At 61.1% G+C, this 57,377-nt stretch carries 50 protein-coding genes (2 of these 50 running past the window's edge); 20 read left to right on the top strand and 30 right to left on the bottom strand.

The window, feature by feature from the left end:
• On the top strand, positions 1-1,300 hold the 3' portion of the coding sequence (locus tag ACEN8Q_RS16000; RefSeq protein WP_008018231.1) for a DEAD/DEAH box helicase. It extends 41 nt beyond the left edge of the window; the window shows 1,300 of its 1,341 coding nt (coding positions 42-1,341); its start codon lies beyond the left edge, outside the window; it ends in the stop codon at positions 1,298-1,300.
• Between the two features lie 59 nt (positions 1,301-1,359).
• Here the strand turns inward: ACEN8Q_RS16000 and ACEN8Q_RS15995 are convergent, their stop codons facing one another.
• The 3 genes from ACEN8Q_RS15995 to ACEN8Q_RS15985 form a co-directional block, all read right to left on the bottom strand.
• Entirely contained in the window at positions 1,360-2,094 is a 735-nt protein-coding gene (locus ACEN8Q_RS15995) for a DUF899 domain-containing protein (RefSeq protein ID WP_413703392.1), read from the bottom strand.
• A gap of 150 nt (positions 2,095-2,244) precedes the next feature.
• Positions 2,245-3,114 (bottom strand): DUF6279 family lipoprotein, encoded by an 870-nt coding sequence (locus ACEN8Q_RS15990; RefSeq protein WP_413703391.1) that lies wholly within the window; start codon positions 3,112-3,114, stop codon positions 2,245-2,247.
• 198 nt (positions 3,115-3,312) lie between these two features.
• A complete protein-coding gene (locus tag ACEN8Q_RS15985) occupies positions 3,313-3,501 on the bottom strand; it encodes a hypothetical protein (protein ID WP_015096330.1) in 189 nt (62 codons plus the stop codon).
• A 351-nt stretch (positions 3,502-3,852) separates the two neighbouring features.
• Between ACEN8Q_RS15985 and ACEN8Q_RS15980 the strand changes: the two genes are divergently transcribed.
• Complete coding sequence (locus ACEN8Q_RS15980) at positions 3,853-4,689, top strand: S1 RNA-binding domain-containing protein (protein WP_413703390.1); 837 nt, start codon at positions 3,853-3,855, stop codon at positions 4,687-4,689.
• A 195-nt stretch (positions 4,690-4,884) separates the two neighbouring features.
• Positions 4,885-5,817: a DMT family transporter gene (locus ACEN8Q_RS15975; RefSeq protein ID WP_413427296.1), complete on the top strand. Its 933-nt coding sequence runs from the start codon at positions 4,885-4,887 to the stop codon at positions 5,815-5,817.
• Here ACEN8Q_RS15975 and ACEN8Q_RS15970 read toward each other — a convergent pair.
• Complete coding sequence (locus ACEN8Q_RS15970; protein ID WP_413427295.1) at positions 5,762-6,943, bottom strand: MFS transporter; 1,182 nt, start codon at positions 6,941-6,943, stop codon at positions 5,762-5,764. The genes ACEN8Q_RS15975 and ACEN8Q_RS15970 overlap by 56 nt on opposite strands.
• A gap of 104 nt (positions 6,944-7,047) precedes the next feature.
• Between ACEN8Q_RS15970 and ptrR the strand changes: the two genes are divergently transcribed.
• Positions 7,048-7,941, top strand: coding sequence for a putrescine utilization regulator PtrR (gene ptrR / locus ACEN8Q_RS15965; protein WP_413427294.1), 894 nt, complete (start codon positions 7,048-7,050; stop codon positions 7,939-7,941).
• A gap of 135 nt (positions 7,942-8,076) precedes the next feature.
• Positions 8,077-8,205 carry a PA1414 family protein gene (locus ACEN8Q_RS15960; protein WP_007914492.1) on the top strand — a complete coding sequence of 43 codons (129 nt, stop codon included), beginning with the start codon at positions 8,077-8,079 and terminating at the stop codon, positions 8,203-8,205.
• Positions 8,206-8,321: 116 nt separating this feature from the next.
• Here ACEN8Q_RS15960 and ACEN8Q_RS15955 read toward each other — a convergent pair whose 3' ends face one another.
• From ACEN8Q_RS15955 to speB, 6 genes are all read right to left on the bottom strand, one after another.
• On the bottom strand, positions 8,322-8,573 hold the full coding sequence (locus ACEN8Q_RS15955; protein WP_413427293.1) for an acyl carrier protein: 252 nt from the start codon (positions 8,571-8,573) through the stop codon (positions 8,322-8,324).
• Positions 8,574-8,640: 67 nt separating this feature from the next.
• Positions 8,641-9,366, bottom strand: coding sequence for an MBL fold metallo-hydrolase (locus ACEN8Q_RS15950; RefSeq protein WP_413427292.1), 726 nt, complete (start codon positions 9,364-9,366; stop codon positions 8,641-8,643).
• An 85-nt stretch (positions 9,367-9,451) separates the two neighbouring features.
• A complete protein-coding gene (locus tag ACEN8Q_RS15945) occupies positions 9,452-10,831 on the bottom strand; it encodes a sodium:solute symporter (protein WP_413427291.1) in 1,380 nt (459 codons plus the stop codon).
• Positions 10,832-10,987: 156 nt separating this feature from the next.
• Entirely contained in the window at positions 10,988-12,499 is a 1,512-nt protein-coding gene (locus tag ACEN8Q_RS15940; RefSeq protein ID WP_413703389.1) for a purine-cytosine permease family protein, read from the bottom strand.
• A 55-nt stretch (positions 12,500-12,554) separates the two neighbouring features.
• Positions 12,555-12,977 carry a YybH family protein gene (locus ACEN8Q_RS15935; protein ID WP_103394650.1) on the bottom strand — a complete coding sequence of 141 codons (423 nt, stop codon included), beginning with the start codon at positions 12,975-12,977 and terminating at the stop codon, positions 12,555-12,557.
• Positions 12,978-12,986: 9 nt separating this feature from the next.
• Entirely contained in the window at positions 12,987-13,937 is a 951-nt protein-coding gene (speB, locus tag ACEN8Q_RS15930) for an agmatinase (RefSeq protein WP_413427289.1), read from the bottom strand.
• A gap of 369 nt (positions 13,938-14,306) precedes the next feature.
• Here speB and ACEN8Q_RS15925 point away from each other — a divergent pair, with 369 nt between their 5' ends.
• A complete protein-coding gene (locus tag ACEN8Q_RS15925; protein WP_007972518.1) occupies positions 14,307-15,200 on the top strand; it encodes a LysR family transcriptional regulator in 894 nt (297 codons plus the stop codon).
• A gap of 4 nt (positions 15,201-15,204) precedes the next feature.
• Positions 15,205-15,801 (top strand): tRNA-uridine aminocarboxypropyltransferase, encoded by a 597-nt coding sequence (locus tag ACEN8Q_RS15920; RefSeq protein WP_413427288.1) that lies wholly within the window; start codon positions 15,205-15,207, stop codon positions 15,799-15,801.
• A gap of 147 nt (positions 15,802-15,948) precedes the next feature.
• On the opposite strand, the gene ACEN8Q_RS15915 is transcribed toward ACEN8Q_RS15920, so the two are convergent.
• Genes ACEN8Q_RS15915 through ACEN8Q_RS15900 form a run of 4 tightly spaced genes read right to left on the bottom strand, consistent with a single transcriptional unit; the run spans position 15,949 to position 21,317 of the window.
• Entirely contained in the window at positions 15,949-17,304 is a 1,356-nt protein-coding gene (locus ACEN8Q_RS15915; RefSeq protein WP_413703388.1) for an HlyD family type I secretion periplasmic adaptor subunit, read from the bottom strand.
• Between the two features lie 9 nt (positions 17,305-17,313).
• Positions 17,314-19,473, bottom strand: a complete 2,160-nt coding sequence (locus tag ACEN8Q_RS15910) for a type I secretion system permease/ATPase (RefSeq protein ID WP_413703387.1) — start codon at positions 19,471-19,473, stop codon at positions 17,314-17,316.
• 16 nt (positions 19,474-19,489) lie between these two features.
• A complete protein-coding gene (locus ACEN8Q_RS15905; protein ID WP_413427285.1) occupies positions 19,490-20,848 on the bottom strand; it encodes a TolC family outer membrane protein in 1,359 nt (452 codons plus the stop codon).
• Between the two features lie 55 nt (positions 20,849-20,903).
• The gene (locus ACEN8Q_RS15900; RefSeq protein WP_413427284.1) at positions 20,904-21,317 is read right to left on the bottom strand and encodes a hypothetical protein; all 414 of its coding nucleotides are present in this window, start codon (positions 21,315-21,317) and stop codon (positions 20,904-20,906) included.
• 118 nt (positions 21,318-21,435) lie between these two features.
• Between ACEN8Q_RS15900 and ACEN8Q_RS15895 the strand changes: the two genes are divergently transcribed.
• Positions 21,436-31,620 (top strand): retention module-containing protein, encoded by a 10,185-nt coding sequence (locus ACEN8Q_RS15895; protein ID WP_413703386.1) that lies wholly within the window; start codon positions 21,436-21,438, stop codon positions 31,618-31,620.
• A gap of 101 nt (positions 31,621-31,721) precedes the next feature.
• Here the strand turns inward: ACEN8Q_RS15895 and ACEN8Q_RS15890 are convergent, their stop codons facing one another.
• From ACEN8Q_RS15890 to ACEN8Q_RS15870, 5 genes are all read right to left on the bottom strand, one after another.
• Positions 31,722-32,936, bottom strand: coding sequence for a carboxypeptidase regulatory-like domain-containing protein (locus ACEN8Q_RS15890; protein ID WP_413427300.1), 1,215 nt, complete (start codon positions 32,934-32,936; stop codon positions 31,722-31,724).
• A gap of 105 nt (positions 32,937-33,041) precedes the next feature.
• Positions 33,042-35,012, bottom strand: a complete 1,971-nt coding sequence (gene lapD, locus ACEN8Q_RS15885; RefSeq protein ID WP_413427301.1) for a cyclic di-GMP receptor LapD — start codon at positions 35,010-35,012, stop codon at positions 33,042-33,044.
• A gap of 22 nt (positions 35,013-35,034) precedes the next feature.
• On the bottom strand, positions 35,035-35,742 hold the full coding sequence (gene lapG, locus ACEN8Q_RS15880) for a cysteine protease LapG (RefSeq protein WP_413427302.1): 708 nt from the start codon (positions 35,740-35,742) through the stop codon (positions 35,035-35,037).
• 100 nt (positions 35,743-35,842) lie between these two features.
• On the bottom strand, positions 35,843-36,238 hold the full coding sequence (locus tag ACEN8Q_RS15875) for a YbaN family protein (RefSeq protein WP_413427303.1): 396 nt from the start codon (positions 36,236-36,238) through the stop codon (positions 35,843-35,845).
• A gap of 10 nt (positions 36,239-36,248) precedes the next feature.
• On the bottom strand, positions 36,249-36,836 hold the full coding sequence (locus ACEN8Q_RS15870; RefSeq protein WP_008023664.1) for a YecA family protein: 588 nt from the start codon (positions 36,834-36,836) through the stop codon (positions 36,249-36,251).
• 276 nt (positions 36,837-37,112) lie between these two features.
• Here ACEN8Q_RS15870 and recQ point away from each other — a divergent pair, with 276 nt between their 5' ends.
• The 4 genes from recQ (at position 37,113) to ACEN8Q_RS15850 (ending at position 41,447) form a co-directional block, all read left to right on the top strand.
• Positions 37,113-39,239, top strand: coding sequence for a DNA helicase RecQ (gene recQ, locus ACEN8Q_RS15865; RefSeq protein ID WP_413705453.1), 2,127 nt, complete (start codon positions 37,113-37,115; stop codon positions 39,237-39,239).
• A 119-nt stretch (positions 39,240-39,358) separates the two neighbouring features.
• Positions 39,359-39,793, top strand: coding sequence for a MarR family transcriptional regulator (locus ACEN8Q_RS15860; RefSeq protein ID WP_413705452.1), 435 nt, complete (start codon positions 39,359-39,361; stop codon positions 39,791-39,793).
• 127 nt (positions 39,794-39,920) lie between these two features.
• The gene (locus ACEN8Q_RS15855; RefSeq protein WP_413427306.1) at positions 39,921-41,126 is read left to right on the top strand and encodes a FimV family protein; all 1,206 of its coding nucleotides are present in this window, start codon (positions 39,921-39,923) and stop codon (positions 41,124-41,126) included.
• A 33-nt stretch (positions 41,127-41,159) separates the two neighbouring features.
• Complete coding sequence (locus ACEN8Q_RS15850) at positions 41,160-41,447, top strand: SelT/SelW/SelH family protein (RefSeq protein WP_085719083.1); 288 nt, start codon at positions 41,160-41,162, stop codon at positions 41,445-41,447.
• Here the strand turns inward: ACEN8Q_RS15850 and ACEN8Q_RS15845 are convergent.
• Together ACEN8Q_RS15845 and ACEN8Q_RS15840 are read right to left on the bottom strand one after the other, a co-directional pair.
• On the bottom strand, positions 41,441-42,334 hold the full coding sequence (locus tag ACEN8Q_RS15845; protein WP_413427307.1) for a DMT family transporter: 894 nt from the start codon (positions 42,332-42,334) through the stop codon (positions 41,441-41,443). The two genes, ACEN8Q_RS15850 and ACEN8Q_RS15845, sit on opposite strands and share 7 nt — an antisense overlap.
• Positions 42,335-42,405: 71 nt before the next feature.
• Positions 42,406-43,170 carry a helix-turn-helix transcriptional regulator gene (locus ACEN8Q_RS15840; RefSeq protein ID WP_057398306.1) on the bottom strand — a complete coding sequence of 255 codons (765 nt, stop codon included), beginning with the start codon at positions 43,168-43,170 and terminating at the stop codon, positions 42,406-42,408.
• A gap of 134 nt (positions 43,171-43,304) precedes the next feature.
• Between ACEN8Q_RS15840 and ACEN8Q_RS15835 the strand changes: the two genes are divergently transcribed.
• A complete protein-coding gene (locus ACEN8Q_RS15835) occupies positions 43,305-44,120 on the top strand; it encodes a UDP-2,3-diacylglucosamine diphosphatase (RefSeq protein ID WP_413427308.1) in 816 nt (271 codons plus the stop codon).
• A gap of 146 nt (positions 44,121-44,266) precedes the next feature.
• On the opposite strand, the gene ACEN8Q_RS15830 is transcribed toward ACEN8Q_RS15835, so the two are convergent.
• Positions 44,267-44,857 carry an HD domain-containing protein gene (locus ACEN8Q_RS15830; protein WP_413427309.1) on the bottom strand — a complete coding sequence of 197 codons (591 nt, stop codon included), beginning with the start codon at positions 44,855-44,857 and terminating at the stop codon, positions 44,267-44,269.
• 27 nt (positions 44,858-44,884) lie between these two features.
• A complete protein-coding gene (locus ACEN8Q_RS15825; RefSeq protein WP_413427310.1) occupies positions 44,885-45,196 on the bottom strand; it encodes an Mpo1-like protein in 312 nt (103 codons plus the stop codon).
• Positions 45,197-45,356: 160 nt separating this feature from the next.
• On the opposite strand from ACEN8Q_RS15825, the gene ACEN8Q_RS15820 reads away from it, so the two are divergent.
• Positions 45,357-46,418, top strand: coding sequence for an AraC family transcriptional regulator (locus ACEN8Q_RS15820; protein WP_413427311.1), 1,062 nt, complete (start codon positions 45,357-45,359; stop codon positions 46,416-46,418).
• Here the strand turns inward: ACEN8Q_RS15820 and ACEN8Q_RS15815 are convergent.
• A complete protein-coding gene (locus tag ACEN8Q_RS15815; protein WP_413427312.1) occupies positions 46,375-47,829 on the bottom strand; it encodes a TrkH family potassium uptake protein in 1,455 nt (484 codons plus the stop codon). The genes ACEN8Q_RS15820 and ACEN8Q_RS15815 overlap by 44 nt on opposite strands.
• Before the next feature lie 121 nt (positions 47,830-47,950).
• Here ACEN8Q_RS15815 and ACEN8Q_RS15810 point away from each other — a divergent pair, with 121 nt between their 5' ends.
• A complete protein-coding gene (locus tag ACEN8Q_RS15810) occupies positions 47,951-48,517 on the top strand; it encodes an NAD(P)H nitroreductase (protein WP_413427313.1) in 567 nt (188 codons plus the stop codon).
• A gap of 110 nt (positions 48,518-48,627) precedes the next feature.
• On the opposite strand, the gene ACEN8Q_RS15805 is transcribed toward ACEN8Q_RS15810, so the two are convergent.
• From ACEN8Q_RS15805 to ACEN8Q_RS15780, 6 genes are all read right to left on the bottom strand, one after another.
• On the bottom strand, positions 48,628-49,971 hold the full coding sequence (locus tag ACEN8Q_RS15805; protein ID WP_413705451.1) for a sensor histidine kinase: 1,344 nt from the start codon (positions 49,969-49,971) through the stop codon (positions 48,628-48,630).
• A gap of 175 nt (positions 49,972-50,146) precedes the next feature.
• On the bottom strand, positions 50,147-50,596 hold the full coding sequence (locus ACEN8Q_RS15800) for a Spy/CpxP family protein refolding chaperone (RefSeq protein WP_085719073.1): 450 nt from the start codon (positions 50,594-50,596) through the stop codon (positions 50,147-50,149).
• 235 nt (positions 50,597-50,831) lie between these two features.
• On the bottom strand, positions 50,832-51,509 hold the full coding sequence (locus tag ACEN8Q_RS15795; RefSeq protein ID WP_413705450.1) for a response regulator transcription factor: 678 nt from the start codon (positions 51,507-51,509) through the stop codon (positions 50,832-50,834).
• 7 nt (positions 51,510-51,516) lie between these two features.
• Positions 51,517-51,930: a translation initiation factor 2 gene (locus ACEN8Q_RS15790; RefSeq protein ID WP_085719071.1), complete on the bottom strand. Its 414-nt coding sequence runs from the start codon at positions 51,928-51,930 to the stop codon at positions 51,517-51,519.
• Positions 51,931-52,052: 122 nt separating this feature from the next.
• Positions 52,053-52,352 (bottom strand): YciI family protein, encoded by a 300-nt coding sequence (locus ACEN8Q_RS15785; RefSeq protein ID WP_008021382.1) that lies wholly within the window; start codon positions 52,350-52,352, stop codon positions 52,053-52,055.
• A gap of 1 nt (position 52,353) precedes the next feature.
• Entirely contained in the window at positions 52,354-52,950 is a 597-nt protein-coding gene (locus ACEN8Q_RS15780; RefSeq protein WP_413427317.1) for a septation protein A, read from the bottom strand.
• An 87-nt stretch (positions 52,951-53,037) separates the two neighbouring features.
• Here ACEN8Q_RS15780 and ACEN8Q_RS15775 point away from each other — a divergent pair, with 87 nt between their 5' ends.
• The 5 genes from ACEN8Q_RS15775 to rluB all read left to right on the top strand — a co-directional run.
• The gene (locus ACEN8Q_RS15775) at positions 53,038-53,901 is read left to right on the top strand and encodes a PHP domain-containing protein (protein WP_413705449.1); all 864 of its coding nucleotides are present in this window, start codon (positions 53,038-53,040) and stop codon (positions 53,899-53,901) included.
• 13 nt (positions 53,902-53,914) lie between these two features.
• On the top strand, positions 53,915-54,544 hold the full coding sequence (locus tag ACEN8Q_RS15770) for an L-threonylcarbamoyladenylate synthase (RefSeq protein ID WP_033047950.1): 630 nt from the start codon (positions 53,915-53,917) through the stop codon (positions 54,542-54,544).
• Positions 54,545-54,604: 60 nt separating this feature from the next.
• Positions 54,605-55,363 carry a segregation and condensation protein A gene (locus ACEN8Q_RS15765; RefSeq protein ID WP_172435389.1) on the top strand — a complete coding sequence of 253 codons (759 nt, stop codon included), beginning with the start codon at positions 54,605-54,607 and terminating at the stop codon, positions 55,361-55,363.
• A gap of 11 nt (positions 55,364-55,374) precedes the next feature.
• The gene (scpB, locus tag ACEN8Q_RS15760; RefSeq protein WP_413705448.1) at positions 55,375-56,370 is read left to right on the top strand and encodes an SMC-Scp complex subunit ScpB; all 996 of its coding nucleotides are present in this window, start codon (positions 55,375-55,377) and stop codon (positions 56,368-56,370) included.
• 295 nt (positions 56,371-56,665) lie between these two features.
• Positions 56,666-57,377: the 5' portion of a 23S rRNA pseudouridine(2605) synthase RluB gene (gene rluB, locus ACEN8Q_RS15755; protein ID WP_413427320.1), read on the top strand. 500 nt of this gene lie beyond the right edge of the window; 712 of the gene's 1,212 nt are visible here — the first part of the coding sequence; the start codon lies at positions 56,666-56,668; its stop codon lies beyond the right edge, outside the window.

Genomic DNA, 57,377 nt, shown 5'->3' with positions numbered 1-57,377 from the left:
CGTGGCCGAGCTGAAATTTGTCGAGCCAACGCCTGTGCAAGCCGCGGCCATTCCGCTGGCGCTCCAGGGGCGTGACCTGCGGGTGACGGCGCAAACCGGTAGCGGCAAAACCGCTGCATTCGTTTTGCCCATCCTCAACCGTCTGATCGGCCCGGCGAAAATCCGCGTCAGCATCAAGACCCTGATCCTGCTGCCGACCCGCGAACTGGCCCAGCAGACTCTGAAGGAAGTTGAGCGCTTCTCGCAGTTCACCTTCATCAAGTCCGGCCTGATCACCGGCGGCGAAGACTTCAAGGTCCAGGCCGCGATGCTGCGCAAGGTGCCGGACATCCTGATCGGTACACCGGGCCGGATGATCGAGCAGTTGAACGCCGGCAACCTCGACCTCAAGGAAGTCGAAGTCCTGGTGCTCGACGAAGCCGACCGCATGCTCGACATGGGCTTTGCCGAAGACGTGCAACGCCTGGTGGACGAATGCCCGAATCGTCAGCAGACCATGCTGTTCTCCGCCACCACTGGCGGTTCCGGCCTGCGCGAGATGATTGCCAAGGTCCTGAACAACCCTGAGCACCTGCAACTCAACGCGGTCAGCCAGCTGAACGACACCACTCGCCAGCAAATCATCACCGCTGACCACAACCAGCACAAAGAACAGATCGTCAATTGGCTGCTGGCCAATGAGACCTACCAGAAGGCCATCGTCTTCACCAACACCCGCGCCATGGCCGACCGCATCTACGGCCGCCTGGTGGCGCAGGAATACAAAGCGTTCGTGCTGCACGGCGAGAAAGACCAGAAGGATCGCAAACTGGCGATCGACCGCCTGAAGCAGGGTGGCGTGAAAATTCTCGTGGCCACCGACGTCGCCGCTCGTGGCCTGGACGTGGACGGTCTGGACCTGGTGATCAACTTCGACATGCCTCGCAGCGGCGACGAATACGTGCACCGCATCGGTCGTACCGGCCGCGCCGGCAACGATGGCCTGGCCATCTCGCTGATCTGCCACGGCGACTGGAACCTGATGTCGAGCATCGAGCGCTACCTCAAGCAGAGCTTCGAGCGTCGTACCATCAAGGAAGTCAAAGGCACCTACGGCGGACCGAAAAAGGTCAAGGCCTCGGGCAAGGCCGTCGGCGTGAAGAAGAAAAAGACCGACGCCAAGGGCGACAAGAAGAAAACTGCCGCCAAGACTCCGACCAAGCGCAAGAGCGCCAACCGGCCGAAGAGCGATTCCCTGGTCAGCAAGGACGGCATGGCCCCGCTCAAGCGCCGCAAGCCGGAAGCGCCGGCGGCCGAGTAAGTCGTTGCAGGTGACTTAAGAAAAACCCGGACAGTGTCCGGGTTTTTTATGTCTGATGATTATCCGCCGTGGCAGCAGCTCGACTTCTCCTGTTCCTCATATTTGTCATGATGCCGCACCCACTCCATGATTTCGTCCTCATTGCGGCCCTTGGGCGTCAGGTCGAGGTAGTTGTAGGCGCCGACCAGCAAGTCCAGGCCCCGGGCATAGGTGGGGTAGGTATGGAAAATTTCCCCGGCGTCATTGCGATAAAACACGCTGAGGCCGGGGAGTTCTTCCTCGGAGCCGTCGGTTTTTTCGTAGTTGTACGTGGCCTTTCCGGCGGCGACGTCTTCGGCTCGGGCACAGACGCCAAAGTCGTAGTTGAAATCGCATCCTGCTGACGACACCCAATCGAACCTCCAGCCCATGCGCCGCTTGAACGCCTGGAATTCAGCGAGCGGTGCGTGGGAAACCGCCACCACTGCAATATCGTGGTGGGCCAGGTGCTGGTTGGCGCCGTCGATGTGGTCGCTAAGGAACGAGCAACCGGGGCAGCCCTCGTCCCAGCCCTCGGCGAACATGAAGTGATAGATGACCAACTGACTGCGGCCGCCGAACAGGTCCGCCAGTTTCAGTTCGCCGTTGGGGCCCTGGAAGCGGTAGTCCTTGCCGATTTTCACCCAGGGCAGGGCGCGGCGTTCGGCGCTGAGTTTGTCCCGGTCCCTGGTGAAGGCTTTCTCGCGGACCAGGTGCTGTTTACGGGCGACGAGCCATTCTTCCCGCGACACGACGGGGTGATTCTGGATGTTCATGCTGTGTTCTCCTGCGTGGGGCTGGGAGGTGACCTACACAGCCTAGTCGTTTGGCTTGTGTGGAATTCGACATACCGCCGGTCGGTCGTGAGTAAGAGCCAGCTACAGGTATTGAGACAGGCTCGCTCCCACATGGGATTTGTGTAGCACTTAGCCTTGTTTCGCTGCTTTCAAGCACTTCAGATCGCTGAAGTCCTTCCTCACGCCCTCTATTTTCTTCAACAGACGTTCGCGCTGGCTTGGCGTGCTTTCAGCCATGAGGTCCACGAACAGCGAGCGCGCCTGGGCCTCGGTGTTGGCAAAGGCCTGACGATAGGCGGGGGTCCACAATCGCTCACGATTGACCAGTAGCGTTTCGATTCGTTGTGGGAATTGCGGGCTCTGGCGTTGCGCGACCGCCGCACTGAACTGTTTCTGCCAATGCACACGGTTGGCAATCCACTGGGAGTTCTGGTCGCCCAGGGCGTTCGACCAGCTGGTGACTCGTTGTTGCTGGTTGCTGTTCAGTGGCCCGAGCCAGTCGTTCAGGCGCTTTTCCATGCGTTCGCCACGCTCCTTGATCTGCTGGTCGAGGGAGGGCTTGAGGTATTCCTCCTGGTGCTTGCGCTGGTCCTTGGCGAAGGCTTCATTCATCTCGGCGACTTGCTTGTCATCCAGCCCCTGCAGCAACTCGATGGCCGATGGGGTGATTTCCCGCGCGGTCTCGGCGATCGCCTGTTCGGCTTCACGGGCGCGGGCCCGCAAGGCAGCATCGGTGATCTGGTTGGTCGCGATCATGGTTTGCAGGCGGTCCAGCCAGTCGAGGTAGCCGGGCAATTGGGTGGTGCAGTGCCAGCTCAGGTGTTCCTTCAGGCGTACGTTCAGCCAGCTTTTTTGCTCGCCGTTCATGTCCAGGTAGTCGCTGAGCGTCCACGGGATGATCACGTCGAGGTTGCGGTAGGCCAGGCCTATGCGGCTGCACGCGCCGAGGGTGAGGGCGATGGTCAGCACAACGGCAATGTGTTTGAACCAGCGGGACATGGGCGAATCCTTGCGATAGCCAGTCTTCGGGGGTCTGATTCTTATGTGAACCCAGGATGAGCCTGGCAGTTCAGCCGGGCAACTGCTGTCGCTCGTCGATATTCACAGGATTTGATGGAGTGTCGCGGGGAGAAACGAGGGTTCCAGTCCAAGCGCTTCGAAGTTCAAAGCGCTTTGGGACCAGGTGAAGCGGGGGGATTACTTTTTGCCCAGGGTGATCTGCTTGGACGGGCCGAATGTCTGGCCGCTGACGCCTTTGGCAATTTGCTGGATTTCACCGCCGGACTTGAGGAACGCAGCGATCTGGCTGTTGATCGATTCGCTGGTTTCGACGGCTGGAGCTGGCTTTGCTTTGCTGGTGGATGCTTTTACGCGCATGGCGGCCATTAACCTGTAGAAAATTAACTTGGCCAAGCATCGTACAGGAATCACCGGGTAATTGCTTGGCAAATATCCCCTCGCAATAATCCTGAGGTCGGGGTAATTAATCATTGGCCGATATTCGAAGCAGGTGTCTAAGCCGCTGTTTTAACTAAGAACATTGCCTGAAAAAATACCGCGTTACGCTTGCCATGGCATGGCGTAAATGCCCGGATCGGTCTGACGAGCGGCCAGGTTTGCGATGAAAACCCGGAAAAATCAGGGCCTCCAGAGGATTTTCGCGCGCCACCGGGCCGCGTACCGAACGCAGCGCTCAAAACCGAGTAGAATGCCGCCCACGCAATGAGGGTATTGGACATGGCTTTAGTCGGGCGTTACAACAGTTTGCAAGTGGTTAAACACACTAACTTCGGTTTATATCTGGACGGTGGCGCGGATGGCGAAATCCTTCTGCCTAATCGTTATATCCCAAAAGATATTCCTAGCGAAGATGAAGACTGGCTCAACGTTTTTATTTATCTGGACAGCGATGACAAACTCATCGCAACTACTGAAAAGCCGAAAGTTCAAGTCGGCGAGTTCGCCAGTTTGAAAGTTGTTGAAGTCAACAGCATCGGCGTATTCCTGGATTGGGGGTTGCCGAAAGACCTGTTGCTGCCGTTCTCCGAAGAGAAGCGCCAGATGACCGCGGGCGAGTATGTGGTGGTGCACGTCTATCTCGACAAGCACACCCGTCGCATCACCGCGACCGCGCGCCTGGACCGCTACCTGGACAAGACCCCGGCCAACTACACCGCAGGCCAGGAAGTGGATTTGCTGGTAGCCGAAGCCACGGACATGGGTTTCAAGGCCATCATCAACAACAAGCATTGGGGCCTGATCCACAAGAACGAAATCTTCAAGTTCATGCGCGCCGGTAAAGAAGAAAAGGGCTTCATCAAGGACGTTCGCGCCGACGGCAAGATCAGCCTGAGCCTGCAGCCGGTCGGTCAGGAAGCGGCCACCAGCCTGAACTCGAAGATCCTCGCCAAGTTGCGCGAAAACAACGGTTCCCTGGCGGTCAGCGACAAGAGCGATCCGGCGTTGATCAGCAGCCTGTTCGGTGTCAGCAAGGGCAACTTCAAGAAGGCCATTGGTGCCTTGTACAAGAATGGCCAGATCGTCATTCATGCCGATCGCATCGAACTCAGTTGATGTTCTGACACTACACAGAGCCAGGGTGGCGCAGGCAGAGAAGTAGAGGTCTCTGACAGGCGGCATTTTCTGGCCATCTGGTTAATAATCGACAACCTGATTTTTCGCCCCGGTGTTTTCTTTTCCAGTGAGAAGGCCGGGGTTTTGCTTTTACTGCCGAGTCTTTGCCATGGATTGTGTCTTCGAGGTGTTCCAGTGAGCGTCACCCGGCGTAGCGCCGACGGGTTTGCCCTGCAAGTGATGGTCGGGTTGTGCCTGGTCTGGGGCGTTCAACAGGTAATGATCAAGTGGGCGGCGGCCGACATCGCGCCGGTGATGCAGGCAGCCGGGCGTTCCGGTATGTCGGCGTTGCTGGTCGGGTTGCTGATCTGCTGGAAGGGCGGCTGGAACCAGGTGGGTACGACCTGGCGCGGTGGTTTGTTGGCCGGTGCCTTGTTCGGCCTGGAGTTCTTCTTCATTTCCGAAGGCCTGCAACTGACCACGGCGGCGCACATGTCAGTGTTTCTCTACACCGCGCCGATCTTCACTGCTTTGGGTGTGCACTGGTTGCTGCCGAGTGAGCGTTTGCGACCCTTGCAATGGCTGGGGATTGTCCTGGCCTTTATCGGGATTGCCATCGCGTTTGCCGGCGGAGTGTCCTGGGACAACCTTGATTACCGCATGTTGATGGGCGATGCCCTCGGTGTGCTGGCGGGCGCGGCTTGGGGCGCGACCACCGTGGTGGTGCGCGCCTCGCGGCTGTCGGAAGCGCCGGTGACCCTGACGCTGTTCTATCAGTTGATAGTCGGGTTCTTCGGTTTGTTGTTGATCGCGTTGCTCAGCGGCCAGATCACCCATGTCAGCCTGACTTCCGTGGCAGTCGCCAGTGTGCTGTTTCAGGGCGTGGTCGTGTCGTTCTTCAGTTACCTGGTCTGGTTCTGGCTGCTGCGCCGTTACCTGGCAGCGAACCTCGCGGTGTTTTCGTTCATGACGCCGTTGTTCGGCGTCACGTTCGGTGTGGTGCTGCTGGGCGAGGCGCTGAGCCTGAACTTTATCATCGGTGCGGTGCTGGTATTGGCGGGCATCACTTTTGTCAGCGCTGAGCAGTGGTTGCGCCGTCGTTTGCGCCAAGCCCTCGGGCAGCACTGACCGGCGCGAGCGACAGACCGCCAGCGATCAGCAAGCCGCACCCGGCGACCACCAGTGCCGGCTGCAATCCGCCACTGAAATGACTGCTTAGCGCCGCCAGCAATGGCCCGCTGAGCTGGCCCACGGCAAAGCAGGCCGTCAGCAGGCCGGCATTGCGTTGGGTCGCGTGGGGTGCCAGTTCCCGGGACCGTTGCATCACCAGTTGCATGCAGGCCAGGAACGGCGTGCCGCACAGGATCACACCCAGCGCCAGGCCTGGCCCGTTGCCCAGCAGGCAGGCGAACACGCCAGCGGCTTGCAGCCATAACGTCGCCATCAACCAGTGACGCGTGGCGTCGGGCTTCTGCCGACGCAAACTCACCAGCACCACACCGGTTGCCGCCGCCAGGCCAAAGCACGGCCAGAACAGGTCGGCCTGCCATTGGCCATGGAATTGCGCGTTGGCCATTTGCGACAGAAAGGTCGCCGGGATGATGTAGCCCAATCCGTACAAGGCATAGATCAAGCCCAGGCGACCGATGCCTTGAGTGGGCGACGGGCTGGCGCTGGGTGCAGCAGTCGCGGTGGCGACCGGTTGTGGCAGGAACGGCAGGATCCCCAGCAGCATCGCCAGACCTACAGCGGCGTACACCAGCCACAAGGTGGCGGATGTCTGGCCCAGCAGGTTCGAACCCAGGGCCAACAAACCGGTCAGAAAAATCCCCAGGCCCGGTCCGGCGAAGACCAGGGCACCGAGCCGAGGACGACCGGCCGCTGCCGCGAGCGGCTGGCTCAAGGCGGTGATCATCACCAGCACCCAGGCGCTGGCCACACCGGTGCCGAAGCGCAGCAGCAGGTGTGACCAGAAACCATTGGCCCAGAACGAAGCCAGGGTCAGTAGCACGCACAGCCACAATCCGCCGAGCAAGCGCCGGCGCACTTGCGCGGGACGCCGGGAAAACATGGCGTCCACCGCGCCGATGAAGTAGCCGAAGTAGTTGGCGGCGGCAATCAGCCCGGCGGCGGTCAGGTCGACCTGACCTTCGCTGAGCAGGTGCGGCAGTTGCGGTGTCAGGGCAAAACGGCCGATGCCCATGGCCATCATCAGGGCAATGAAACAGGCGGATAAGCGAATCAGGGGGGACATGGTCTGGATTCCGTTCAGAGGATCAATGACCGTCAGGCTAGGACTGATTGACTTTCTTTAAAAATGAATAATAGTGAGTAACTTGTTCTGTTTTGGAGAGTGTTGTGGAGTTCAGCCAATTGCGCATCTTCCAGGCGGTGGCCGAAGAAGGGTCGATAACCCGAGCCGCCGAACGGCTGCACCGGGTGCCGTCGAACCTGTCGACCCGGCTCAAACAGCTGGAAGAGCAACTCGGCGTCGAACTGTTCCTGCGCGAACGTCAGCGTTTGCAGCTGTCGCCTGCGGGAAAAGTCTTGCTGGACTACACCGCCAAGCTGTTTGCCTTGCGCGATGAAGCCAGCGCGGCGGTGCAGGGTGGGCAACCGGCGGGCGACTTCGTGCTCGGCACCATGTACAGCACCGCCGCGATTCACCTTCCGGGGCTTTTGGCGCGCTATCACCGCTTGTATCCGGCCGTGAACCTGCAAGTGCAATCCGGCCCCAGCGGGGAATTGCTCGAAGGCCTGCTCACCGGTCGACTCGATGCGGCGCTGGTGGATGGCCCCATGGAACTGGCCGGGCTCGACGGCGTTCCCTTGTGCGACGAGCGCCTGGTGCTGATCAGCGAGGCCGATCATCCGCCGGTGCGCAGTGCGCTGGATGTGGAAGGGCGCGCGGTGTTTACCTTTCGTCAGGGTTGCTCCTACCGCATGCGTCTGGAAGCCTGGTTCGCCCATGACCACGCGGCCATGGGCCGGGCGATGGAGATCGAGTCCTATCCAGGCATGCTGGCGTGTGTGATTGCCGGTTCCGGTGTGGCGCTGATGTCGGAGTCGATGCTCGCCAGTTTGCCGGGCCGTGAGAGTGTGGCGGTGCATCCGTTGGCCGAGCCGTTCGCCAGCGCAACCACCTGGCTGATGTGGCGCAAGGGCATGGTCGGAGCCAACCTGAATGCATGGATCGAGCAGCAACAGGTGGTTTTTCCGCCGACACCGCTGCAGGCGCAGGAAATTGCCTGAACACAGGCTGATTGTGATGGATTCAGTAACAGATCATTGCGACTTTGCACGAGCATTGCGCAGGACTTCGGACTATTATCAGTGCGAACGAGCTTCAGAATTTTGGCCGCTCGGCACTACCCTGAAGGGGGCACCATGAAAGAGAAAATCCAAAACTGGCTGCATGACCTGGGCGTTGCTCTCGGTTTGATCGAGCCGCCTCTGCAACCCGTGCCTATTCGTACTGATGACGAACAGCGCCGACGCCAGCAGCGTCGCCGGTAAAGCAGATTCCGGATCGCTAGTGAGGGTGGGCTTGTTCCGACAAGCCCCCTCGCCACAGAACAGCATGCTGCCATTCAATCCTGATTGTCAGAGACTGCGCATTTGGCAACCCAGCCTCAATGCCGCCCAATCTCCAGCAAAAACCGGCTCAAATCATTCGCCGTCCTGGCGGATTTCAGTATCCGGTCTTCCTCGGCGGTAAACGCCGTTACACCCAGCTCATCTTCCAGATGGAAGATCAGTTCTTCGATATCTTCCTTATCCAATCCCAACTGCGCCAGGCTGGCGTTGTCGTCGAAGTCATCCCGGCTTTCCAGCAGGCGGCTGATGTAGCGATGCACGACAGCGCGAACGGCAGCTTTTTTCATGAATGTTCTTCCAGGAGGGGGGGGCTCTTTGTGCCGGTACAGTTCCTGCCGTTGAGTACAGCAGGCTTCAGCCGTGTGAGCGCTGCCATTCGTCAATCATGCTACGCAAGTGCGCACCGGAAAAACTGCCGAAATGTCCGCCATGCACTGTACGGATCGGCAGCGTACGCAAGCGTTGCAGGCTGCGCGCGTAGTCATCGAGGTTGGAGTGGTAGGCGTCTTCGATCAGCGGGCCGTCGTAGATGATGTCGCCGCTGAACAAGGTCTCGGTGGCGGCTTCGTACAGGCAGATGCCCCCCGGCGAGTGTCCCGGCGTGTGCACGACTTGCAACACACGGTTGCCCAGGTCCAGCACATCTCCATCTTCGATAATCCCCGTGGCTGGTGCGGCTCTGACCCGGTATTCGGCGTAGCACAGCGGGCAATCCGGGTGGGCTTCGAACATGTCGTCGCCGACAAAGGCCTTGCTCAAGTCGTTGTCGCCATCCGGTGCGGCCAGAATGTCCGCTTCGGCCGGATGCACCAGCCGTTCAGCGAACTCATGATGACCGGCGATGTGATCGAAATGGCAGTGGCTGGCCACGGCCACCAGCGGCCGCTCGGTGATCCACGGCAGTTGCTCGCGCAGGCTGACCAGGCCCGAGCCACTGTCCAGCAGCAGGTCCTTGTCACGGCCCTGGATGTGCCAGAGGTTGCAGCGGTAGAAGGGGCGGATGTACGGCTCGTGGATCAAGCGGATGCCGTCGCTGAGCGATTTCACTTCGAACCACTGGTCACGAGAAACAATTTTCATAAAACGTTTTCTCCAGACGAAAAAAAACGGGTGTGGCAACCGACGCCACACCCGTCGAAGAAAGCATCAAGTCGTTATGTTCAGCTTAGGCCGCGCTGGCCACTGCTACCGGGCGGCGGGACATCAGGCTCACTACCACGAAACTCACCAGGCCTACACCGAGGCTGTAGTAGATCGGGGTGTTGGCGTCCAGGCCGTCCTTGAACATGAACAGCAGCGCAGTGGCGAACCCCATGCCCATGCTGGCGATGGCGCCGGCGGTGGTGGCGCGTTTCCAGAAGATCGCGCCCATCAGCGGGATCAGCATGCCGCCCACCAACAGGTTGTAGGCCAGGGTCAGGGCGCTGATCACGTCGTTCACGACCAGGGCAATGGCCAGCACCACACAGCCGGTCAACAGGGTGAACAGGCGGTTGATCGCCAGGCTCGACTGTTTACCGCCACGCAGTTTCGGCAGCAGGTCTTCGGTCAGGGTGGTGGCAGCGGCCAGCAGGCCGGCGCTGGCGGTGGACATCATGGCGGCCAGTGCGGCAGCGATCACCAGGCCACGGATACCGTCCGGCAGGGACAGTTTGACGATGGCGGCGAAGGCGTTGTTGACGTTGTCCAGATCCGGGATCAGTACGTGTGCAGCCATGCCGATCAGGGCACAGGCCAGACCGTAGAGGATGCAGTAGATACCGGCAGCGGTACCGGCAACCTGAGCCACCTTGGCGGTCTTGACGGTGAACACCCGTTGCCAGATGTCCTGACCGATCAGGATGCCGAAGAAGTAGATCATGAAGTAGGTGATGATGGTGTCCCAGCCGATGGTGGTGAAGCTGAAGCTCGCAGCCGGCAGTTTCATCACCAATTCATCCCAGCCACCGACGCGGTACAGGCAGATTGGCAACAGGATGAACATCAGGCCTACGGTCTTGATGATGAACTGGACGATGTCGGTCAGGGTCAGGGACCACATGCCGCCAATGGCCGAGTAGATCACCACGACGCCGCCGCCGAGCAATACCGAGATCCAGAACGGCAGGCCGAACAGCACTTGCAGAACGGTGCCGATTGCCAGGATCGAGGTCACGCCGATCATCAGCGCGTAGGCCAGCATGATCACCGCGCTCGCGGAGCGGGCCATCGGGTTGTAGCGCTTTTCCAGCACCTGGGTAACGGTGTAGATCTTCAGTTTCAGCAAAGGTTTGGCGAGGAACAGGTTCAGCGCGACGATCCCGCAACCCAGTGCGGCACACAGCCAGAAACCGGAGATGCCATGTACGTAGCCCAGACGCACGGTGCCCACGGTGGACGCGCCGCCCAGAACGGTGGCAGCCATGGTGCCCATGTACAGGCTTGGGCCGAGGTTACGACCGGCGACCAAAAAGTCTTCGTTGGTCTTGGCCTTGCGCATGCCGTAGTAACCGAGAAGCAGCATCGCGGCGGCGTAGATGAGTACAACGAATAAATCCAAAGCCATTATGGCGTGTCTCCGATTGTCTTTTTTATGTGAGGCTGAAAATCAGTCCCCTTGTAGGAGCGAGCTTGCTCGCGATAGCGGTCTGTCAGTCACATCAAGGGTGGATGTGCTGCTGCCATCGCGAGCAAGCCCGCTCCCACAGGGGTAGTGCGTATATCAGGCGACTTGTTGCATCGCCGGTTTGGCGAGCGAATCCGTGCTCTTGTTGCGAAGGTCGTTCGGGCCGTACACGGCGCTGGCTTCCGGGAACATTTTGAGCAGGACCAGGTAAACCACCGAGGCCAGGCTCAGGGTCACTGGCAGGCTGATGTCGATACCATCGGCCAGGTTGCCCAGGGGGCCGACAAATTGCCCCGGCAGGTTCACAAAGCACAGGCCGACCGCGGCACTCGGGATCCAGGCCCCCATGCCACGCCAGTTCCAGCCGTGGGTGAACCAGTAGCGGCCGCCTTTCTCGCCACGGGTGAACACTTGCAGGTCATCCGGGCAGTAGAAGCCGCGACGGGCCAGCAGGCCGATGATCATGATCACCATCCAGGGGGTGGTGCAGGTGATGATCAGCACGGCGAAGGTCGACACGCTCTGCACCAGGTTCGCCGCGAAGCGCCCGATGAAGATGAAGGCAATCGACATCACACCGATCAGCAGCGTGGCCTTGACCCGCGACAGCACCCGTGGGAACACGCTGGACATGTCCAGGCCTGTGCCGTAGAGCGAGGTGGTGCCGGTGGACATGCCGCCGATCACTGCGATCAGGCACACCGGCAGGAAGAACCAGGTCGGGGATACCGCCAGCAGGCCGCCGACATAGTTGTTGGCGGCGATGTAGTCCGGTGCCTTGATCGCCACGATGGTCGCGGTGGTCAGGCCGAACAGGAACGGAATGAACGTTGCGATCTGCGAAATCACCACCGCCGCCATGATGCGACGCTTGGACGTATCACGCGGAATATAACGCGACCAGTCGCCGAGGAACGCACCGAAGGAAATCGGGTTGCTCATGGCCACCAGTGCAGCACCGATGAAGGCGGCCCAGAAACCGGGTTGGCCCATGCTGACGGTGCCAGCGTAGTTCGCATCGAAAGGACCGGCAAAGGCGAAGACGCCCAGCAGGAACAGCAGGCTGGCACTCCACACCGCGATCTTGTTGACCCACAGCAGGAAGCGGAAACCATAGATGCACACGGTCAGCACCAGAATCGCGAACAGACCGTAGGCCAGGCCCAGGGTCAGGTCGGTTTCCGGCAGGCCGATCAGGCGTTTGGCGCCACCGATCAGCGCATCACCCGAACTCCACACCGAGAGCGAGAAGAAGGCGATGGCGGTCAACAGCGACAGGAACGAACCGACGATCCGCCCGTGCACGCCAAAGTGCGCACCGGAAGACACGGCGTTGTTCGTGCCGTTGATCGGGCCGAACAGGCCCATTGGCGCGAGGATCAGCGAACCCAGCAGTACGCCCAGCACAATCGCCCAGACGCCCGCCTGGAAAGACAGGCCGAACAGCACCGGGAAACTGCCGAGGACGGCGGTTGCAAAGGTGTTGGAACCACCGAAGATCATCCGGAACAAGTCCGTCGGGCCTGCGGTGCGTTCGTTGTCCGGGATCTGTTCGACCCCGTGGGTTTCAATTTGCGTAAGGCTTTGGTCTTTGTTGTTGTTATTCATGATCAGCTCCGATCATAAAGGCGCGCTCATCGTGCGTGAGCGTCACCTGTGTTGGCTAAGGGGTTGGCAGCCCTTCCGGCATCGCGGACAAATGTTCGTGACAGGCCAGCCATAGGCCTTGTTGTTCTTGGCCAGACGCTTGTTTCTTGAAAACAATCGTCTCGCGCTCCTGGCTAAAGTGCTGCTCCCCTTGCATGCGCAGCTCGGTGGCTACGTCATGGATGAAAATCGCCACGTCACCCTGCAGGCTGACGAAAGCGTTGCTCGAGGTGCAAGAGAGCACCTCGAAGCCATCCTCGGCGCGCCAGCTGTCCCACATCGCCTGATAGGCGTCGCGCGACAGCAGGGGCTGCTCGAGGGTGTAGAAGACGAAGCTGGCATCGGCGCTGAACGCGCCGAAATAGGCTTCGCGATCGTTACGGGCAAAAGCGGACACCAGATCGGCGGCGGCTTTGAGAACCTGATCACGTTCGTTCATGGTCCATCCTCAGCGGTGGACTACGCCAGGCAGTACGCAGAGCATTTCGTACAGCAGGTTGGCGGCCAGCAGCGAGGTGTTACCAGTGGTGTCGTAAGCGGGCGAGACTTCTACCAGATCGCAACCGACCAGGTCGAGGCCTTGGCAGCCACGAACGATCTCGATCGCCTGAATGGTCGTCAGACCGCCGATTTCCGGGGTGCCGGTGCCAGGAGCCCAGGCCGGGTCGATGCCGTCGATATCAAAGCTCAGGTAGACAGGACCGCCACCGACTTTCTCGCGGACTTCAGCCATCAATGGCTCCAGCGACTTGTGCCAGCACTCTTCGGCCTGAACCACACGGAAGCCCTGGTTGCGGCTCCAGTTGAAGTCGTCAGCGGTGTAGCCCTGGGCGCGCAGGCCAATCTGCACGACCCGGTCCGGATCCAGAAGGCCTTCTTCAACGGCGCGACGGAAGGTGGTGCCGTGGGCGATTTTCTCGCCGAACATGTGATCGTTCACATCGGCGTGAGCGTCGATGTGCACCAGGCCGACCTTGCCGTGCTTTTTATGGATGGCACGCAGGATCGGCAGGGTGATGGTGTGGTCGCCGCCCAGGGTCAGGGGGATCACGTTGTGTTCGAGGATGTCGTCGTAGGCTTCTTCGATGATGCGAACGGCGTCCAGCAGGTTGAAGGTGTTGATCGCCACGTCGCCGATGTCGGCAACCGACAGCGAGTCGAACGGTGCAGCGCCGGTGGCCATGTTGTACGGGCGGATCATCACCGATTCGGTGCGGATGTCGCGAGGCCCGAAACGGGTGCCAGGGCGCAGCGAGGTACCGATGTCCAGCGGCACGCCTACGAAGGCAGCGTCCAGGCCGGCAGCAGTTTTCAGGTGGGGGAGTCGCATCATGGTGGCGATGCCGCCGAAGCGCGGCATTTCGTTGCCGCCCAGTGGTTGGTGAAGAATCTTGTCCACGGGTAGGGCCTCATCGTCGTTGTTTTATTTATGTCGGTTGCGCCGTTCACGGGAGTACGGGCGAACCTTGTGGCGCCGATTCTGCGAAATGTAGTGGCCGGGAAGAATCGCTACGGGCAAATACTTAGTTCAGATTTTTCTAAACTAATGGATGTGACAGCGATAGACTTCACTCCATGCGCAGACACCCTGATGCCTTTCAGTCCAGGGGTGAACACTGCAATCATTGTGGGAGCGGGCTTGCTCGCGAAGGCGTCGTGTCAGTCGGCATCAATGTCAACTGATACACCGCTTTCGCGAGCAAGCCCGCTCCCACAGGGATTGTGTTTCCACAGTAGTACTTTGCGCCGCCTTTCGATCGGAGTTCCCATGGCCAACGCTTTACCCGACCTGAAACTATTGCGCATCTTCGTCAGCGTGGTGCGACACCAGGGCTTCGCCAACGCCCAGCAGGAGCTCAATCTCTCGACGTCGGCCATCAGCACCTACATGAGCCAGCTCGAAGCGGCCCTCGGCCTGGTGCTCTGCCATCGCGGTCGTGGCGGTTTCAGCCTGACCAGCAAGGGCGAACTGTTCCATCAGGAAACCCTGCGTCTGTTGGGCGAGCTCGAAGGCTTCGAGCAATACGCTGCTGCCCTCAAGGGTGAACTGCGCGGGACCTTGAACCTTGGGGTCATTGACTCCACCGTCAGCGACAAGGCCCTGCCGTTTGCCGAAGCCATCGGTGCCTACAGCCAGGAACACCCGGCCGTGCACTTGCACCTGTCGGTGATGAGCCCCTACGAATTGCAACTCGGCGTACAAGACAACCGTCTCGACCTGGCCATCGGCGCGTTTTCCACGCGCATGAGCGGCCTGGTGTACATGCCGCTGTACCGTGAACAACACTGGTTGTATTGCAGCACGCGGCATCCGCTGTTCAACGAGCGGCGCATTCCCGAACAAGTCATCACGCAGCAGCGCATGGTCGGTCGCGGCTACTGGAGCCAGGCCGAACTGGCGCGTCACGGCTTCAAGCACAGTGCCGCGACCGTGGAAAGTATGGAGGCCCAGCTGATTCTGGTGCTGTCCGGCGCCTACATCGGCTACCTGCCGGAACACTACGCCCAGGCTTGGGCCGACAAGGGGGACTTGCGGGTGCTGCTGCCGGCGACCTTCGGCTATCAGGCGCCATTCTCGATGATCGTGCGTCGGGGCCGTAGTCGCGAGCCGTTGATCCAGACGTTTCGCGACTTGCTGAAAGCCCAACTGAACCAGGCCTGAGAAGATGTCCAGAATCCAATGCCCGCGCTGCCTGCGCCCGCAAAGCCACTGCCTGTGCCCATTGATCCCGAGCCTCGACAGCCGCACCCGCGTGTTGCTGTTGCAGCATCCGAGCGAAGTGAACCATGCACTGAATACTGCACGGCTGGCGGCGTTGGGCCTGAACAATGCCGAGTTGATCGTGGGGGAGGTGTTCGAGGATTTGCCGACCTTGTTGAGCCGGCCGGGGTATCGGGCGCGCTTGTTGTTTCCCGGCGAAGAGGCGCAACCGATGCAGGCCTGTGCCGCAACGGACGAGCCGTTGTTGCTGGTCGTCCCGGACGGCACCTGGCGCAAGGCGCGCAAGTTGCTGCACCTCAATCCGCTGCTGGCGGCGTTGCCGAGGGTGACGCTGGCCGAGGGCGGTGTGTCCCGTTATCGCCTGCGCAAGGCGCCGGGACCGGGAGCATTGTCGACGGTGGAGGCGATTGTGCAGGCGCTTGAAACCCTTGAGGCACCGACTTCCTTTGCGCCATTGCTCAGGCCGTTCGAAGCGTTGATCGAGGGGCAGATTGCGGCGATGGGGGAGGAGGTTTTTCAGCGTAATCATGGGCCGAAGTAGGCGTCGTCAATGCCGGCCCCTTCGCGAGCAAGCCCGCTCCCACAGAGGGTTGCGTCGTGCACAAATAAAGTGAACACAACTAAACACTGTGGGAGCGGGCTTGCCCGCGAAGAGGCCGGTTCAATCACTGCAATCTTCGAATAAGGACTACCGCTCCCGCATTGCCTCGGTCCGAGCTTTAAGCACCGGTTTAAGCAAGTAATCGAGCACCGTCTTCTCCCCGGTAATAATGTCCACCGTCGCCACCATCCCCGGGATGATCAGCAGCGGTTTCACGTCCCCGCCCAAATGGTTCTTGTCCGTACGCACCTGAATCAGATAGAAGCTGTTGCCCTTGTCGTCGGTGATGGTGTCGGCGCCGATCAACTCCAGTTTGGCGCTCAGGCCGCCGTAGATCGTGTAGTCGTAGGCACTGAACTTGACCATGGCTTTCTGGCCCGGATGCAGGAATGCAACGTCCTGTGGTCGCACCTTGGCTTCGATCAGCAGGTTGTCTTCCAGCGGCACGATTTCCACCATGTCGCTGCCGGGCTGGACCACGCCACCGATGGTGTTGACCTTCAACACCTTGATGATGCCGTGAACCGGGGAGACCACGGTGGTACGGGTCACGCGGTCGTCGATGGCGATGCTCGATGCTGTGATTTTCGACAGATCGGTGCGCTTCTCATTCAGCTCTTTGGCGGCTTCCGAACGGAAGGTCTGTTCCGACTCGTCGATCTTGCTTTTGATCTCGTTGATTGCCGATTCCGCCCGGGGAATCGCCAGGGTGGTGGCGTTCAGTGAGCCGCGAATCTCCACCGCGCTACGTTTGAGGCGCAGGATCTCCACCGGTGATACCGCGCCGGTGCCCACCAGTGGTGCGGACATGTTCATCTCTTGCTGCAACAACGCCAGGCTTGAACTGAACTGCCCCTGTTTCGAGCGAAATTCTGCCAGCTCCTGGGTTTTTTGCCGAAGTTGTTCGGTCAGGGTGCGCTGTTCGCTGGCCAGTCGGCGTTGCCGCTGTTCGTACAGGGAACGCTCGTCTTCAGCCACCTGCGGAGCCTTGGCGATCACTTCATCCGACAGCTTGAACGGCCGGCCTTCGGCTTCGGCAGAAAGCCGTTCGACCTGCGCGGTCAACGCGTATCGGTCGGCTTCACTTTCGCCCTTGTTCGACAGGTAGCGCGTGTCATCCAGGCGCAGCAAGGTGTCGCCCTTGTTCACCATTTGTCCTTCACGAATGAAAATTTCAGTGACGATGCCGCCCTCCAGGTTCTGGATCACCTGGACTTTGCTCGACGGAATCGCCTTGCCTTCACCCATGGTCACTTCCTGCAGCACGGCGAACCTGGCCCAGACCAGTGCGCTGGCCAACAACGCGGCGGCCAGCCACACGGTGATTCGCGACCAGCGCGGTGAGTCCTGCACCGAGGCGCCGGCGGTTTCCGGCATGAACTCGGTTTCGGCACTTTTGTTGAAACTGTCGAAGTAGCCACGGGAACCCTGATCGGCAGACATGGACGACTCCTAGACCGCCGCAGAGCCGACACGGCCCTTGCGCAGTGCATCGATGACCGCTTCTTTCGGACCGTCGGCGACAATCCGTCCGTTGTCCAGCACCACCAGGCGATCCACCAGGCTCAGCATCGAGGTGCGGTGGGTCACCAGCAGGAGGGTTTTGCCCTGGACCCAGCCGTGGAGTTTTTTCCTCAGGACGTCTTCGCTGCTGTTGTCCATGGCACTGGTGGGCTCGTCGAGCAGCATGATCGGCGGGTCGAGCAACATGGAACGGGCCATCAACACTGCCTGGCGCTGGCCGCCGGACAGCAGTTGCCCACGCTCGCCCACGGGCCGGTCGAAGCCTTGCGGGTGTTGCCGGGCCAGTTCGGTGACGCCGGTCATTTCCGCCACTTCGAGCATGCGTGAGTCGCTGATATAGCGCGCGCCGAGGGTCAGGTTGTCGCGCAGGCTGCCGGCCAGCAGCGGCAGGTCGTGGGCGACGTAACCGATTTGATGGCGCAGGTCGGCGACATCCAGTTGCCGCAGGTCCAGGCCATCGAGCAGCAACTGACCCTCATCCGGTTCATAGAACCCCATCACCAATCGCGCCAGGGTGCTTTTGCCTGAGCCGCTGCGACCGATGATGCCGACGCGCTCACCGGCTTTCACACTGAAGCTGATATTGGCCAGGGCGGGAGAGCTCTGGCCGTTGTAGTGGAAGCTCACGCCGACAACATCCAGCGCGCCTTGCAGTTGGGTGCGCTCCAGCGGCCGCTGTTTGGCGTCACGCTCCTGGGGCAGGCCCATCAGTGCGTCGGTGCTTTTCATGGTCAGTTGCGCTTGCTGGTAGCGCGTGATCAGGCCGGCGATTTGCCCCAGCGGCGCTAATACCCGGCTGCCGAGCATGTAGCTGGCCACCAGGGCGCCGACGCTGAGGTTGCCGGCGATGATGCTGTAGACCCCGGCGACGATGGTTGCCATGCCGGACAACTGCTGGATGAACAAGGTGCCGTTGGTGGCCAGGGCCGACAAGTTACGCGCATGGCTGTCGAGGCGGGTGAGGGCGCCGTGAGTGCTTTCCCATTTGTGCTGGCGCTCGCTTTCGGCGCTGCAGGCCTTGAGGGTTTCCAGGCCGCTGAGGGTTTCGATCAGCAATGCCTGGCGTTCGGCGCCGAGGCTGAGGCTTTTCTGCACGGTGTCGCGCAGGCGGACCTGGATCACCATGGCGAAGATGATAGTGATAGGGAACGCCAGTATCGGGATCACCACCAGCCAGCCTCCGAGCAGGCCGATCACCAGCAGCATCAGCAGGCAGAAGGGCAGGTCGATCAGGCTGGTGAGGGTCACGGCGGTGAGAAATTCCCGCAAGCCCTGAAAGTCATGAATGCTTTGGGCAAAGCCCCCGATGGTCGCCGGCCGCGCTTTCATTGCCATGCCGGTGATGCGCTCAAACAGGGTGGCCGACAGGATCACGTCGGTTTTCTTGCCGGCGGTATCCAGCAAGTGCGCGCGCACGACCCGCAGCACCAGTTCGAAAGCGGTGCCGATCAACAGACCGATCGCCAGCACCCACAAGGTCGACGTGGCCTGGTTCGGCACTACGCGGTCGTAGGTCTGCATCACGAACAGCGGCACCATCAGCCCCAGCAGGTTGATCAGGAAACTCGCCAGAATCGCGTCGCTATACAGCCATTTCGACAGCTTCAGCGTATCGCGAAACCAGGCCTGCACCCGGGGCACCAGCGGCGAGCGCAAGTCTTCGAGTTCGTGGCGCGGGCGGGCAAACAGCGCCTGGCCACTGTAGTGTTCGGCCAGTTCCTCAGGGCTGAGCCATTGTTCGCCACCGTCGGCTTCGCTGGGCAGGATAAGCACCTTGCCATCCTCGCCATAACGGCGCAGGACGGCCGTGCGGCCGTTGTTGAGCAACAGCAGCACGGGCAGGTTGAGCGCGGAGATGTCCTTGAGGTCACGGCGCAGCAAGCGCGCCTGCAAACCGGCCCGGGCCGCTGCACGGGGCAGCAGATCCAGGCTCAGGCGTTGGTGTGCCATGGGGAGCCCGGCACTCAGGCTGGCGCGACTGACCGTCGCGCCGTGGAGTTTGCAGAGGATCACCAGACCGTCCAGAAGCGGGTCATCGAAGCTCAGGCGCGGATCGATACCGGTGTTGCCGGTCTCCATGCTGGTCATTGAACCCTCCCGTGCACTACTTCATTTCAGGCAGACGCGCTTCGTTTTTCACTTCGGTCTGGGCGATCGCGTCGGCGGGCAGTACAACGCGTTGTTTGCTCAACAACTGGCCCATGTTCGCCAACACGCGGTACATCGAAAACTCTTCGGTGTAGCGCACTTCGGTGTAGCGACGGTTGGCGTTGTAGAGTTCGTTTTCACTGTCGAGCAGGTCCAGCAGGGTCCGTTGACCGAGGCCGAACTGATCCTGGTAGGCCATGCGTACGCGCTTGCTGGTGTCGGCGTATTCACGGGCGGTCGGGGTTTGTTTCTTGGCATTGACCATGGCATTCCAGGCCAGGTGAATGTTCTCGTTGAGCTGGCGCAGGGCATTGTTACGGATGTCCATGGCCTGGTTGATCTTGTGTGAGTCGGAGGCCAGGCGCGCCTTGTCGCTGCCGCCGCGGAACAGGTTGTAGTTCATCACCACGCCGACCCGCCATTCGTTGTCATGGCCTTCATCGCCCTGCACGTTGTTGTTCGCGCCCACTGCCGCCTCGGCGTCGAGACGCGGGTAGAACGGCGACTTGGCGACTTCGTACTGGCTTTCGGCCGATTGCACGTCGGCCTGGGCGGATTTCAGGTAAGGGTTGTTTTCCACCATGCTCTGCTGGGCTTCGGGCAAGGAGGCAGGGACTTCGCCGCGAATCGATGGCGGGGTTTCGAGTTCATCGGGCATACGCCCTACAACGGCGTAAAAGTTCGACTCGGCGTCAGCCAGATCCACTTCGGCGGTGTCGAGGTTGTTTTCCGCCAGTGCCCGGCGAGCCGTGGACTGGTCGGCATCGGCGTTGCTGCCCACGCCGCGCTGGGTGCGCAGGCCGATCTGGTCATTGACCCGCAAGTGCGCTTGCAGGTTGTTTTTGGCCAGTGTCACCAGTTCGCGGCGCTTGAGCACTTCGAGGTAAACCTCGGTGGTGCGCAGGGCCAGATCCTGAGCCGTACCCTGAGCGTAATAGGCTCGCGAGTTGACCACGCCCTGGGTGCGTCCGACTTCATTGGCGGTGTTGAACCCGTCAAAGAGCATTTGCCGCAGGCGCAATTCCGACTGGGTGTAGTTGAGGGTTTCGGTGTGGTGATTGCCGAACGCCCGGGTATTGGTGTTATCGCTATACGCGCGCCCGTAGGCGGCATTCAGATCAACCGATGGATAAAAGCCCCCTTTGGCGACCTTCACGTCCTCATCCGCCGACAGGCGGCTGTCCACCCGTGATGCCAGCTCCGGATGGGTCGCGATTGTGCTCTGGATCGCTTCGGTCAGCGTCATGGCCTGAGCCTGGGACGAGCAGGCCATGGCCAAAAGAACCGCGCTGCAGAGGGGGGTTAATAGGCGCATGTACATCTCCCTGATTGCTGATGGTGCTTATCAATCGCCAATTATTTGACGATATTTATAGGTAAAGTTGTTTCATGTCTTTAACAAAAGAGCTAAGAACATTCTGGAGCGTAGCTAAGAAATTTTTTTCATAACGACTATGCAAAAAAAAACTTATGCGCTCTGCGAAATCCAGCACATTGTTCAATGCGAAAGCCCTTGTTTTATGGGCGCTAGGGCGCTTGTCGGGGTTTGAAGAAAATTCCAATCCACTTATCGACATAGGGCGGAGAAGTGCTGGAGGGGAGGGACGCGAGCGATCTGGTGGCGACGGTTTTTTGTCACTTGAGTGATTCAGGATCGCTACGCATCGCTCACAGGCAACGTTGTTGCGCACAGGGATCCGATGCCATTGATTGCAGAGGGTTTTTCCCAAAATCGTAAACAGCGCCGTGAGCGACTGGCTGGGCGAGATCGTTGCCAGGGCCACGGCTTACTCAAGTAAACCGGTACCCGGAACACGATCCGCCAGACAACCCGTTTGAGCCATGAGCATGTTCTTCGCGCAAACAAGGTGCCGACAGCGGTTGGCAGCGGAGGAAGTGCACATGGCTACGCTCATCGGCATCGTCAGTAAGGTTATCGGTCAGGTGTTCGCGGTCGCGAGCGACGGCACCCGGCGTACTTTGGTCGAGGGGGATCGGCTGTTCGCCGGCGACCAACTGAGCACTGGCGCTGAAGGCGCGGTGGCGGTGCACCTGCAAAATGGCCAGGAGCTGACCCTCGGGCGCGGCAGCAGCATGCAGATGACACCGCAGCTGCTCGCCAATCAGATTCCCCATGTGGACTCGCATGAAGCGGCGACGCCGAGCGAAGCGCAACTGACGGATGTCGAACAGCTGCAAAAAGCCATTGCGGCGGGCGACGACCCGACCCAGAGCGCTGAAGCTACCGCTGCCGGACCTGCCACGACTACCGGTGTACCGGGCGGCATCCAGGGCAGTGGTCATAGTTTCGTCATGCTCGAAGAGGTGGGCGGGCGAGTCGACCCAATCATTGGTTTCCCCACTGCCGGTTTCAATGGCATTCCCGAACTTCCCGAAGAACGCCTGAACGCTAATCCGGACAACAACGTTGTAGAGGCCGCTGCCCCTGTGGTGCCGCCAGTGACGCCAGAGGTTCCGAACAATCCGGTCAGCCTCGACGGTCTGTCGGCGCAGAATGGCGAGCTGACCGTCAATGAGGCCAACCTGGCCGACGGATCGGCGAGCAACCCAGGCGCGCTGACCCAAAGCGGCGCCTTTACCGTCAATGCGCCCGACGGGCTGGCCAGCCTCAGCATCGGCGGCATCAACGTGATCAGCGGCGGCGTGCCGGCAGGTATTCCACAGTCGATCACCACCCCGTTGGGCAGCACCTTGACCATCACCGGTTACAACCCGGCGACCGGTGTGGTCAGTTACAGCTACACCCTCAACGGTGCCGAAACCCATGCAAGCGGCGAGGGTGCCAATAGTCTCGGCGAACACATCACTGTGGTGGCCAACGACAGCAATGGCGACACCACCACCGGTTCGCTGGATATCAACATAACCGACGACGTGCCCAAAGCGGTCGACGACAGCAATGGCACGGCCTCGGAAACCCTGCTGACCCTCAATGGCAACGTGCTGAGCAACGACGTGCAAGGCGCCGACCGGGTAACGCTCGGCGAAAACAGCGGCCCGATCACCCCCGGCACCTTCACCGGGACTTACGGCACTTTGGTGCTCAACGCCAACGGTACCTACACCTACACGCTGAACATCAGCGATGCCGACTTCAAAGCCCTGCACGGCGGCGGCAGTGCGACAGAGACCTTCACCTATACGCTGACGGATGCCGACGGCGACAGCAGCACGGCCAACCTGGTGCTGCAGATCCATAACAACGACGATTCGGTGACGGTTGGTGGATTGAACGTCGAGGGTGGCGAGTTGACCGTCTTCGAGAAAAACCTCAGCGACGGCAGCAGCCCGGATACACCGGCCCTGACCCAGAGCGGCACCTTTACCGTCACCGCGCTGGACGGTGTGACCACCCTGAGCGTCGGCGGCATCGCCGTGGTCACTGGCGGTGTGGCCGCGGGCTTCCCGCAATCGATCACCACGCCATTGGGCAGCACGCTGACCATCACCGGCTTCAACGCCGCGACCGGCGTGGTCAGCTACAGCTACACCCTCAACGATAACGAAGCGCACCCGACGGCCAACGGCGCCAACAGCCTGCCTGAGCAGTTCGCCGTGACCGTGGTCGATGACAACGGCACCACCGCCACCGGCTCACTGGACGTGAACATCGTCGACGACCTGCCAAAAGGCGTGGACGACAGCAACGCCAGCACCGCTTCGGAAAGCCTGCTGACCCTCAACGGCAACGTGCTGAGCAACGACGTGCAAGGCGCGGACCGGGTGACAGTGGGCGAAAACACCGGTCCGATCACCCCCGGCACTTTCACCGGCACCTACGGCACCCTGGTGCTGAATGCCAATGGCACCTACACCTACACGCTTAATACCAGCGATGCCGACTTCAAGGCCTTGCACGGCGGCGGCAGTGCGACGGAGACCTTCACCTATACGCTGACGGATGCCGACGGCGACAGCAGCACGGCCAACCTGGTGCTGCAGATCCACAACAACGACGACTCGGTGACGGTTGGTGGTTTGAACGTTGAGGGCGGCGAATTGACCGTCTTCGAGAAAAACCTCAGCGACGGTAGCAGCCCCGACGCACCGGCCCTGACCCAGAGCGGCACCTTTACCGTCACCGCGCTGGACGGTGTGACCACCCTGAGCGTCGGCGGCATCGCCGTGGTCACTGGCGGTGTGGCCGCCGGCTTCCCGCAATCGATCACCACGCCATTGGGCAGCACGCTGACCATCACCGGCTTCAACGCCGCGACCGGCGTGGTCAGCTACAGCTACACCCTCAACGATAACGAAGCGCACCCGACGGCCAACGGCGCCAACAGCCTGCCCGAACAGTTCGCCGTGACCGTGGTCGACGACAACGGCACCACCACCACCGGTTCACTCGACGTGAACATCGTCGACGACTTGCCGAAGGGTGTGGACGACAGCAACGCCAGCACCGCCTCGGAAACCCTGCTGACCCTCAATGGCAACGTGCTGAGCAACGACGTGCAGGGCGCCGACCGGGTAACGCTCGGCGAAAACGCCGGCCCGATCACCCCCGGCACTTTCACCGGCACCTACGGCACCCTGGTGCTCAACGCCAACGGCACTTACACCTACACCCTCACCACCAGCGATGCCGACTTCAAGGCCCTGCACGGTGGCGGCAGTGCGACGGAGACCTTCACCTATACGCTGACGGATGCCGATGGCGACAGCAGCACGGCCAACCTGGTGCTGCAGATCCACAACAACGATGACCCGGTCACGATTGGCGGTTTGAACGTCGAGGGCGGCGAGTTGACCGTCTTCGAGAAAAACCTCAGCGACGGCAGTGCACCGGATGCCGCGGCGCTGATCCAGAATGGCACCTTCACCGTCACGGCCCTGGACGGTGTAACGACCCTGAGCGTCGGCGGCATCGCCGTGGTCAGCGGCGGCGTGGCGGCCGGCTTCCCGCAATCGATCACCACCCCGCTGGGCAGCACGCTGACCATCACCGGCTTCAACGCCGCAACCGGCGTGGTCAGCTACAGCTACACCCTCAACGATAACGAAGCGCATCCGACGGCCAATGGCGCGAACACTTTGCCTGAGCAGTTCGCCGTGACCGTGGTCGATGACAACGGCACCACCACGACCGGTTCGCTGGACGTCAACATCGTCGACGACCTGCCGAAGGGGATGGACGACAGCAACGCCAGCACCGCCTCGGAAAGCCTGCTGACCCTCAATGGCAACGTGCTGAGCAACGACGTGCAAGGCGCCGACCGGGTAACGCTCGGCGAAAACGCCGGCCCGATCACCCCCGGGACCTTCACCGGCACCTACGGCACCCTGGTGCTCAATGCCAACGGCACTTACACCTACACGCTGAACCCCAACGATGCGGATTTCAAAGCCTTGCACGGCGGTGGCGACGGCACCGAAACCTTCACCTACACCCTCACCGATTCGGACGGCGATACCAGCACCGCGAATCTGGTGCTGAACATCTACAACAACGATGATCCGGTGCTCCTCAACGGCCTCAACGTGTATGGCGGCGAGCTGACGGTCTACGAGAAAAACCTGAGCGACGGCAGCAGCCCGGACGCACCAGCCCTGACCCAGAGCGGGACCTTCACGGTGACCGCCCTCGATGGCCTGCAAACCCTGACTGTCGGCGGCATCGCCGTGGTCAGCGGTGGCGTGGCCGCCGGCTTCCCGCAATCGATCACCACGCCATTGGGCAGCACGCTGACCGTTACCGGGTTCAACGCCGCGACCGGTGTGGTGAGCTACAGCTACACCCTCAACGATAACGAAGCCCATCCAACGGCTAACGGCGCCAACAGCCTCACCGAGAACTTCAACGTTGTGGCCACCGATACGGACGGCGACAGTTCGACCGGGCAGATCAACGTCAACATCATCGACGACCTGCCCAAAGGCGTGTACGACAGCAACGCCAGTACCGCCTCGGAAACCCTCCTGACCCTCAATGGCAACGTGCTGAGCAATGATGTGCAAGGCGCCGACCGGGTAACGCTCGGCGAAAACAGCGGCCCGATCACCCCCGGCACTTTCACCGGCACCTACGGCACCCTGGTACTGAATGCCAATGGCACCTACATCTACACACTGAACACCAGCGATGCCGACTTCAAAGCCCTGCACGGTGGCGGCGACGGCAGCGAAACCTTCACCTACACCCTCACCGATGCGGACGGCGATAGCAGCACGGCCAACCTCGTGCTGCAGATCCACAACAATGATGACTCGATCACGATTGACGGTTTGAACGTCGAGGGCGGCGAACTCACCGTCTTTGAAAAAAACCTCAGCGACGGCAGCAACCCGGACGCACCGGCCCTGACCCGGAGCGGCACCTTTACTGTGACCGCGCTGGACGGAGTGACCACCCTGAGCGTGGGCGGCATCGCCGTGGTCAGCGGCGGTGTGGCGGCGGGTTTCCCGCAATCGGTCACCACCCCGCTGGGCAGCACGCTGACCATCACCGGGTTCAATGCGGCGACTGGTGTGGTGAGCTACAGCTATACACTCAACGACAACGAAGCCCACCCGACCGCCAACGGCGCCAACAGCCTGCCTGAGCAGTTCGCCGTAACCGTGGTCGACAACAACGGCACCACCGCCACGGGTTCACTGGACGTCAACATCGTCGACGACCTGCCCAAAGGCGTGTACGACAGCAATGCTTCAACGGCCTCGGAAACCCTGCTGGCCCTCAGCGGCAACGTGCTGAGCAACGACGTGCAAGGCGCTGACCGGGTAACGGTCGGCGCAAACAGCGGCCCGATCACCCCCGGCACCTTCACCGGCATCTACGGCACTTTGGTGCTGAATGCCAACGGTACCTACATCTACACGCTGAACCCCAACGACACGGACTTCAAAGCCCTGCACGGCGGTGGCAATGGCAGCGAAACCTTCACCTACACCCTCACCGACTCGGACGGCGACAGCAGCACCGCCAACCTGGTGCTGAATGTCTACAACAATGATGATCCGGTGGTCCTCAACGGCCTCGACGTGTATGGCGGTGAGCTGACGGTCTACGAAAAAAACCTCAGCGATGGCAGCAGCCCGGATGCACCGGCGCTGACCCAGAGCGGCACGTTTACCGTGACCGCGCTGGACGGCGTGACGACCCTGAGCGTCGGCGGCATTGCCGTGGTCAGCGGTGGCGTGGCCGCCGGCTTCCCGCAATCGGTCACCACCCCGCTGGGCAGCACGTTGACCATCACCGGCTTCAACGCCGTGACCGGTGTGGTGAGCTACAGCTACACCCTCAACGATAACGAAGCGCACCCGACTGCCAACGGCGCCAACAGCCTGCCTGAGCAGTTCGCCGTGACCGTGGTCGACGACAACGGCACCACCGCGACCGGTTCACTGGACGTCAACATCGTCGACGACCTGCCCAAAGGCGTGTACGACAGCAATGGCACGGCCTCGGAAACCCTGCTGACCCTCAGCGGCAACGTGCTGAGCAACGACGTGCAAGGCGCTGACCGGGTAACGGTCGGCGCAAACAGCGGCCCGATCACCCCCGGCACCTTCACCGGGACTTACGGCACTTTGGTGCTGAATGCCAACGGTACCTACACCTACACGCTGAACCCCAGCGATGCCGACTTCAAGGCGTTGCACGGCGGTGGCAACGGCAGCGAAACCTTCACCTACACCATCACCGATGCCGACGGCGACAGCAGCACCGCCAACCTGGTGCTGAATGTCTACAACAACGATGATCCGGTGGTCCTCAACGGCCTCGACGTGTATGGCGGTGAGCTGACGGTCTACGAAAAAAACCTCAGCGACGGCAGCAACCCCAACACGCCGGCCCTGACCCAGAGCGGCACCTTCACCGTCACGGCCCTGGACGGTGTAACGACCCTGAGCGTCGGCGGCATTGCCGTGGTCAGCGGTGGCGTGGCCGCCGGCTTCCCGCAATCGATCACCACCCCGCTGGGCAGCACGTTGACCATCACCGGCTTCAACGCCGTGACCGGTGTCGTGAGCTACAGCTACACCCTCAACGATAACGAAGCGCACCCGACGGCCAACGGCGCCAACACCTTGCCTGAGCAGTTCGCCGTGACCGTGGTCGACGACAACGGCACCACCGCCACCGGTTCACTGGACGTCAACATCGTCGACGACCTGCCCAAAGGCGTGTACGACAGCAACGCCAGTACCGCGTCGGAAACCCTGCTGACCCTCAGCGGCAACGTGCTGAGCAACGACGTGCAAGGCGCCGACCGGGTTGCGCTCGGCGCAAACGCCGGCCCGATCACCCCCGGCACTTTCACCGGCACCTACGGCACCCTGGTGCTGAATGCCAATGGCACCTACACCTATACGCTGAACACCAGCGATGCCGACTTCAAGGCGTTGCACGGCGGTGGCAATGGCAGTGAAACCTTCACCTACACCCTCACCGACTCGGACGGCGACAGCAGCACCGCCAACCTGGTGCTGAATGTCTACAACAATGATGATCCGGTGGTCCTCAACGGCCTCGACGTCTATGGCGGTGAGTTGACGGTCTACGAAAAAAACCTCAGCGATGGCAGCAGCCCAAGCGTGTCGGCCCTGACCCAGAACGGCACCTTCACCGTGACCGCCCTCGATGGCCTGCAAACCCTCACCGTCGGCGGCATTGCCGTGGTCAGCGGTGGCGTGGCCGCCGGCTTCCCGCAGACCGCCGTCACGCCATTGGGCAGCACACTGACCATCACCGGCTTCAACGCCGTGACCGGTGTCGTGAGCTACAGCTACACCCTCAACGATAACGAAGCGCACCCATCTGCCAACGGCGCCAACAGCCTCCCCGAGAGCTTCAACGTCGTCGCCACCGATACGGATGGCGACACGATGACCGGGCAGATCAACGTCAACATCATCGATGACCTGCCGAGCGCCAAACCTGACTCGTCGTCGGTAGTGGAGGGCGGCACCGTCAACATCAGTGTGCTGGGCAACGACGTCAGCGGCGCCGATGGTCCGGCGACGGTGGTCGGCGTGCGCGCCGGAAGCAATACCTCGACGTCGGCGATCGGCGGGCTGGGCAACCAGATCAACGGCACCTATGGCTACCTGACCCTCGATGCCAACGGCAACGCGGTGTATCACAGCAATCAGAATTCGGTCGGCGATGCGGGGGCCACTGATACGTTCACCTACACCGTGCGCGATTCCGATGGCGATGAAAGCACTACCACCATCACCATCGACGTTGCCAATAGCGCTATCAAGGCCAACCCCGATAGCGATGTGACGGTTTACGAAAAGGCCCTCGACCTGAGCAAGGACGGCCAGGACCTGGCAGCCGGTACGGTTACCGGCAGCGACCCGGGCAACACCGGCGAAACCGCGTCCGGCACACTGGTCGGTTCGGTCTCGGGTGGCAGTGGCACGCTCACCTACACCCTGGTCGGCAGCGCCACCGGCACCTACGGGCAGATCCTGCTCAACCCCGACGGCAGCTACACCTACACCCTGACCTCGGCACCAAAAACTTCGCCGAATGCCAACGACGGGCCGAACAGCCTGAGTGAAAGCTTCACCTACAAAGCCACCGATGCGCTGGGTAACAGCAGCACCAGCACAATCGTGGTCAATATTGTCGATGACGTGCCCAAGGCGGTGGCAACGGATCGCTCGGTGGCGGCGGTGGAGATCGACTCCAACCTGCTGATCGTGCTCGACGTCTCCGGCAGCATGGCCGATCCTTCCGGCGTGTCGGGCCTGTCGCGGCTGGATCTGGCCAAGCAGGCCATCAGTGCCTTGCTGGATAAATACGATGACCTGGGCGATGTGAAAGTGCAGCTCGTCACCTTCAGCAGCAGCGCCACCGACAGGACTTCGGTGTGGGTCGATGTCGCGACCGCCAAGACACTGCTGGCCGGCCTCACCGCGAACGGCGGCACCAACTACGACGCGGCCGTGGCGACCATGCAGACCGCGTTCAACACCTCGGGCAAATTGACCGGTGCGCAAAACGTCGGTTACTTCTTTTCCGACGGCAAGCCCACCGCCGGCCAGGAAATCGGCAGCGCCGACGAAACCGCGCTGAAAGCCTTCCTCGATGCCAACAACATCAAGAACTACGCGATCGGCCTGGGCAGCGGCGTGACCAACGCCAACCTCAATCCACTGGCCTATGACGGCAGCAGCCACACCGATACAAATGCGGTGGTGGTGACCGACCTCAACCAGCTCAACTCGGTGCTGTCCGGCACTGTGATCGGCGCGCCGGTGACCGGTTCGCTGCTGGGCGAGGGCGGTTCATTCGGCGCCGATGGCGGCTTCATCAAAGCCATCACGATGGACGGCACCACGTACACCTACGATCCAAGCGGCAACAGCAATCAGGGCTCGCTGAACTTCAGCGGCGGGCCCAACCACGGCACCTTCAACACCGTGGACAACACGTTGAGCATTGCCACCAACAACAGCGGTACCTTGCAGGTCAATCTCGACACCGGTGAATACGCCTACATTTCGCAGAAAACCACGTCGGTGTTGATCACCGAAAACATCGGATTTACCGCCAGCGACAACGACGGTGACCTGGCCAGTTCCACCCTGACGGTCAAAGTCATACCGAACGCGCCGCCGGTGGCCGCCGATGATAACGTCATCACCAACGTGCTTTCGGGCACCATCGTGGTGCCGGGTGAACTGTTGCTGGCCAACGACACCGACCCCAACGGCGATCAACTCTCGGCGACACCAACCTCGTTCAACACAGGCTGGATAGCGAGGGGCGCGGACTTCACCGGTACCGGCGCGATCAGCTTCGCCGGCACCAACAACAACAGCGCCAACCAGAATCTGTCAGACGTGCGCAATGCCTTTGCGGCTAACACGGCGGCGATGACGGCGGTGCTGGTGGTCAGTGGCTATCTTGGTGCGGTGTCCAACTCCAATGCCAACGATGAAGACCTCATCACAGTCAAGCTGAAACAAGGTGAGACGCTCAACCTCGATCACAACCTGGCGAGCGGACACATCACGATGGAGTATTCGCTCAACGGCGGGGCGTTCGTAAACATCGCCGATGGCGGCACCATCACCGCAAGCGCGGACGGCACTTACCAGATCCACATGACCAACATCACCGACCCCGGTAACGGCAATACGAATGCGGCGGAAAACTATCAGCTGACCATGACCGTCAACTACGCCGGGGCACACGATGTCACCCCGGACTACCACGGCACCTACACCGCCAACGACAACCATGGTGGCAGCGACTCGGCCAACCTGACCATCAGCTATCAGGATGGGCACACCCTCACCGGCACCAGCGGGGATGACATACTGGTGGCGGGCACGGGCAACAACATCATCAATGCCGGCGACGGCAACGATGTGCTCACCGCCGGCTCCGGCAACAACGAGCTGCACGGCGGCGCCGGCAATGATTGGCTCTACAGCGGCCCGGGCAATGACATCCTCGATGGCGGCACAGGCATCGACACGGCCAGTTTCTCTCACGCCACCGCCGGGGTAACCGTCAACCTCAGCCTGGCCGGTGCGCAAAACACCCTCGGCGCAGGCACGGACACCCTGACCGGCATCGAAAACCTGGTCGGGTCGAACTTCAACGACACCCTGACCGGTGACAACAATAACAACGTGATCAACGGCGGCCTGGGCAACGACATCCTCAATGGCGGGGGCGGCGATGACTTGTTGATCGGTGACCTGGGCAACAACACCCTCACCGGCGGGGCAGGGGCCGATACGTTCCAGTGGCTCAAGGGCAACAGTGGCCACGATGTGATCACCGACTTCACGCCCGGCACCGACAAGCTCGACCTGTCGCAGCTGCTGCAAGGGGAAAACGGCACCACGGCTTCGCTGGATGACTACCTGCACTTCACCGTCACCGGCAGCGGCCCATCGACGGTGACCAGCATCGATGTCAGCGCCATGGCCGGCGCCGCGCCGAATCAGACCATCGACCTCGCTGGTGTCAACCTCGCCAGCCATTACGGTGTAACGCCGGGGGCGGGCGGGGTGATCGCGGGCGGGCATGACACGGCGACCATCATCAACGGCATGCTCAACGATCATTCGTTGAAGGTGGATACGGTGTGACCTGAAAACCTGAACGAAAAAATCCGCCATTCCTGTTTAAGGGATGGCGGTTTTTTCATTCAATGGTTTCCAGCCAGGGTTTTGCCTGGCCACTGGAGTCTTTAACGCAGAACTCCGGTAGTAATCGTCCAGGGATCAGACTCTGAGTTGTCACCATAGTCTGCCAGCGCGATGAATTGATAAGTGGTTTCGTATTCCAGACGTGTAACCAGTCTGGCCCATTTACCGTTATCGTCGGTCGGTTCCAGCTTCGGATCGGTGACGCCATTGATCTTCAGCTTGATCTGCGCTGACGGGGCCGCATCACCCCTGACAATTACATGGTTGTATGGGGTGCTACCGTTGTCCTCGATTAGGCCGTCCGAATCGTACACGCGGGTATTGCGCGGCTTGATGGTGGATGCCACGGTAAAAGTGCGGGGTGGCGCAGTGATTTCCTCATCGCCATAGTCCGCCTTGGCGGCGAGGCTGTAGGCGCCGTCTGTCACATCGAGCAGAATGTTCCAGGCACCATCGCCGGGATCGGCAGTTGCGATGGCATCTTTCATGGGGGCGCCGCCATTGAGTAGTTGAATGCTCTCACCGGGCATGGCATGCCCCTTGATGATCAACTGACTCTTGTCGGTTGTGCCATCTTCAGGAACAGAAGGGCCGCCTTCGGATTCGAGGACGTCATCCAGGCTCAATTCCACATCCAATGCGGCGCGGAAGGTGAAAGCGCTGGATTCTTTGTCATTGGCCGCCCTGATCCTGATGCTGTAGTTGCCAGCGGTCAGCCCGTCGAAGGTGAGTTTGAACAGCCCATCACGGTCAACAGTGGCTCTCTTGCCCGTGGAGGTGTTGCCGTTGATCGCTTCTACTTCCATATCGGGAGGTGCGTAGCCGGAGAACTCCAGCGAGTCGCCGTCGTAGGTGCCGCCATTTTCGATCGGGCCATCCTTGCCAGTGACTTTGTCGATGATCGGCGTCTCGGTCGCCAGAACGAACGTTTTGGGCGGACGGGAATAATCGTAAGGCACGGATTTCTCGATAGCGTCAAGGCTGTAGCGCTTGAAGTCCGGCAGCGTGAACTGTTTGATCCAGACTCCTGAACCATTGCTGGTCACGTCAGTGATTGTGTTCTTGCCATCGCGAATCCCGAGCGCCTTGTTTGCGCCGGCCGTACCCTTGAAACTCAGGGTTTTGTCAAAAGTAACGCCTTGTTCAGCAACGAGATTACCACTGCTGTCTCGGACTTCATCGAAGGTTACTTTCGCTGTTGCTTCACTCGGTGTGTTTGGCGTAAGTACCGAGGTGTTCGGGGGGGTAGCGGTCATGATGATGACTCCGGGTGTTGAAAAAGTTTGGGTGCCGGAGTGATTTAAAACCTCGTTGGATAGCTTGCCTACGCTCATAAATAACAGGTGCAAGCTGGTTTTCGATCAATGATCGGAGTGGCATTGGCTGCCTGGAAAGGTTGGCTTTGGCGGCCCGATCAAGCGCCCCATCGCGCCGAAAACACCCAGTTCCGTGATGGCCACCAACTCCCCCGACGTTTCGACCATCTCGGCAATCAGCGGCAAATCAATGCTGTGGGTCGCGCGAAAGATCGCGTCGATGAACAGTCGCTTGTCAGGCTGCTCGTCGATGTTGCGAATGTAGGCTCCATCGATTTTCAGGTACGCCAACCCCAATTGGGTCAGGTTGCCGATCTGGCTGAAGCGCCCGCCAAAGTGTTGCAGGCCCATTCGATAACCGCTGACAAGCAGGCTGTGACTCAAACGCTGCAATTCGTCGGGGGAGGGCAACTGGCTTTCGTCGATTTCCAGGGTCAGGAGCGGCGCCAGTTCCGGCAGGGAGTCGAGCAGGTCGAGGATAGTTCGCCATTGCACCGGGTCGCGCAGGGTGCTCCCGGACAGGCTCAGTGCCAAGGGCCTGCGGTCGGCCACCAGGTCGTCCAGCGTGGCCTCGAGCATTGCCATGTCGAACCGTGCCGACCAGCCGAGACGCTCGATCCACGGCAGGAAATGCCCGGCGGCTATCGCCTCGCCCTGTGGGTCGAGCAGGCGTGCGAGCACTTTGTGGTGCAGCACCTGGCCGGGGTCGGCACATTGCACGACGGGCTGGAAGTACAACTGCATTTTACCTTCAGTCAGGGCATCGTCGATCCAGGTGCGCCAGTCGTGCTGGGTGTGATTCGGCGCGGTGTCACGATGGCTCAAATGCACCCAGGGTCGCTCCGGATGTTGCCGGGATTCAGTCAGTGCCTGATCCAGGCGCAGGAGTACGGTGCCGATTGACTCACCGGGGCGGTAGGCGACAACGCCCAGATGGGCGACGGGCATGCAATCACTGGCACCGGTCAGGCGCAGGTTCTCCAGGCTGGCGCTGACATCGGCGGCCAGGCGCGCGGCATTTTCAGCGTCCAGACCCGGTGTCAGCAGGCTGAATTCGCCACCACGATTGCGTGCCGCCAGCCAGGTGCGACGCTCGGGCAATTGAGCCAGGCGCTTGAGCAATTCGCCTACGGCACTGATCAGCGCGTCAGTTCGTTGGCCGCCCAGTCGCTGGTTGAGCCCGTTCAGGTCATTGATCCGTAACATCAGCAAATGGCCATCGCGACTCTGTTCGCACTCGCGTAAATGGTCGGTCAGTTGCTCGTCGAGCAGGCGCCGGTTGGCCAGGCCGGTGAGGCTGTCCAGATAGGATTCGGCCCGCAGTTTTTCGCTGCGCGCAGCTTCTTCGCTGAACAGGGCCTTGAGCTTCTCGACCATCTGGTTCATGGCCAGCACCACCCGTTTCAGTTCCGGTGTCCGTGGCAGTTTCGACAGGCTTAGAAACTCGCGGTTACTGATGGCTTCAGCTTGTCGGACCATGCTGTCGAGGGGACGAAATTGCCGGCGCAGCATCCATCCGCCAATCACGGCGCTGAACAGCCCGCACAGCAGCAACCAGACCAGGCTGCCGAGGGTGCTGTCCCAGAGCTTGGCCAGGGCGAACTGCGGATTGCTCAGCACTTCGACCCGTGCCAGTTGTTCCCAGCCGCGCATGACCAAGGCGTCGCCACCTTCCGGGCGCAGGTTGACCAGATTGACGAACCAGTCAGGCACTGCGTCGATTTTCGTCGGTGCGCTGCGTTCCACCAGGGTTTGCTGATCCTTGAGCCTGATGACGCGGATGCTGCTGAAATAGCCGCTGTCGAAAATCGAACTGACCATCAGCTCCATCATTGCCGGGTCATCGACCTGTGCTGTCAGCGACAGCCCCAGCGCAGTGGCTGCGTCCTGGGCGTGGGCGCGCAGTTGACCGAGCGTTTGCTCGCGGGAGCTTTCCAGGCTGGCAAAAAAACTGCCGCTGAACGCCACCAGCAGGAACAGGCAGATGGCCAGGAACAACTGTTTACGCAGTGTCATACATCGCTCCTTGGCATGGCGGTCAGCCCTCGCCTATGTCGAACCCTTCGGCCTGCATTTTTTTCAGCACGTCCTGCCAGCGCGACAGCTTTTTCGAGTCGCTGCTGCGCTGGCCGCCGTTTTTGCCCGGCAGGTACAGGCCTTCGGCGTTGAAGGCGTACACCGGCAGCAAGTCTTTGCGTTGGGACGCGGGGCGGATATCGCCGATCAGGTTGTCCAGCACCAGTGGGTCGGCCGTGGGGGAGTTGTAGAACGTCAGCACCATGTGTGCCTGGTTCTGGTTCAGGGCCTTGACGTAGGTGATGCGCAGTTTTTCGCTGGGAATGCCGAGTCGGCGCAGGCTGAAATACTTCGCCAGCGCGTAGTCCTCGCAATCGGCGGCGCCCTTGATCAGGGCTTCAACGGGGGTGGCCCAGTAATCGGCCTGTTGCCAGATGCGTGTGTCGTCCTGGAAGTTCAACTGCTGATTGAAGAAGCGGTTCACCGCGTTGAGCTGCTCACGTTCGGGCGCGCCGCGTGCACTTTGCAGCATTTGATTCCACGCCTCGATCCGGTTTCGTGCCGGTCCCGGCGGGCCGTAGCGTTTTTCAACGGATTGCAGAATCTGCGCAAAATCCCAGTCGGCCCCGACCCCGTTGAGTAAGGTCAGTAGCAAACCAGCCAGCAGCAACCATTCGCCGAGCCGAAGTCGGAGCGCGGGCCATCCTGGACTACGCAGACTGCGGGCCATGTCTGGCTGCTCGAGTGTAGATGGGTGAAGTTTAGGTGGAGTTTTTACCGGGGCAGGGCAGGTCGTCGGACGGGACCCGCCACCAATAGCCGGGGGAGCTTCAGAAATTGCGCAGGGTTTTTTGCCTGAGGATGTAGATCGTCACGAGCACCGCACTGGTCAGCATGAACCCCCGTGCCCAGGGAAGCGGCACCAGATAGCAGGAGAACAGGATGCTCGCCCACATCAGGCCGATGGCGTAGACCTTGCCCTTGAGCGGGATGCCGTTGCCGTCGAGGTAGTCGCGGATCCATGGGCCAAGCCGTGGATGCTCAACCAGCCATTGATAGAAGCGCGGGGAACTGCGGGCGAAGCAGGCAGCCGCCAGTAGCAGGAAAGGGGTGGTGGGCAATACCGGCAGGAAAATCCCGATCACCCCCAGCGTCACGCTCAACCAGCCGATGGCCAGCAGCACGTAACGCAACATCAGGGGGCGGTTGCCTATGGGGTTGTCCATAGGCAGAACCTTAGTGGTGACGGGGTTTGAGAATCGCCGGTTTTTCGTCTGGAGCGTTGCACAGCAGGTACAGCGCAGTCAGGGCTTCCGGGATCTGCACGATCATGTCGTCCATCAGGTTGGCATCGGCGGCAATGTCGGAGAACTCCGGTTGCTCGTCGAACAGGCCCGAACCGACCATGATCGGCAGCAGCATTTCGCTGACTTCGTCTTCGGCGGTTTCGAACCAGGCTTCTTCGCGCAGGAACACGCCTTCCATGAAACCGATGCACCAGCCGCGCAGTTCGGAATCGTCCGGTTCGTCGCCCAGGTCCAGGTCGCACGGCAACTCGAACTCTTCGTCGGAGGCCAGTTGGCGGGCGATGTGGGCCTTGAGGCCGATCAGCGTGGCTTCGATCTCTTCGCGCTGGGCCTCGCTGCTGTAATGCGGCTCTTCGGCGAACAGTGCGTCGATCCATTCACGCTCGGGAACCGCTTCGGAACAGATCGACAGCGCGGTGAGGTAGCCGTGGGCGGCCACGTAGTCCAGCGCCTCGTCATGCAGTTCATCAGCGTCGAGGAAGACTTGCAGGCGGGTTAGTTGCTCAGCGAAGGACATTAAAGGACTACCTTGGGGAATGTTCGATGCGGGAATTCTAGGCCTTCTTGAGCGCTTGGGCCAGCCGCACGGTAAATGTGAGATTGAATTGAGTGTCTTATCAGCGGTGCCCTTTGCCGGACGGGGCTCGGGTATACTCGCGCGTTTTGTGATGCCCTGCTGGCGTCACGGCTGAAATGTGAAGCGACATGCAATGCGCACTTACGATTTGTCGGTGCAGCCTTGCGGGTTCTGAACCAGCCTTGCAGGGATGTTTCGGTGATTTTTGGAGTTTTTATGCTCGAACAGGCTCAACGCGTCCTCAAGGACATCTTCGGCTACGACAGTTTCCGTGGCCGCCAGGGTGCAATCATTGAGCGCGTGGCCAGTGGCGGCGATGCCCTGGTCCTGATGCCTACCGGTGGCGGCAAATCCCTGTGCTTCCAGGTCCCGGCACTGCTGCGCGAAGGCCTGGCGGTGGTGGTCTCGCCGCTGATCGCGCTGATGGACGATCAGGTCGCCACCCTCGAAGAGCTGGGCGTGGCCGCCGCCGCATTGAACTCCACCCTCAGCGCCGAGCAGCAGCGTGACCTCGCCGCCCGCATCCGCCGCGGTGAAGTGAAAATGCTCTACCTGGCACCGGAACGACTGGTCCAGCCGCGCATGCTGTCATTTCTGCAAGGGCTGAACATCGCTCTGTTCGCCATCGACGAAGCACACTGCGTGTCGCAATGGGGCCACGATTTCCGTCCGGAATACCTGCAACTGGGCCAATTGGCGGAAATGTTCCCCGATGTACCGCGCATCGCCCTGACCGCCACGGCCGACAAGCGCACCCGGGAAGAAATCGTCACCCGGCTGCACCTGCAAGATGCCGAGCGCTTCCTGTCGAGCTTCGACCGGCCGAACATCTTTTATCGCATCGTGCCCAAGGAACAGCCGCGCAAGCAGTTGCTGGCGTTCCTCGCCGAACGCCGTAGCGATGCGGGCATCGTGTATTGCCTGTCGCGCAAGAAAGTCGAGGAAGTCGCCACATTCCTCAGCGAGCAAGGCTTTCCGGCGCTGCCGTACCACGCCGGCCTGCCCAACGATCTGCGGGCCTACCATCAGAAACGCTTCCTCAATGAGGAAGGCCTGATCATGGTCGCGACGGTGGCCTTCGGCATGGGCATCGACAAGCCCAACGTGCGTTTTGTCGCGCACCTCGATTTGCCGAAATCCCTTGAGGCCTATTACCAGGAAACCGGTCGTGGCGGCCGTGACGGCCTGCCGGCAGACGCCTGGATGGCCTACGGCCTGCAAGACGTGGTGATGCTCAAGCAGATGCTGCAGAACTCCGAAGGCGACGAGCGTCACAAGCGCCTGGAGCAACACAAGCTCGATGCCATGCTCTCGCTCTGTGAAGAAACCCGCTGCCGCCGGCAAACGCTGCTGGCCTATTTCGACGAAGACATGCCCGAGCCTTGCGGTCATTGCGACAACTGCGTCGACGGTGTGCAGACCTGGGATGCCACCGAGCCTGCGCGTCAGGCGCTGTCGGCGATCTACCGCACCGGTCAGCGCTACGGCGTCGGACACCTGGTGGATGTGTTGCTGGGCAAGGACAACGAAAAAGTCCGCAGCTTCGGCCATCAACACCTCTCGGTGTATGGTGTCGGCAAGGCGATGGCGGAGGGCGAATGGCGTTCGCTGTTCCGTCAGCTGGTGGCCCGTGGTCTGGCCGACATCGACCTCGAAGGCTACGGCGGCTTGCGCCTGAGCGACAGTTGCCGGCCGCTGCTCAAGGGCGAGGTGACCCTGGAATTGCGCCGCGATCTCAAGGCGCAAACCGTGGCGAAAAGCAGCAAGAGCCAGGCAAGCCAACTGGTCCGCGGCGAAGAGCGCGAGCAATGGGAGGCCCTGCGTGCCCTGCGGCGCAAGCTCGCCGAAGAGCATGGCGTGCCGCCGTACGTCATCTTCCCCGACTCGACCTTGCTGGAAATGCTCCGCAGCCAGCCGACCTCGCTGGCGGAAATGGCCAGGGTCAGCGGCGTCGGCGCGCGCAAGCTGGAGCGCTATGGCGAGGCCTTCCTCGAGGTGCTCGGCGGCCAGGTCGAGGCGCCGAAAGCGGTGGCCGACGTGCGTCACGAGCTGATCACTCTGGCGCGGGCGGGTATGACGCCGGTGCAGATTGCCGGTCAGTTGCAGTGCTCGGAAAAGAACGTCTACACCATGCTGGCCGAGGCGATCGGCAAGCAGCAGTTGTCGTTGGAACAGGCGCTGGATCTGCCTGAAGACCTGATGGGGGAAGTGCAGGACGCGTTCCTCGACGGCGAAGGCGAGTTGCCGCCGGTTTCCGAGATCGCGGCGCTGTTCGCGGGCCGGGTACCGGAAGGGGTTTTGTACTGCGTTCGGGCTGCCTTACAGTCGGAATTCGAGATTTGAGACATCTGTAGTGCTGATGTAACGATTCAGTACAGATCAAGTCTTGCCTCAAGCCGAGGCTCATGCTTAGCTGACTAATAATTAGTTTTAATTTATTTCAGTCTGATCATGAGTGTTTTATGCCGTTAACCGATCAACACCGCTTTGGCATGCAATTGGCCCAGATGTCCCGCGGCTGGCGTGCCGAACTGGACCGCCGGCTGGCGGGCTTGGGCTTGTCCCAGGCACGCTGGCTGGTGCTGCTGCACCTGGCGCGTTTCGATGAAGCACCGACCCAGCGTGAGCTGGCACAAAGCGTTGGCGTCGAAGGCCCGACCCTGGCCCGTTTGCTCGACAGCCTGGAAAGCCAGGGGCTGGTCCAACGTCAGGCAGTACTGGAAGACCGCCGGGCGAAGAAAATCGTTCTCTGCGCACCGGCGCGCCCCTTGATCGAACAAATTGAAACCATTGCCACGCAACTGCGTCACGAACTGTTCGAAGGCGTCGATGAGGCGGACTTGAAGGTGTGCATGCGCGTTCACGGGCACATCCTGAGCAACCTGGAAAAATCCTGAGGCATAACCGGCTGCCAGGTTTTTGAGATAGCGCATTGGGCGAACTATAAGAACTACTCGGCAATATCGTGTTCGTAACGGATGTACGAACGCGTGCGGATGGTTTCTATAGATCTCAAGGATGCTCATGTTCAAGTGTTGGCGATTGGTTTTGCGCGGTGGTTCTCAGTGGTTGCTGGCCGGGGCCGCGGTCACTTACTCGGCATGGACACCTGCGCTGGGGCTGGGTGAAATCACCCTGCATTCGGCGCTGAATCAGCCGCTGCGCGCCGATATCGCACTGGTGGATGCGGCTGGCCTGGAGGAGAACGAGCTGTCGGTGAGTCTGGCAACGGCAGGCGAGTTCAGTCGTGCCGGGGTCGACCGGGTATTGTTCCTCGACAACCTGAGGTTCACCCCGATCCTGCGCGGTAGCCGCCACTTGATCCAGGTGACGTCCAGCAAGCCCGTCAGTGAGCCGTTCCTGAACTTCCTCGTGCAGCTCAATCGGCCCAACGGTCGGTTATTGCGTGAGTACACGGTACTGATCGATCCGCCAGGCTCGCCGGGCGTTGTTCCCGCCAGCGATGAACCGCTTCCCGGTTCCCCGGCGCCTGCATTCCCCAGTGTTCAACCGGCCGTACCGCGGTTACCCGTGACAAGCACGACATCAGAAACTGACGTCCCCGTGGCTGATCCAGCTGTTGAACAACTGGCCGCCAGCACCCTGCAAAACCATCAGATGCAAACCACTGTCGATGAGCTCAACGCGAAGCTTCAAGGCCAGGATGAGCTGATCGCCGGCCAGAAAAAACAGTTGGCGGAGCTGCAAACCCAGCTGGCGGAGCTCAGGAAGGTAAAGGCGCAACCAATGGCTTCTGATGCAGGGGCGCCAGCCTCCGCTATTGCTGAAACCCCCGGGGTTGGCTGGCTGCCGATTGCCGGCGTGTCAGCGCTGATGACGTTGCTGGCGCTGGGCTGGTTTGTTCGCCGCTGGCGCCAACAGCATCAGATCGCAATGTCAGAGGCTCTGTCGTCACCGCATGAACCGTTGGCTGAGCTCATTACCGAGCCAGTGATGTGGCCCCCTGTCATGCAACCGCCCACTGCGCATCGCGACGGGGGGCCAGCCAGTGATGGGCTTGAGCGGGTCGATAGCGCTCGCTCCATCCCGGTCGCCGCTGACGATGTATACCAACTCAACCTGGAGGATCTGTCCATGGCGTCGAGTTGGGAGGTGATCAGCCCAAACGAGAGCAAGCAGTCGGCTGCCCTGGCCATGATCGAGCCTGTGTTCGAGTTGGAGGCGCTACCTGTTCCGCCGACTCGGCAGCCACCGGCCGGGCTATCATAGCGGCGTCGTCAAACTCTGGAGTCAAGTCCCGTCATGAACACCGGCAAACCGGAAGTCGTCATCACCTATTGCACGCAATGCCAGTGGCTGTTGCGCGCGGCCTGGCTGGCCCAGGAATTGCTCAGCACCTTTGGTGATGACCTGGGCAAAGTCTCCCTGGTGCCAGGCACCGGCGGGGTCTTTCATATTTACTGTGACGCTGTGCAGATCTGGGAGCGCAAGGCGGACGGCGGCTTCCCTGAAGCCAAGGTGCTCAAGCAGCGGGTCCGCGACCAGATCGACCCCGACCGTGACCTGGGGCACAACGACCGCACTCAGTGAGACGCGGCCTCGGCGGTAACGGCTTTCCTGCTTGAGCTACTTGAGAACCTGCTGGATACCACGATCGCCACAATGATCAGCGCCCCCCCCAGCAACATGCGCAGGGTCGGGTTTTCGTTGAACAGCAGCCAGGCGACGGTGATGCCGTAGACCGGTTCCAGGGCGAACACCACGGCGGCAGTGCGTGCCTTGATCACCGCGAGGCTGGCGACGAACAGGCTGTGGGCGACACCGGTACAGAACACACCGAGCAGGCCGATCCACAGCCAGTCGATGGTGCGAACTTCGCTCAAATGAGGCGCCGCCACCGGCAGCAGGCACAGGGCAACCACCACGTTCTGACACAGCGCTGCCTGCACGGGCGGGACGCGCCCGGAGCTGGCACGGTTGGTCAGTGACAGCAGGGCGAACAGCAACCCGGAACCCACGGCCCACAGCAGGCCAGTGGTGGCTCCGCTGGCCAGATCAAAGTCAGGTGTGACCAGCACCAGCCCGACACTGACCAGCAGCACCAGCACAATTTCATTGGCGCGAATGCGCTCGCGGAAGATCAACCCTTCAAGGATCACGGTAAATGCCGGGAAGCTGGCAAAACCGAGCGTTGCAATCGCCACGCCTGCGACTTTCACCGCAATGAAGAAACTCACCCAGTGCCCGGCCAGCAACAAGCCGCTTAGCAGCAGTCGACGCCAGTCCACGACCTCGAGTTTCCGCCAGCGAGTCTGGCTGGCGAACCGTGCGAAAAACGCCAGCGCAAGGACAGCAAAAGCGGCCCGGCCGAAAACGATGATCGCCGGTGACGCGGCAGCCAGTTTGCCGAACACGCCGGTCAGGCCGAACATCAATGCGCCGATATGCAAGGCGCCAAGGGCAGTACGGGGAGTCATCGCGATCCTTAACGGCAAACGAACAGAGGCATCATTGAAGCGCGTCATCGCCCCTCAAGTCTGTCGGCAAACTAGCGTTTTTTGTCGCCAGCCTCGCGCCGCAGTTTCCCGGGCGATGCCCCGAACTCGCGCAGCACCGCCGCCGCGAAGGCACTCTGGGAGCTGTAGCCGACGCGGCTGGCAATCTCGCCGATGGGCAGTGCCGAGTTGCGCAGCAAACTCACCGCGATATGCAGGCGTCGGCTGCGGATGTAGTCCATCGGCGTCTGCCCGCATTCGGCCACGAAGCGTGCATGCAAACGGGCACTGGAAAGGCCGGCCACCCGGGCCAGGTCGGCCACCTGCAGGGGGTACGCCGCGTACTGATCGATGTGTGCATTCAGCGCGGCGTAGGGCAGGCGCCGACCGCCGATGGCGTCAGGCCTGCTGTTGTTGAGACTGGCCAGTAGCAGCACCGCGCCTTGTTGTGCGATCAGCGGATCATCGACCGGACTGTTCGCCAGCCAACTGACCAATTGGCTTTGCCCGGCGTCCAGGGGCAGGCGGCCGGCGTTGTCGAGCAAGCGCCGGCTGGACTCGGCGTGATCGCCCAACGACTGGGCAACCCATTGTTCGCCGGGTACATCCAGCACCAGGCAGCGGCTGCCATTGGCGCTGCCACAAGCGTGATGCGCTCCGGAGGGCACCACCACGAAACTCTGCTGGACCACCTGGCTACCATGGCCGTCGACCTCGAAATCCAGGGCGCCCGAAAGCCCGAACACCAATTGCGCGTGGTCGTGGCTGTGGACGATCAGGTCGTGGCTGTATTGGCGAAGCGTGAGGATCGGTCTCATCGCAGGTCTCCCGGTTCAGGGCGTCAGTCTACACCGAGCGGGCCTGCCAGCGCTGTCACAGGACTGACTTGACGCTGTCATGGACCATTAACCGGGCCGGGGCAGACTTGGCAAAACTTGCCAGAGGGTTGCCCATGACCAGCGCCGAGCTCGCCAAACCCACCCGTAAGCAACGCGTACGGACTTTATGGATTTCCGATGTGCATTTGGGCACCCGGGATTGTCAGGCTGAACACCTGTCGCAGTTTCTCAAGAGCTACCACGCGGACAAGATCTACCTGGTCGGCGACATCATCGACGGCTGGAAACTGCGCGGCGGCATGTATTGGCCGCAAGCGCATACCAACGTGATCCGTCGCCTGCTGACCATGAGCAAGCGCGGCACCGAGGTGATCTACGTCACCGGCAACCACGACGAGTTCCTGCGCCGCTATTCGAAGCTGATTCTGGGCAATATCCAGCTGGTGGACGAAGCCGTGCACGTCACCGCCGACGGCCGGCATCTGCTGGTGATTCACGGCGACCAGTTCGATGTGATCACCCGTTACCATCGCTGGCTGGCCTTTCTGGGGGACTCGGCCTACGAATTCACCCTGACCCTCAACCGCTGGCTCAATCATTGGCGCGCGCGATATGGCTACGGCTACTGGTCGCTGTCGGCCTACCTCAAGCATAAGGTGAAAACCGCGGTCAGCTTCATCAGTGACTTCGAAGAAGCCATCGCCCATGAATGCGTCAAGCGCGAGCTGCACGGCGTAGTGTGCGGGCACATTCACCATGCCGAGATACGCAAGGTCGGCGAGGTGGACTACCTCAATTGCGGCGACTGGGTGGAGTCGTGCACCGCGCTGATCGAGCACTGGGATGGTTCGATCGAGTTGTATCGCCTGGCGGACGCCCAAGCCCGTGAGGCGCAGTTGAAGGCGACCAGGGTTGCCGAGTTGGCCTGACAGGCATTCGGTGTTTGTACCGGCCTCTTCGCGAGCAAGCCCGCTCCCACAGATTTCGAGGTGTTCACAAAATCTGCTTCCACCAAAGCTCCCTGTGGGAGCGGGCTTGCCCGCGAATGGACCGCAAAGCGGTCCCGCTGGATCTGTCAGGCCGGAGCCTGCTCTTCCATCGCCGCCTTGTAAATCGAGTTCCTGGGGTGCGCAAACAACCGCTCCATCATCGGCTCGAAAAAGCTCAATGGCAGCGTGTCGTACGCCGGGTCAAACGCCGCCGCATCGTACCTGGCACAGAACTCGACGGTCGCCTGGTACTGCGGATGGTCCTGGAATTGTTCACGCAGATACCGATCCATGCCCAGGTGATGGAAGAAGTAGTAGCCCTGGAATATCCCGTGCTTTTCCACCATCCACAAGTTCTCGGCGCTGACGAACGGCTTGAGGATCGCCGCCGCGATGTCCGGGTGGTTGTAGGAACCCAGGGTGTCGCCGATGTCATGGAGCAGGGCGCAGACCACGTATTCTTCGTCGCGGCCATCGCGCCAGGCGCGGGTGGCGGTTTGCAGGGAATGGGTCAGGCGATCCACCGGGAACCCGCCAAAATCACCCTCCAGAAGCTTCAGGTGCGCCACGATCCTTGTCGGCAATTGCCGCGCGTAGGCACTGAAGTCAGCGGCGATGATCGCCCAGTCTTCCTGCGTGCCGTCCTTCATGTGGGTGAAGCGGGCATTGGCGTTCATAGGCAATTCTCTTGTGACTGATGTTATCTAGAACGGAACGCGTCCCAGAACCATGTCCCGATACATGACAAAATCGCCGAGCAGGCTATAGAAGGGGTGTTGGAACGTTGCCGGGCGGTTCTTCTCGAAGAAGAAATGCCCGACCCAGGCAAAGCTGTAACCCGCCACAGGCAGGGCCCACAACAGCATCCATATCCCGCGACCAATGGTCAGCGCCAGAATCAAGATAACCAGTGTCGTGCCGATAAAGTGTAGGCGGCGGCAGGTACTGTTGCTGTGCTCGCTGAGGTAGTAAGGGTAAAACTCGGCAAAGCTGTTGAAGTGTTTGATGTTTTCCACGACTGCGATCTCTGTGGCTATTGTTCTGGCAGCAAGTTGTTCTGCGGGTGGCATATTTGAGTCTAGAGTGATCAATGGCATCAGGCAGTGACAATAGGCGCCACTTTAATATCCTTCGGTCAATAGCCGTAGCATGCGGCTCACCATGTAAGAAAACGCCATGAGCGAACGAACGACTTCTGCAAGCTGGGCGATGGGGATTGTCAAAGCGCTGGAGATGGACGGCCTGGATTGCCGGGTTCTGTTCAAACAGCTGGGACTCGACTACGCGGCACTGGATGATCCGGACGCACGCTTTGCGCAGGATTCCATGACACGGCTGTGGCAACGCGCGGTCGATCTGTCCGGCAACCCGGCCATCGGCCTGAACATGGGCAAGGTGGTGCGACCGGCGCAGTTTCATGTGGCGGGTTACGCCTTGATGTCCAGCCAGACCCTGGGCGAAGGCTTTCAGCGACTGGTGCGCTATCAGCGAATCATCGCCGAAAGTGCCGACCTGAGTTTCAAGCTGCTGGAAGAAGGCTACGCGCTGATTCTGACGGTACATGGCGACCATCTGCCGCCGACCCGGCAAAGCGCCGAAGCTTCAATGGCCTGTGCCTTGGCACTGTGCGGCTGGTTGACCGGGCGTACATTGCATCCACGCAAAGTGTTGTTGCAAGGCGCCGAGCCGGTCGATCTGGAACCCTATAAACAAGCCTTCCATGCACCGCTGGTGTTCAATGCGCCATACGATGCGTTGATTTTCGAACGCGCGGACATGGAAGCGCCGCTGCCGACGGCCAACGAAGCCATGGCATTGCTGCATGACCGCTTTGCCGGCGAGTACCTGGCGCGCTTTTCCGAAAGCCGCGTGACCCACAAGGCGCGGCAGGTGTTGTGCCGCCTGTTGCCCCAGGGCGAGCCCAAGCGCGACACCGTGGCCCAGGCGCTGCACCTTTCCCAGCGCACCTTGCAGCGGCGCTTGCAGGAGGAGGGCACGAGTTTTCAGGCGTTGCTCGACGACACTCGGCGCGAACTGGCCGAGCAGTACCTGGCGCAACCGAGCATGACCTTGCTGGAAATTGCCTACTTGCTGGGGTTCGCCGATCCGAGCAACTTCTTCCGCGCTTTCCGCCGCTGGTTCGCTGCCACTCCCGGCGAGTACCGGATACGGCTGCTGCAAACATCTGAAGCGGTCAATGACGCCAGAATGCCGGAATGCACAGCACAAACACCGTAATGATCTCCAGTCGGCCCAGCAGCATGCCGAACGAGAGAATCCACTTGGCGGCATCCGGCAGGGTGGCGAAATTGCCCGCCGGGCCAATGGTCTCGCCGAGTCCCGGGCCGACACCGGACACGGTACTGGCCGCGCCGGTGAGGGCGGTCATCCAGTCCACGCCGAGCAGCGACAGCAGCAGCGCAATTACGCAGATGGTGATTGCAAAGAAGAACGAAAAGGTCAGGATCGAACGCACGATTTCTTCGTCGAGGCGGTGACCGTTGTATTTCTGCTTGATCACCGCCCGAGGGTGAATCAGCTGGTTAAGGTTGGCCTTGAGCAGGATGTAGGCCACCTGGAAGCGGAAAATCTTGATACCGCCCGCGGTCGAGCCGGAGCAACCGCCGACAAACCCCAGATAGAAGAACAGCATCAGCGAGAAATTGCCCCAAAGGCTGTAATCCCCGAGTGCAAAACCTGTCGTCGTCACGACCGACGTCACGTTCAGCGCCACATGCCGCAGTGCCTCCAGCCAATGCAGCTTGGTGGTCCACCAGTACCAGGTGCCGAGCACCAGCCAGGTCACCAGCAACATGCCGAGAAGACCCTGCACTTGCTCGTCCTTGATCAACGCCCGGCGGTTGCCGCGTAGCGTCGCCACGTAGAGGGTGAACGGCAGGCTGCCGAGAATCATGATGACGATCGCCACCCAGTGCACCGCCGGTTGCGTCCACTTGGCCAAAGACTGGTCAGACGTCGAGAAACCGCCGGTGGAAATCGCCGACATCGCATGGTTGATCGCATCGAATGGGCTCATTCCGGCCCACCAGAATGCCAGGCTGCCGAGAATGGTAATGCCGACGTAGGCCGCCACGATCAGGCGCGCCACCATGTGGGAGCGCGGCATGACCTTTTCCGAGCGATCCGAGGATTCAGTCTGGAACAGCCGCATGCCGCCGATGCGCAGCAACGGCAGAATCGCCACCGCCATGCCGATGAAGCCGATGCCGCCGATCCAGTGCAGCAACGAGCGCCACATCAGGATGCCGGGCGACATGTTGTCCAGGCCATTGAGCACGGTCGAACCGGTGGCGGTGATGCCGGACATGCTTTCAAAAAACGAGTCGGTGTAACTGATGTGCTGGGTCAGCAGGAACGGCAGCGCGGCGAAGATGCACACCACCAGCCAACTGCTGACGGTCAGCAGGTACATATCCCGGGGACGCAGGTGAATGTGTTCCGGGCGACCGGGAATCACCAGGGCCAAGCCGGCGACAAAGGTGATCATGCTGGCCCAGAGGAACGACGGCAGATCGCCGGTGTGGTCGAAAATGACCAGCGTGGCCATGGGGACGACCATGGAGATCGCCAGCGTGATCAGGAAGATGCCGATGATGAAACCAATGATCCGTAAGGTCGGCAACGCCATGAGGTCCGCTCGGCTGATAGGGGAAAGGGCGCCATTCTACCCGCGGGGCGGGGCATGTAAACCGGCACTGCTGCGGCAGTTGCAGCTAGAATAGCCGCACAAATTTTCCAGGAGGTGGCCGATGCAGGCTCTCGACGCTTTGCTCAACCGTGTTTCCGTTCCACGACTGATTGACCCGGCACCCACTGCCGAGCAGCGCGAAGTGCTGTTCGGCGCCGCCATGCGCGCGCCGGACCACGGTCATTTGCAGCCTTGGCGTTTCCTGACGGTGGAAGGCGCGGCGCGCGAGCAAATGGGTGAGTTGCTGGCCGAAGCGGCGAAGCTTTCGGACAGCGAAGTCAGCGAAGCGGCCATCGACAAGGCGCGCAATGGTCCGTTACGAGCACCGCTGGTGGTGGTGGTGATTGCGCGGTTGCAGGATCACGTCAAGTATCCGAAGTCCGAGCAGTTGCTGGCGGCGGGCTGTGCGGCCCACGGGATTTTGCTGGCGGCGTATGCACAGGGCATTGGAGCGGTGTGGCGTACCGGTGACCTGGCTTACTCGCCGCATGTGGCCAAGGGGTTGGGCCTGGCGGAGGGGGAAGAGGTGATTGCTTTCCTGTATCTGGGCACCCCGCAGAAAGAACCGCGCGTGGCCGAGAAAGTCGACCTGGCCGAGTTCGTCAGTGCCTGGCCAGGTAAAGCCTGAACACCCCGGGCAAAAATGTGGGAGCGGGCTTGCTCGCGAAAGCGGTGGATCAGTCAATGTTGATGTCGACTGACACTCCCTCTTCGCGGGCAAGCCCGCTCCCACAGGTTTCAGGGTTGGACAACTGCGCCTGGGACGAGAGGCAATTCCAGGCTGGCAATGAACCCGCCCTCCGGGTGATTGGCCAGCACCAGGCTACCCCCATGTCGCTCCGCCGCGCGGCGGGCGATGGCCAGGCCCAGGCCGTGTCCGGCCGCTGTCTGCCCCGGTGCCCGATAGAACGGCTCACCGAGCTGGCTCAAATGTTCGGCACTGACCCCAGGCCCGTGGTCGCGCACAGTCACGACGATCCGCTCACCCTGGCGCAATGCCTGCATTTCGATCGGCAGGCCTCCCGCCGGATTGAAGCGCTGGGCATTGCGCAGCAAATTGTCGACGGCCCGCTCGATCATGGTCGGCCAGCCCTTCAGATTCAGTTGCGACTCGGCTTCGAGGTGGACAAGTTGCTCGGGTGAACCGAGTTGCGCATCCTTTTGCAGGGTATTGAGCAAGGCATTCAGATCCACCTCTTCCGCACTGGCGTTATCGGAGTCGACCCGGGCCAGTACCAGGATTTCGCTGATCAGCGCCTCCAGTCGGTCGCACTCGCGGGTCAGGCGCGGCCAGAGCTGTTCCCGTTCTTGCGGGGTGGCCCGTTCGGCCAGCGCCAGCGCGATACGCAGGCGGGCGAGGGGCGAACGCAGTTCGTGGGACACATCCCGCAGCAATTGCCGCTGACTGCCAATCAGGCTTTGCAGACGCGCGCCCATGCGGTTGAAGTCGTTGGCCAGCACGCCAAACTCGTCGCGACGGCTGGACAGTTTGACCAGGCTGTTCTGTTGATAAGCGGTCTGTCCAAGGTCATGCACCGCTCCGCGCAGGCGGCTGAGCGGGCGGGTGATGGAAAAGGTCACCAGCAGGCTGAACAGGGTCAGCACCACCAGGGCGATCCCCAGTGCGCTGAGTGGCCAGAGCAGGCTCTCGCGGTGCCAGGCGTCCAGTTCCGGGTGTGGGATGCGGTAGATGAACAGGTAGGTGTCGCCGGTTTTTTCGCTGGTGAACTCATCGGTCAGACGCCGCCATGGCAGGCGCCGGTCTTCATTGTTCTGTCGCGCCTCAAAGGCTGCCGCACGTTTCGGGAAGGTGCCGCGCACGACCGGATCGCCGCTTTCGTTAAGCACCTGAACGTCGATGTGATACTGGCGTTTACGTTGCTGGAGAATGTCCTGGGCGGCGTCTTCGCCCTGGCTTTCGTAGGTTTGCGTCCACTCTTCGGCCAGCGTGTTGAGGCCCGGGTGGCGGCTGAGAATCCATGCGTCCTGGTTGAGCATGTGCCCGAGCAGGATGGAAAGCCCTGCAACCAGAGCGATGGCCAGCCAGAAGCTGGCCAGGATACGCCAGAACAATGAACGCACGGAAAATCCTCAAACGAGCGCAACCCTTGTAGGAGCGGGCTTGCTCGCGAAGGCGATTTGTCAGTCAAGAACAATGGTGACTGATACTCCGCCTTCGCGAGCAAGCCCGCTCCCACATTGAATTGTGTGGTGTCAGACCCAACGGTGTTCAGCCGTCGGGTCCAGGGTCAGCGCATTATTGCGCTTTTTGCGGTTGTTGCGCTTTCCAGGCTTTGAACTCAGCCCACTCGGCGCGACGTTCAGCCTGTTTTTTCTGGATCTCGTCAAATTTCTTCTGTTGATCCGGTTTCAGCACGGCGCGCACGTCAGCTTCGGCTTTCTGGTGCTTGGCGGCCATTTCGTCTTTCATGGCTTTCTGGTCGGCTGGCGAGAGTTTCTCCAGGTACTTCTCGACCAGTTGCTTACGCTCGTGCATCTGCTCGCCCATGATCTTGCGGATCTGCTCGCGCTGTTCGCGGCTCAGGTCCAGTTGACTGTACGGGCCTTTGCCGTGCATGCCGTGCATCTGACCGCCGTGGCGCGAACCGTCCATCGGCCCGTCCATCGGGCCTGTGCCTTCGGGCATGGCCATGGCAACGGTCGGCAGGGCAGCAGCGAACATCAGAGCGATAAGAGTCTTGCGCATGGTGTATCTCCTTGTCTCGTTCCCGGTACGTTCCGGATGAGTACAGATTACGCAGATCAAGGTCAGCGGCGGTCAGCGGAGCGTAAAGCTTGGGTAAAGACGCTTTTCAGCGATCCTGACAAAACGTCCGGGTGACTGACTGTAGGAGCGAGCTCGCTCGCGATGGACTCACAGTCAGCGCTTTTTTCCAGACAGTATGCGTAATCGTTGAACTCCATCGCGAGCGAGCTCGCTCCTACAGGCTGTAGTAGTACCCGCGGCTGCGCAGGGCGACGATGCGCGGGCGGCCATCGGGGTGTGGGCCGATCTTCTTGCGCAGGTTGCTGACGTGCATGTCCAGGCTGCGGTCATACAGGGTCAGCTTGCGGCCGAGGGCGATCTGCGCCAGTTCCTGTTTGTCCAGGGGCTCGCCGGGCTGCTTGAGCAGGGCTTCGAGCAGGCGGCTTTCGGAAACGGTGAGGGTGAACTCCTGCTCTTCGATGCTGACCACCCCGCGTACCGGGCTGAAACACAGGTCACCCAGTTCCATCTGGCTGGACACCGCTGCCGGGTGGCTACGACGCAAGACCGCGCGCAGGCGGGCGGTCAGTTCCCGTGGATCGCAGGGCTTGGCCAGGTAATCGTCGGCGCCCAGTTCCAGGCCGAGGATCCGGTCCAGGGGCTCGCCCCGTGCCGAAAGCATCAGCACCGGCAAATCCGGGTGATCGCTGCGCAACTGCTTGAGCAGTTCCAGCCCGCTGCCATCGGGCAACATCACATCCAGCACCACGGCTGCGGGGGCGGTTTCGGCCAGCGCGCGGCGTGCGCTCTGGCCGTCGTGACAGGCACGCACGTGAAACCCTTCCTGGCTCAGCCAACTGCTCAGGAGCTCACACAGCTCCTGGTCATCATCAATCAGTAACAGCTCGCTCATGACTCACTCAATTTAGCCATTGTCGACGTTTTCGACTTGCTCCACTGGCGAAGATACCGCAGAGCAGAGCCAATAGCGCTACCCCGGCGCCAACGACAAACCATTGTTGCTGGTCGGTCAGCAGGTGCGGCAGTGGACTGCTGGCCTGGGCTTCCTTGAGTTGCAGCTTCAAACGCTGGTTCTCCTGGCGCAACCGGGCCAGCAGCGGGCTTTCGCGTTCGCCATCGGCAGTTTGCAGTTGTTTGCTCAATTCTTCCCGTTGCCGTTCGCTTTCTTTCAAGCGTTGCTGCAACTCGGTGATCTGGCTGCCGGCGCTCAAGGAAAGCGGCGTCGAGTTTCCACCCTCGGCGTTTTCTTCACCGTGGGCGGGCGCCACGACCGACAACGTGACCAACATCAGACACAACGGACCCTTGCGCATCGCGACTCCTGATTCCAATACGAGTATTGGGCAGGTTGTCGGCCGGCAAACGAGAATAATGAGCGATTGAGAACACGATGAACCGACAAGGTTCATCGCGTGGGGGCATAGCGAGAAGAAAGTTACGGCAGGACTTGCTTGAACGGCTTCACCAGAACGTTGGCGTAGACGCCCGCGGCGATGTACGGATCAGCATCTGCCCAGGCCTGGGCGGCGCTCAGGGAGTCGAATTCGGCAACGATCAGGCTGCCGGTGAAACCCGCCGCGCCCGGATCATTGCTGTCGACGGCCGGGTGCGGGCCGGCCAATACGATGCGACCTTCGCCCTTGAGCGCTTGCAGGCGCTCGAGGTGCGCAGGCCGTGCGGCCAGGCGGGCTTCCAGGGAGTTGGCGACGTCTGTGGCAATGATTGCGTAAAGCATGTCAGTCCTCGGTTTTTGGCGTAGTGGTGTCGGCATCGTGCAGATGGCGGGACAGGTAGATGCCCTGGCCGACCAGGAACAGCAAAGTCATGCCCAGGCTGCCGAAGACCTTGAAGTCGACCCAGTAGCTCTGGAAGGTGAACGCGACAAACAGGTTGGCGGCGCCGCAAAACAGGAAGAAGGCGATCCAGGCGATGTTCAGGCGCGTCCAGACCGGCTCCGGCAAGGTCAGCGCGTGGCCCATGATGCGCTTGATCAGCAGGCTGTCACCGACGAAGTGACTGCCAATGAACGCCAGGGCGAACAGCCAGTTGACCACCGGAGCTTTCCACTTCAGGAACGTCTCGCTGTGAAACGCCAGGGTCAGGCTGCCGAAGACCAGGCAGGCGATCAGGGTCAGCCACTGGCTCTTCTCCAGCTTGCGCTGTTTGATGAACAACGTGCCGTAGACCACCAGGGAACTGACGATCAACATCGCGGTGGCGCTGTAAATACCGCCTACAGTGAACTCATGGCCGGCGATGTCGACGACCCGTGGATCGGTTTTGAAGACGATGAAAAACAGCAGGAGCGGGATGAAATCGATGAATTGTTTCACAGTGGCAGCCAGAAGCAGGATGTGGCGGCATAATAACAAACATATGGGCGCGCGATAGCGCCAGCTGATTTGAGGTTACAAAGCCCTGTGAATGTTGATTTGCACTGCCATAGCACGGCCTCCGATGGCGCCCTGGCGCCTGCGGTTCTGGTGGCGCGGGCGTTCGAGAAGGGCGTGCAAGTCCTGGCCTTGACCGATCACGACACCCTTGAAGGCCTTGACGAAGCCCGGCACGCGGCTACCGCGCTGGGGATGCAACTGATCAATGGCGTGGAATTGTCCTGCACCTGGGGCGGCGCGACCATTCATGTCCTGGGCTACGGTTTTGACATGAACGCCGCGCCGTTGGTCGAGGCGATCGCCAAATTGCATGATGGCCGTTGGCTACGCTCCGAGGAAATCAGCCGCAAACTGGCATTGAAAGGCATGCCGGGGGCGCTGGAAGGCGCCCGCGAGATCCAGCAGGAACTGGGCGACAGCGGTAACGCGCCGGCCCGCCCGCATTTCGCCGACTGGATGGTGCGTGAAGGTTTCGTCAAGGATCGCGCCGAGGCGTTCCGCAAATGGCTGGGCGCCGGCAAGCTGGGCGACGTCAAGCAGCACTGGCCGACCCTGGAGGAAACCGTCGAAACCCTGCGCGCGGCCAAGGCCTGGGTCAGCCTGGCGCACCCCTGGCACTACGAATTCACCCGAAGCAAGCGTCGTCGCCTGATTGCCGACTATATTCAAGCAGGGGGCCACGCCATCGAAGTGGTCAATGGTTACCAGCCTGCCGAGCAAGTGGGCAGCCTGGCCATTCTGGCCCGCGAATTCGGTCTGCTGGTCAGTGCCGGCAGTGATTTTCATGGCCCCGGAGGCTGGTCGGAAATCGGTGAATACCGGCCACTCCCGGAGGATCTGCCACCGCTATGGTGTCGATTCAAACATGACCCAGTTATTGCCGCCGTCTGAACAGGTAGAGAATGTGAGTCAATTTTTCCAGATTCATCCGGAAAACCCGCAAGCGCGCCTGATCAAACAGGCGGTCGAGATCATCCGCAAGGGCGGGGTGGTGATTTATCCCACAGACTCTTCCTACGCCATTGGTTGCCAGATCGGCGACAAAGTGGCTGTGGAGCGCGTGCGACGTCTGCGCGGGCTGGATGAAAAGCACAACTTCGCGCTGATTTGCTGCGACCTGTCGCAGCTGGGGCTGTTCGCCAAGATCGATACCGGCACTTTCCGCTTGCTCAAGGCCCACTTGCCGGGGCCGTACACGTTCATTCTCAACGCCACCCGCGAAGTACCGCGACTGTTGCTGCACCCGAAAAAGCGCACCATCGGCCTGCGGGTGCCAAGCCATCCGATTGCCCTGGCACTGCTGGAACAGCTCGGCGAGCCATTGATGAGCGTGAGTCTGATCATGCCCGGTGAAACCGACCCCATGTATGATCCCCATGAAATGCGCCAACTGCTCGAACACCAGGTCGATCTGATCATCGACGGTGGTTTCGGCGGGATCAAGGCGTCCACCGTGATCAACCTCGCCGACGGCGAGCCGGAAGTCATTCGCGTTGGTTGCGGCGACCCTGCGCCGTTCATGGTCGAGGCCTAGATGTCCGCAGTAGAACCCGTCGACAGTCAGGCCGGAGCCCAGCAGGAACTGCCCTTCGCCATGGTCTATGGCCAGGCGGTCATGGAAATGCCGCTGGACCTGTACATCCCGCCGGATGCCCTCGAGGTCTTCCTGGAGGCGTTCGAAGGCCCGCTCGACCTGCTGCTGTACCTGATCCGCAAACAGAACATCAATATCCTCGACATCCCGGTGGCGGAAATCACTCGCCAGTACATGGGCTATGTCGAGTTGATGCAGTCGGTGCGCCTCGAACTGGCCGCCGAGTACCTGGTGATGGCCGCGATGCTGGCCGAGATCAAGTCGCGGATGCTGTTGCCACGGGCCGAAACCGTCGAAGACGAAGAGGAAGACCCGCGCGCCGAGCTGATCCGTCGCTTGCAGGAGTACGAGCGTTTCAAGGCTGCCGCCGAAGGTATCGATGGCCTGAGTCGCGTCGGTCGTGATGTCGTCGTGCCCAAGCTAGACGCCCCGGAAGCCCGGGCACGCAAGCTGCTGCCGGACGTGCGCTTGTCCGAGTTGCTGTTGTCCATGGCCGAGGTGTTGCGCCGTGGCGACATGTTCGAAAGCCATCAGGTCAGCCGCGAGGCACTGTCGACCCGCGAACGCATGAGCGATGTGCTGGAACGCCTCAAGGGCGGCGGTTTCGTGCCGTTTGTCGAGCTGTTCACCGCCGAAGAAGGGCGCTTGGGCGTGGTGGTGACCTTTATGGCGATCCTTGAACTGGTCAAGGAATCCCTGGTCGAGCTGGTGCAAAATGAGCCATTTGCCGCGATCCACGTGCGAGCCCGAGCCGAATAACGAGTTGAATCATGAATCTGACTGAACCCCGCGAGCTGGCGCCATTGCTTGAAGCCTTTCTGTTGGCCTCGGGAAAGCCGCAATCTCTGGAAAGCCTGTTCGAACTCTTCGAAGAAGGCGAGCGCCCCGAGCCGCCGGTCTTCAAGAAGGCCCTGACGATTCTGGCGAAGTCCTGTGATGGCCGCGCTTTTGAACTGAAGGAAGTGGCTTCGGGTTATCGTCTGCAAATTCGCGAGAAGTTTGCGCCGTGGGTCGGGCGTCTGTGGGAAGAGCGCCCGCAGCGCTACTCCCGTGCCATGCTGGAAACCATGGCCCTGATCGCCTATCGCCAGCCGATCACCCGGGGCGAAATCGAAGACGTGCGGGGCGTGGCGGTCAACAGCAATATCGTCAAGACCCTGATGGAACGCGAGTGGATCCGCATCGTCGGCCACCGTGACGTACCCGGCAAACCGGCGATGTTTGCCACCACCAAGGCATTCCTCGATCACTTCAACCTGAAAAACCTCGACGACCTGCCGCCGCTGGCGGAACTGCGCGAGCTGGAGCCGGATCCGGTGCTCGATTTCGACGACGCCCCCGTACCCGCCGGTCTGCAAGAGTTGGCCGACGCCAGCGCCGAGCCGGAAGAACCGAAGGAAGAAACCAGTTTCCACACGCTGTTGCTGGAGCTGGACAGCATGGAGGAGGGGCTCAAGACCGACTTCGACGACTTGCTGCGTGATGGCGCCGAGTTCCCCACCGATTTGGCACCGGAGACGAATGAACCGGAATCCGACGTTGTGCAGATCGAGCCGGAGCCTGAAGTCGAGCCGCAGCCTGAAGTAGAGCCGGAGCCGGAGCCGGAAGACGACATCCTCGGCGTTGCCGAAGCCCGGGAAAAACTCCTGGCCGCCGTGGCAGCCCTCGAACAGCCGAAACCCGAGCCGCAGCTGTCGGACGAAGAGGCCGAAGCCCAGGCCCTGGCGGAAGCCATCGAAGCAGAACGGCGCCAATTCGAGGACTGATGCGATTCTTGAGAAGTGTGGAGGTCCATTGTGGGAGCGGGCTTGCTCGCGAAGAGGGCGTGTCAGTCGACATCTTTGTTGGCTGACCTGACGCATTCGCGAGCAAGCCCGCTCCCACAGGGGAATTGCGTTCACCGCAAAACTGCGGGCCACCGGCCGGCGGAAAAACAAATAACCTTGCTTTGATCAGCTAGTCTCTGATGCGCAAACGCCCTCATGCGCGTATGATTCGCGACCCTTCGGCGATCCCTTCGCCAAAGTACCCAGTTTTCAGACCACACCGGGAGGTGCCCAGATGAGTATCAAAGACCAGCAAGACGACCAGCCAATCGGCCCAGCAGGCGAAAAACTGCAGAAAGTCCTCGCCCGTATCGGCGTCGGCTCGCGCCGTGACGTGGAAGCCTGGATCAGCCATGGCCGGATCAAGGTCAACGGCAAAGACGCCACCCTTGGCCAGCGCGTCGACATGCACGACGCCATCACCATCGATGGCAAGGTGATCAAGCGCGAAGAGGCCGCCGAATCGGTCCGCCGCGTGATCATGTACAACAAGCCCGACGGTGAGATCTGCACCCGTGTCGACCCGGAAGGCCGCCCAACCGTGTTCGACAAGCTGCCGCGTCCGAAAGAGGGCCGCTGGATCAACATCGGCCGTCTCGACATCAACACCACCGGTTTGCTGATGTTCACCACCGACGGTGAGTTGGCCAACCGCCTGATGCACCCGTCCTACGAGATGGATCGCGAGTACGCCGTGCGTGTACGCGGTGAAGTCGATGACGAGATGATCGAGCGCCTGAAGGCCGGTGTTGTCCTCGAAGACGGTCCGGCGCGTTTCACCGACATCCAGCAGGCACCGGGCGGCGAAGGTTTCAACCACTGGTACCACTGCGTGGTGATGGAAGGTCGTAACCGCGAAGTACGTCGCCTGTGGGAATCCCAGGGCCTGGTGGTCAGCCGTCTGAAGCGCGTGCGTTTCGGTCCGGTGTTCCTCAACTCTGACCTGC

Source organism: Pseudomonas sp. Pseusp16 (assembly GCF_047324915.1).
GTDB lineage: Bacteria > Pseudomonadota > Gammaproteobacteria > Pseudomonadales > Pseudomonadaceae > Aquipseudomonas > Aquipseudomonas fluorescens_CD.
This window is presented reverse-complemented; position numbering and strand designations above follow the sequence as displayed.

What these genes read in the sequence shown, in the direction of transcription:
- ACEN8Q_RS15995 (WP_413703392.1), bottom strand. Translation starts at nt 2,094, where the DNA reads ATGAACATCCAGAATCACCCCGTCGTGTCGCGGGAAGAATGGCTCGTC.
- ACEN8Q_RS15875 (WP_413427303.1), bottom strand. Translation starts at nt 36,238, where the DNA reads ATGGACAACCCCATAGGCAACCGCCCCCTGATGTTGCGTTACGTGCTG.
- ACEN8Q_RS15905 (WP_413427285.1), bottom strand. Translation starts at nt 20,848, where the DNA reads ATGCGCCTATTAACCCCCCTCTGCAGCGCGGTTCTTTTGGCCATGGCC.
- ACEN8Q_RS15955 (WP_413427293.1), bottom strand. Translation starts at nt 8,573, where the DNA reads ATGAAAAAAGCTGCCGTTCGCGCTGTCGTGCATCGCTACATCAGCCGC.
- ACEN8Q_RS15910 (WP_413703387.1), bottom strand. Translation starts at nt 19,473, where the DNA reads ATGACCAGCATGGAGACCGGCAACACCGGTATCGATCCGCGCCTGAGC.
- ACEN8Q_RS15935 (WP_103394650.1), bottom strand. Translation starts at nt 12,977, where the DNA reads ATGAACGAACGTGATCAGGTTCTCAAAGCCGCCGCCGATCTGGTGTCC.
- ACEN8Q_RS15785 (WP_008021382.1), bottom strand. Translation starts at nt 52,352, where the DNA reads ATGCTTTACGCAATCATTGCCACAGACGTCGCCAACTCCCTGGAAGCC.
- ACEN8Q_RS15860 (WP_413705452.1), top strand. Translation starts at nt 39,359, where the DNA reads ATGCCGTTAACCGATCAACACCGCTTTGGCATGCAATTGGCCCAGATG.
- ACEN8Q_RS15945 (WP_413427291.1), bottom strand. Translation starts at nt 10,831, where the DNA reads ATGGCTTTGGATTTATTCGTTGTACTCATCTACGCCGCCGCGATGCTG.
- ACEN8Q_RS15830 (WP_413427309.1), bottom strand. Translation starts at nt 44,857, where the DNA reads ATGAACGCCAATGCCCGCTTCACCCACATGAAGGACGGCACGCAGGAA.
- ACEN8Q_RS15840 (WP_057398306.1), bottom strand. Translation starts at nt 43,170, where the DNA reads ATGAGACCGATCCTCACGCTTCGCCAATACAGCCACGACCTGATCGTC.
- ACEN8Q_RS15950 (WP_413427292.1), bottom strand. Translation starts at nt 9,366, where the DNA reads ATGAAAATTGTTTCTCGTGACCAGTGGTTCGAAGTGAAATCGCTCAGC.
- ACEN8Q_RS15925 (WP_007972518.1), top strand. Translation starts at nt 14,307, where the DNA reads ATGGCCAACGCTTTACCCGACCTGAAACTATTGCGCATCTTCGTCAGC.
- ACEN8Q_RS15765 (WP_172435389.1), top strand. Translation starts at nt 54,605, where the DNA reads ATGGTCTATGGCCAGGCGGTCATGGAAATGCCGCTGGACCTGTACATC.
- ACEN8Q_RS15920 (WP_413427288.1), top strand. Translation starts at nt 15,205, where the DNA reads ATGTCCAGAATCCAATGCCCGCGCTGCCTGCGCCCGCAAAGCCACTGC.
- ACEN8Q_RS15855 (WP_413427306.1), top strand. Translation starts at nt 39,921, where the DNA reads ATGTTCAAGTGTTGGCGATTGGTTTTGCGCGGTGGTTCTCAGTGGTTG.
- ACEN8Q_RS15820 (WP_413427311.1), top strand. Translation starts at nt 45,357, where the DNA reads ATGAGCGAACGAACGACTTCTGCAAGCTGGGCGATGGGGATTGTCAAA.
- scpB (WP_413705448.1), top strand. Translation starts at nt 55,375, where the DNA reads ATGAATCTGACTGAACCCCGCGAGCTGGCGCCATTGCTTGAAGCCTTT.
- ACEN8Q_RS15915 (WP_413703388.1), bottom strand. Translation starts at nt 17,304, where the DNA reads ATGTCTGCCGATCAGGGTTCCCGTGGCTACTTCGACAGTTTCAACAAA.
- lapG (WP_413427302.1), bottom strand. Translation starts at nt 35,742, where the DNA reads ATGGCCCGCAGTCTGCGTAGTCCAGGATGGCCCGCGCTCCGACTTCGG.
- ACEN8Q_RS15800 (WP_085719073.1), bottom strand. Translation starts at nt 50,596, where the DNA reads ATGCGCAAGACTCTTATCGCTCTGATGTTCGCTGCTGCCCTGCCGACC.
- ACEN8Q_RS15815 (WP_413427312.1), bottom strand. Translation starts at nt 47,829, where the DNA reads ATGGCGTTGCCGACCTTACGGATCATTGGTTTCATCATCGGCATCTTC.
- ACEN8Q_RS15845 (WP_413427307.1), bottom strand. Translation starts at nt 42,334, where the DNA reads ATGACTCCCCGTACTGCCCTTGGCGCCTTGCATATCGGCGCATTGATG.
- lapD (WP_413427301.1), bottom strand. Translation starts at nt 35,012, where the DNA reads ATGACACTGCGTAAACAGTTGTTCCTGGCCATCTGCCTGTTCCTGCTG.
- ACEN8Q_RS15895 (WP_413703386.1), top strand. Translation starts at nt 21,436, where the DNA reads ATGGCTACGCTCATCGGCATCGTCAGTAAGGTTATCGGTCAGGTGTTC.
- ACEN8Q_RS15870 (WP_008023664.1), bottom strand. Translation starts at nt 36,836, where the DNA reads ATGTCCTTCGCTGAGCAACTAACCCGCCTGCAAGTCTTCCTCGACGCT.
- ACEN8Q_RS15940 (WP_413703389.1), bottom strand. Translation starts at nt 12,499, where the DNA reads ATGAATAACAACAACAAAGACCAAAGCCTTACGCAAATTGAAACCCAC.
- ACEN8Q_RS15835 (WP_413427308.1), top strand. Translation starts at nt 43,305, where the DNA reads ATGACCAGCGCCGAGCTCGCCAAACCCACCCGTAAGCAACGCGTACGG.
- ACEN8Q_RS15960 (WP_007914492.1), top strand. Translation starts at nt 8,077, where the DNA reads ATGAAAGAGAAAATCCAAAACTGGCTGCATGACCTGGGCGTTGCTCTC.
- ACEN8Q_RS15985 (WP_015096330.1), bottom strand. Translation starts at nt 3,501, where the DNA reads ATGGCCGCCATGCGCGTAAAAGCATCCACCAGCAAAGCAAAGCCAGCT.
- ACEN8Q_RS15850 (WP_085719083.1), top strand. Translation starts at nt 41,160, where the DNA reads ATGAACACCGGCAAACCGGAAGTCGTCATCACCTATTGCACGCAATGC.
- ACEN8Q_RS15890 (WP_413427300.1), bottom strand. Translation starts at nt 32,936, where the DNA reads ATGACCGCTACCCCCCCGAACACCTCGGTACTTACGCCAAACACACCG.
- ACEN8Q_RS15990 (WP_413703391.1), bottom strand. Translation starts at nt 3,114, where the DNA reads ATGTCCCGCTGGTTCAAACACATTGCCGTTGTGCTGACCATCGCCCTC.
- ACEN8Q_RS15970 (WP_413427295.1), bottom strand. Translation starts at nt 6,943, where the DNA reads ATGTCCCCCCTGATTCGCTTATCCGCCTGTTTCATTGCCCTGATGATG.
- ACEN8Q_RS15795 (WP_413705450.1), bottom strand. Translation starts at nt 51,509, where the DNA reads ATGAGCGAGCTGTTACTGATTGATGATGACCAGGAGCTGTGTGAGCTC.
- ACEN8Q_RS15810 (WP_413427313.1), top strand. Translation starts at nt 47,951, where the DNA reads ATGCAGGCTCTCGACGCTTTGCTCAACCGTGTTTCCGTTCCACGACTG.
- recQ (WP_413705453.1), top strand. Translation starts at nt 37,113, where the DNA reads ATGCTCGAACAGGCTCAACGCGTCCTCAAGGACATCTTCGGCTACGAC.
- ACEN8Q_RS15790 (WP_085719071.1), bottom strand. Translation starts at nt 51,930, where the DNA reads ATGCGCAAGGGTCCGTTGTGTCTGATGTTGGTCACGTTGTCGGTCGTG.
- ACEN8Q_RS15980 (WP_413703390.1), top strand. Translation starts at nt 3,853, where the DNA reads ATGGCTTTAGTCGGGCGTTACAACAGTTTGCAAGTGGTTAAACACACT.